The sequence below is a fragment of the Salinicoccus jeotgali genome, assembly GCF_039538805.1.
Lineage (GTDB): Bacteria > Bacillota > Bacilli > Staphylococcales > Salinicoccaceae > Salinicoccus > Salinicoccus jeotgali.
In genome coordinates, this window is sequence record NZ_BAABCK010000067.1 from 1 (window position 1) to 57,671 (window position 57,671).

At 44.5% G+C, this 57,671-nt stretch carries 57 protein-coding genes (1 of these 57 running past the window's edge); 24 read left to right on the forward strand and 33 right to left on the reverse strand.

The genetic code is table 11. The features are described 5' to 3' along the window. Positions 1-153: 153 nt before the first annotated feature. A complete protein-coding gene (locus ABD734_RS10210) occupies positions 154-309 on the reverse strand; it encodes a hypothetical protein (RefSeq protein WP_344703968.1) in 156 nt (51 codons plus the stop codon). Positions 310-627: 318 nt separating this feature from the next. Between ABD734_RS10210 and ABD734_RS10215 the strand changes: the two genes are divergently transcribed. Further along, positions 628-771, forward strand: coding sequence for a hypothetical protein (locus tag ABD734_RS10215; RefSeq protein ID WP_344703970.1), 144 nt, complete (start codon positions 628-630; stop codon positions 769-771). A gap of 56 nt (positions 772-827) precedes the next feature. Here the strand turns inward: ABD734_RS10215 and ABD734_RS10220 are convergent, their stop codons facing one another. Both ABD734_RS10220 and ABD734_RS10225 read right to left on the reverse strand, forming a co-directional pair. Next, entirely contained in the window at positions 828-1,259 is a 432-nt protein-coding gene (locus ABD734_RS10220) for a GNAT family N-acetyltransferase (RefSeq protein ID WP_344703972.1), read from the reverse strand. A gap of 44 nt (positions 1,260-1,303) precedes the next feature. Beyond that, positions 1,304-2,107, reverse strand: a complete 804-nt coding sequence (locus ABD734_RS10225; RefSeq protein ID WP_344703974.1) for a class I SAM-dependent methyltransferase — start codon at positions 2,105-2,107, stop codon at positions 1,304-1,306. A gap of 119 nt (positions 2,108-2,226) precedes the next feature. On the opposite strand from ABD734_RS10225, the gene ABD734_RS10230 reads away from it, so the two are divergent. Further along, a complete protein-coding gene (locus tag ABD734_RS10230) occupies positions 2,227-2,895 on the forward strand; it encodes a type 1 glutamine amidotransferase domain-containing protein (protein ID WP_344703976.1) in 669 nt (222 codons plus the stop codon). A 118-nt stretch (positions 2,896-3,013) separates the two neighbouring features. Here the strand turns inward: ABD734_RS10230 and ABD734_RS10235 are convergent, their stop codons facing one another. Then, positions 3,014-3,484, reverse strand: coding sequence for a DinB family protein (locus ABD734_RS10235; protein ID WP_344703979.1), 471 nt, complete (start codon positions 3,482-3,484; stop codon positions 3,014-3,016). Between the two features lie 221 nt (positions 3,485-3,705). Between ABD734_RS10235 and ABD734_RS10240 the strand changes: the two genes are divergently transcribed. After that, positions 3,706-4,890, forward strand: coding sequence for an NAD(P)/FAD-dependent oxidoreductase (locus tag ABD734_RS10240; protein WP_344703981.1), 1,185 nt, complete (start codon positions 3,706-3,708; stop codon positions 4,888-4,890). Positions 4,891-4,954: 64 nt separating this feature from the next. Beyond that, a complete protein-coding gene (locus tag ABD734_RS10245) occupies positions 4,955-5,440 on the forward strand; it encodes a GNAT family N-acetyltransferase (protein ID WP_344703983.1) in 486 nt (161 codons plus the stop codon). A gap of 93 nt (positions 5,441-5,533) precedes the next feature. On the opposite strand, the gene ABD734_RS10250 is transcribed toward ABD734_RS10245, so the two are convergent. After that, a complete protein-coding gene (locus ABD734_RS10250) occupies positions 5,534-5,758 on the reverse strand; it encodes an SHOCT domain-containing protein (protein WP_344703985.1) in 225 nt (74 codons plus the stop codon). 170 nt (positions 5,759-5,928) lie between these two features. Between ABD734_RS10250 and ABD734_RS10255 the strand changes: the two genes are divergently transcribed. Next, positions 5,929-7,449 carry a multicopper oxidase family protein gene (locus ABD734_RS10255; RefSeq protein ID WP_425568412.1) on the forward strand — a complete coding sequence of 507 codons (1,521 nt, stop codon included), beginning with the start codon at positions 5,929-5,931 and terminating at the stop codon, positions 7,447-7,449. A 199-nt stretch (positions 7,450-7,648) separates the two neighbouring features. Here ABD734_RS10255 and ABD734_RS10260 read toward each other — a convergent pair whose 3' ends face one another. Further along, on the reverse strand, positions 7,649-8,320 hold the full coding sequence (locus ABD734_RS10260) for a response regulator transcription factor (RefSeq protein ID WP_344703988.1): 672 nt from the start codon (positions 8,318-8,320) through the stop codon (positions 7,649-7,651). Further along, entirely contained in the window at positions 8,298-9,701 is a 1,404-nt protein-coding gene (locus tag ABD734_RS10265) for a sensor histidine kinase (RefSeq protein WP_344703990.1), read from the reverse strand. The genes ABD734_RS10260 and ABD734_RS10265 overlap by 23 nt, the downstream gene beginning before the upstream one ends. Before the next feature lie 184 nt (positions 9,702-9,885). On the opposite strand from ABD734_RS10265, the gene ABD734_RS10270 reads away from it, so the two are divergent. Beyond that, positions 9,886-10,482, forward strand: a complete 597-nt coding sequence (locus tag ABD734_RS10270; RefSeq protein ID WP_344703992.1) for a YdhK family protein — start codon at positions 9,886-9,888, stop codon at positions 10,480-10,482. Between the two features lie 68 nt (positions 10,483-10,550). Here ABD734_RS10270 and ABD734_RS10275 read toward each other — a convergent pair whose 3' ends face one another. Then, positions 10,551-12,608, reverse strand: coding sequence for a copper-translocating P-type ATPase (locus ABD734_RS10275; protein ID WP_344703994.1), 2,058 nt, complete (start codon positions 12,606-12,608; stop codon positions 10,551-10,553). A 268-nt stretch (positions 12,609-12,876) separates the two neighbouring features. Between ABD734_RS10275 and ABD734_RS10280 the strand changes: the two genes are divergently transcribed. Further along, a complete protein-coding gene (locus ABD734_RS10280) occupies positions 12,877-13,047 on the forward strand; it encodes a hypothetical protein (RefSeq protein ID WP_344703996.1) in 171 nt (56 codons plus the stop codon). Positions 13,048-13,123: 76 nt separating this feature from the next. Further along, positions 13,124-14,584, forward strand: coding sequence for a DHA2 family efflux MFS transporter permease subunit (locus ABD734_RS10285; protein WP_344703998.1), 1,461 nt, complete (start codon positions 13,124-13,126; stop codon positions 14,582-14,584). A gap of 36 nt (positions 14,585-14,620) precedes the next feature. On the opposite strand, the gene ABD734_RS10290 is transcribed toward ABD734_RS10285, so the two are convergent. From ABD734_RS10290 to ABD734_RS10300, 3 genes are all read right to left on the reverse strand, one after another. Continuing rightward, the gene (locus ABD734_RS10290) at positions 14,621-16,009 is read right to left on the reverse strand and encodes an MDR family MFS transporter (protein ID WP_344703999.1); all 1,389 of its coding nucleotides are present in this window, start codon (positions 16,007-16,009) and stop codon (positions 14,621-14,623) included. A gap of 93 nt (positions 16,010-16,102) precedes the next feature. Then, complete coding sequence (gene pepT / locus ABD734_RS10295) at positions 16,103-17,329, reverse strand: peptidase T (protein WP_344704001.1); 1,227 nt, start codon at positions 17,327-17,329, stop codon at positions 16,103-16,105. A gap of 59 nt (positions 17,330-17,388) precedes the next feature. After that, positions 17,389-18,450 carry a D-alanine--D-alanine ligase family protein gene (locus ABD734_RS10300; protein ID WP_344704003.1) on the reverse strand — a complete coding sequence of 354 codons (1,062 nt, stop codon included), beginning with the start codon at positions 18,448-18,450 and terminating at the stop codon, positions 17,389-17,391. Positions 18,451-18,879: 429 nt separating this feature from the next. Here ABD734_RS10300 and ABD734_RS10305 point away from each other — a divergent pair, with 429 nt between their 5' ends. Together ABD734_RS10305 and ABD734_RS10310 are read left to right on the forward strand one after the other, a co-directional pair. Continuing rightward, entirely contained in the window at positions 18,880-19,722 is an 843-nt protein-coding gene (locus ABD734_RS10305) for a prephenate dehydratase (RefSeq protein WP_344704005.1), read from the forward strand. A gap of 53 nt (positions 19,723-19,775) precedes the next feature. Next, entirely contained in the window at positions 19,776-20,669 is an 894-nt protein-coding gene (locus ABD734_RS10310) for a cation diffusion facilitator family transporter (RefSeq protein WP_344704007.1), read from the forward strand. A gap of 42 nt (positions 20,670-20,711) precedes the next feature. Here the strand turns inward: ABD734_RS10310 and ABD734_RS10315 are convergent, their stop codons facing one another. Then, complete coding sequence (locus ABD734_RS10315) at positions 20,712-23,723, reverse strand: efflux RND transporter permease subunit (RefSeq protein WP_344704009.1); 3,012 nt, start codon at positions 23,721-23,723, stop codon at positions 20,712-20,714. A gap of 61 nt (positions 23,724-23,784) precedes the next feature. Continuing rightward, the gene (locus ABD734_RS10320) at positions 23,785-24,363 is read right to left on the reverse strand and encodes a nitroreductase family protein (protein WP_344704011.1); all 579 of its coding nucleotides are present in this window, start codon (positions 24,361-24,363) and stop codon (positions 23,785-23,787) included. 130 nt (positions 24,364-24,493) lie between these two features. Here ABD734_RS10320 and ABD734_RS10325 point away from each other — a divergent pair, with 130 nt between their 5' ends. Next, complete coding sequence (locus tag ABD734_RS10325; RefSeq protein ID WP_344704013.1) at positions 24,494-25,414, forward strand: DMT family transporter; 921 nt, start codon at positions 24,494-24,496, stop codon at positions 25,412-25,414. A gap of 406 nt (positions 25,415-25,820) precedes the next feature. Beyond that, positions 25,821-26,171: a DoxX family protein gene (locus tag ABD734_RS10330; protein ID WP_344704016.1), complete on the forward strand. Its 351-nt coding sequence runs from the start codon at positions 25,821-25,823 to the stop codon at positions 26,169-26,171. Positions 26,172-26,180: 9 nt separating this feature from the next. Here the strand turns inward: ABD734_RS10330 and ABD734_RS10335 are convergent, their stop codons facing one another. Then, positions 26,181-26,933, reverse strand: a complete 753-nt coding sequence (locus tag ABD734_RS10335) for a glycerophosphodiester phosphodiesterase (protein WP_344704019.1) — start codon at positions 26,931-26,933, stop codon at positions 26,181-26,183. Between the two features lie 231 nt (positions 26,934-27,164). Here ABD734_RS10335 and ABD734_RS10340 point away from each other — a divergent pair, with 231 nt between their 5' ends. Both ABD734_RS10340 and ABD734_RS10345 read left to right on the forward strand, forming a co-directional pair. After that, positions 27,165-28,055: a fructose bisphosphate aldolase gene (locus ABD734_RS10340; protein ID WP_344704021.1), complete on the forward strand. Its 891-nt coding sequence runs from the start codon at positions 27,165-27,167 to the stop codon at positions 28,053-28,055. A gap of 242 nt (positions 28,056-28,297) precedes the next feature. After that, positions 28,298-28,498: a cold-shock protein gene (locus ABD734_RS10345; RefSeq protein ID WP_031546097.1), complete on the forward strand. Its 201-nt coding sequence runs from the start codon at positions 28,298-28,300 to the stop codon at positions 28,496-28,498. 143 nt (positions 28,499-28,641) lie between these two features. Here ABD734_RS10345 and ABD734_RS10350 read toward each other — a convergent pair whose 3' ends face one another. After that, a complete protein-coding gene (locus ABD734_RS10350) occupies positions 28,642-30,639 on the reverse strand; it encodes a penicillin-binding transpeptidase domain-containing protein (RefSeq protein WP_344704024.1) in 1,998 nt (665 codons plus the stop codon). A 103-nt stretch (positions 30,640-30,742) separates the two neighbouring features. Between ABD734_RS10350 and ABD734_RS10355 the strand changes: the two genes are divergently transcribed. Together ABD734_RS10355 and ABD734_RS10360 are read left to right on the forward strand one after the other, a co-directional pair. After that, positions 30,743-31,504 (forward strand): NRDE family protein, encoded by a 762-nt coding sequence (locus tag ABD734_RS10355; RefSeq protein WP_344704026.1) that lies wholly within the window; start codon positions 30,743-30,745, stop codon positions 31,502-31,504. 173 nt (positions 31,505-31,677) lie between these two features. Next, on the forward strand, positions 31,678-31,917 hold the full coding sequence (locus ABD734_RS10360; protein ID WP_344704028.1) for a ferredoxin family protein: 240 nt from the start codon (positions 31,678-31,680) through the stop codon (positions 31,915-31,917). 200 nt (positions 31,918-32,117) lie between these two features. Here ABD734_RS10360 and ABD734_RS10365 read toward each other — a convergent pair whose 3' ends face one another. The 14 genes from ABD734_RS10365 to ABD734_RS10430 form a co-directional block, all read right to left on the reverse strand. Continuing rightward, entirely contained in the window at positions 32,118-32,960 is an 843-nt protein-coding gene (locus ABD734_RS10365) for a MurR/RpiR family transcriptional regulator (RefSeq protein ID WP_344704030.1), read from the reverse strand. A gap of 6 nt (positions 32,961-32,966) precedes the next feature. Further along, entirely contained in the window at positions 32,967-33,875 is a 909-nt protein-coding gene (locus ABD734_RS10370) for an ROK family protein (RefSeq protein ID WP_344704032.1), read from the reverse strand. 58 nt (positions 33,876-33,933) lie between these two features. Further along, entirely contained in the window at positions 33,934-35,214 is a 1,281-nt protein-coding gene (locus ABD734_RS10375; RefSeq protein ID WP_344704034.1) for a TRAP transporter large permease, read from the reverse strand. Further along, positions 35,215-35,682 carry a TRAP transporter small permease gene (locus ABD734_RS10380; RefSeq protein WP_344704036.1) on the reverse strand — a complete coding sequence of 156 codons (468 nt, stop codon included), beginning with the start codon at positions 35,680-35,682 and terminating at the stop codon, positions 35,215-35,217. A gap of 27 nt (positions 35,683-35,709) precedes the next feature. Further along, positions 35,710-36,741 carry a sialic acid TRAP transporter substrate-binding protein SiaP gene (locus tag ABD734_RS10385; RefSeq protein WP_344704038.1) on the reverse strand — a complete coding sequence of 344 codons (1,032 nt, stop codon included), beginning with the start codon at positions 36,739-36,741 and terminating at the stop codon, positions 35,710-35,712. Positions 36,742-36,765: 24 nt separating this feature from the next. Beyond that, positions 36,766-37,641, reverse strand: a complete 876-nt coding sequence (locus tag ABD734_RS10390) for an N-acetylneuraminate lyase (protein WP_344704040.1) — start codon at positions 37,639-37,641, stop codon at positions 36,766-36,768. 33 nt (positions 37,642-37,674) lie between these two features. After that, positions 37,675-38,352, reverse strand: coding sequence for an N-acetylmannosamine-6-phosphate 2-epimerase (locus ABD734_RS10395; RefSeq protein ID WP_344704042.1), 678 nt, complete (start codon positions 38,350-38,352; stop codon positions 37,675-37,677). A gap of 373 nt (positions 38,353-38,725) precedes the next feature. Beyond that, positions 38,726-40,087, reverse strand: a complete 1,362-nt coding sequence (gene glpT / locus ABD734_RS10400) for a glycerol-3-phosphate transporter (RefSeq protein WP_344704043.1) — start codon at positions 40,085-40,087, stop codon at positions 38,726-38,728. A 250-nt stretch (positions 40,088-40,337) separates the two neighbouring features. Next, on the reverse strand, positions 40,338-40,625 hold the full coding sequence (locus ABD734_RS10405; protein WP_344704045.1) for a hypothetical protein: 288 nt from the start codon (positions 40,623-40,625) through the stop codon (positions 40,338-40,340). Between the two features lie 141 nt (positions 40,626-40,766). Further along, positions 40,767-41,423 (reverse strand): DUF4396 domain-containing protein, encoded by a 657-nt coding sequence (locus ABD734_RS10410; RefSeq protein WP_344704047.1) that lies wholly within the window; start codon positions 41,421-41,423, stop codon positions 40,767-40,769. A 60-nt stretch (positions 41,424-41,483) separates the two neighbouring features. Beyond that, positions 41,484-42,065 carry a cytochrome c oxidase subunit 3 gene (locus ABD734_RS10415; protein ID WP_344704049.1) on the reverse strand — a complete coding sequence of 194 codons (582 nt, stop codon included), beginning with the start codon at positions 42,063-42,065 and terminating at the stop codon, positions 41,484-41,486. Beyond that, a complete protein-coding gene (locus tag ABD734_RS10420) occupies positions 42,065-43,981 on the reverse strand; it encodes a cytochrome c oxidase subunit I (RefSeq protein ID WP_344704051.1) in 1,917 nt (638 codons plus the stop codon). The genes ABD734_RS10415 and ABD734_RS10420 overlap by 1 nt, the downstream gene beginning before the upstream one ends. Before the next feature lie 16 nt (positions 43,982-43,997). Beyond that, on the reverse strand, positions 43,998-44,705 hold the full coding sequence (gene coxB, locus ABD734_RS10425) for a cytochrome c oxidase subunit II (protein WP_344704053.1): 708 nt from the start codon (positions 44,703-44,705) through the stop codon (positions 43,998-44,000). 261 nt (positions 44,706-44,966) lie between these two features. After that, positions 44,967-45,527: a TetR/AcrR family transcriptional regulator gene (locus tag ABD734_RS10430; RefSeq protein ID WP_344704055.1), complete on the reverse strand. Its 561-nt coding sequence runs from the start codon at positions 45,525-45,527 to the stop codon at positions 44,967-44,969. 197 nt (positions 45,528-45,724) lie between these two features. Here ABD734_RS10430 and ABD734_RS10435 point away from each other — a divergent pair, with 197 nt between their 5' ends. Together ABD734_RS10435 and ABD734_RS10440 are read left to right on the forward strand one after the other, a co-directional pair. Then, positions 45,725-46,654 (forward strand): DsbA family protein, encoded by a 930-nt coding sequence (locus tag ABD734_RS10435; RefSeq protein ID WP_344704057.1) that lies wholly within the window; start codon positions 45,725-45,727, stop codon positions 46,652-46,654. A gap of 357 nt (positions 46,655-47,011) precedes the next feature. After that, the gene (locus ABD734_RS10440) at positions 47,012-48,091 is read left to right on the forward strand and encodes an acyltransferase (protein ID WP_344704059.1); all 1,080 of its coding nucleotides are present in this window, start codon (positions 47,012-47,014) and stop codon (positions 48,089-48,091) included. A gap of 148 nt (positions 48,092-48,239) precedes the next feature. On the opposite strand, the gene ABD734_RS10445 is transcribed toward ABD734_RS10440, so the two are convergent. After that, on the reverse strand, positions 48,240-49,418 hold the full coding sequence (locus ABD734_RS10445; protein WP_344704090.1) for an NADH-dependent flavin oxidoreductase: 1,179 nt from the start codon (positions 49,416-49,418) through the stop codon (positions 48,240-48,242). Positions 49,419-49,600: 182 nt separating this feature from the next. Between ABD734_RS10445 and ABD734_RS10450 the strand changes: the two genes are divergently transcribed. From ABD734_RS10450 to ABD734_RS10475, 6 genes are all read left to right on the forward strand, one after another. Continuing rightward, the gene (locus ABD734_RS10450; protein WP_344704061.1) at positions 49,601-49,933 is read left to right on the forward strand and encodes a glycine cleavage system H family protein; all 333 of its coding nucleotides are present in this window, start codon (positions 49,601-49,603) and stop codon (positions 49,931-49,933) included. 83 nt (positions 49,934-50,016) lie between these two features. Further along, positions 50,017-50,811, forward strand: coding sequence for a protein-ADP-ribose hydrolase (locus tag ABD734_RS10455; RefSeq protein ID WP_344704063.1), 795 nt, complete (start codon positions 50,017-50,019; stop codon positions 50,809-50,811). 9 nt (positions 50,812-50,820) lie between these two features. Then, complete coding sequence (locus ABD734_RS10460; RefSeq protein ID WP_344704092.1) at positions 50,821-51,723, forward strand: SIR2 family NAD-dependent protein deacylase; 903 nt, start codon at positions 50,821-50,823, stop codon at positions 51,721-51,723. Then, positions 51,723-52,757, forward strand: a complete 1,035-nt coding sequence (gene lplA / locus ABD734_RS10465; protein WP_344704065.1) for a lipoate--protein ligase — start codon at positions 51,723-51,725, stop codon at positions 52,755-52,757. The genes ABD734_RS10460 and lplA overlap by 1 nt, the downstream gene beginning before the upstream one ends. A 31-nt stretch (positions 52,758-52,788) precedes the next feature. Then, positions 52,789-53,802: an LLM class flavin-dependent oxidoreductase gene (locus ABD734_RS10470; protein WP_344704067.1), complete on the forward strand. Its 1,014-nt coding sequence runs from the start codon at positions 52,789-52,791 to the stop codon at positions 53,800-53,802. Between the two features lie 118 nt (positions 53,803-53,920). Then, on the forward strand, positions 53,921-55,357 hold the full coding sequence (locus tag ABD734_RS10475; protein WP_344704069.1) for a sodium:solute symporter family protein: 1,437 nt from the start codon (positions 53,921-53,923) through the stop codon (positions 55,355-55,357). Positions 55,358-55,600: 243 nt separating this feature from the next. Here the strand turns inward: ABD734_RS10475 and ABD734_RS10480 are convergent, their stop codons facing one another. From ABD734_RS10480 to ABD734_RS10490, 3 genes are all read right to left on the reverse strand, one after another. Next, entirely contained in the window at positions 55,601-56,182 is a 582-nt protein-coding gene (locus tag ABD734_RS10480) for a DUF4256 domain-containing protein (protein ID WP_344704071.1), read from the reverse strand. Positions 56,183-56,254: 72 nt separating this feature from the next. Next, on the reverse strand, positions 56,255-56,605 hold the full coding sequence (locus tag ABD734_RS10485; RefSeq protein ID WP_344704073.1) for a DUF2200 domain-containing protein: 351 nt from the start codon (positions 56,603-56,605) through the stop codon (positions 56,255-56,257). Position 56,606: 1 nt separating this feature from the next. Then, positions 56,607-57,671, reverse strand: partial view of an ABC transporter permease gene (locus tag ABD734_RS10490; protein ID WP_344704075.1) — the 3' portion only. The gene runs 552 nt beyond the window's last position; 1,065 of the gene's 1,617 nt are visible here — the last part of the coding sequence; the start codon falls outside the window, past its right edge; its stop codon occupies positions 56,607-56,609.

The window sequence follows — 57,671 nt, forward strand, 5'->3', positions numbered from 1 at the left end:
AATTCAAGGGATTGAGTCCGCTGGAATTCAGGGCATTGGCGGCATAGAAAAACGCCTGAGAATCTCCATTCTCAGGCGGGAAACATTTATATTATTTCATCTGTCAACTTGGTAGGGTTCAGATCACTTATCAGGGACGGCCTTCTTGTATTATTATGCAGTTCTTCTAGTTAGAAATCTTGTGAAGATTGATCTCTTAGTGCGTGGTTCCTTCTCTTCTTCCTTTTCGGCAAGGTGAGAATAACTTTCAGCTATTTTCTTGTACTCTTCAAGGCGAAGTTCGGCAGTAATACGGTCAGTTGAAAACATTAATAATTCCTCCTGTAAATTTGTAATATAATTTATATATAAATATTTAATTATCTTTTGTTATGTATATAATATACCATTATACCAGTACTTTATCAAGTATATTGTGATGTTTTTACCAAAGTAAATATATTGATAATTTTTAAACAATTCTAATAACGTAAAAATATAATGTAATATAATTTCATACTGAAAAAGACTATCAATAATTTATGCTTTTATTTGAATTGTTATACATATGCAACCGGTTTCCTGTTTCTCTAATGCATTAAAGGGGTATTTTCTGAATATACATTATCTTAGGGAGGAGAAATCAATATGAAAAAATGGATGCTTCTTCTTGCCATGTCGTTCCTTCTTGCACTCGGTGCATGTGGCGGGGATTCACAAGATGACAGTATGGATGACCCAGAAGAAAGTCAGGAGGAAGCTGATGACTTGGATGATGGTGCGGATGACTGACGCCCTATTCCCAGACAGTTGGCTCAATACAAAATAAGACGGACCAGGCTTCATGCCTAGTCCGTCTCGTATGTCATATCGATATGGGGGATACCGTCTTCCAAGTGCACTTCTGAAGTCTTCCGGAAACCGAACTGCTGATAGAACCTCTCCAAGTGAGCCTGGCCATGTAGATAGACCTTCTCACCTGGATGGACTTTTCCTACATACTGCATCGCCTGCTCCATCAGTGCCTTGCCAAGGCCTTTTTTCCTGTGGTCCTTCCTGACGATGACCCGACCGATCGCAATCGGCTTTCCCGGCACAATCCTCAAATAGGCTGCGATGACTGAGTCATCTTTCTTATAGATATGGGTGCATTCCGGATCTCTGCCGTCCACTTCCTGATAAGGGCATTCCTGTTCGACTACGAACACTGAAGTCCTCAACCGGTATATCTCCTCCAGTGTAGCAACATCCAGTTCCTCAAACGATCTAACGTGCCACATGCCATTTCCTCCCTACTATCATCCATGATGCAAAATCAAAATGCTCATGTGTCATTTTTTATATTTTTATTCTTCAGTATAGCGACACTGAGTATATGGGGGATCGTGTGTACCGTATCGGGGAAGTGTTCTTCCAGATATGAGGCTACACGCGCCAATGTGTTCTTCCGCTGCTTCTCCTTCATTCCTGCCACCCAAGACACAGAGGACAGTCTGCCGATCCACTCTTCATTGGTGAACTTTACATCATAATCGATCTTGAACAGTTCCATTAGATCAAAACGTGCAGATTTCCATTCCTCAAACCACTCAACCGGAAAACTGTTGATCATCTGAGTCGCATTATCTTTTGTGCCTGCTGGCCGGATCTGTCTGTCTGGTGAATAGTTCTGTATCGTCTTCATCGATTCTTTGACGATTTTGGATGCGGAGGTAAACCCTGAATCCATGATGATCAGATGCCCACCAGGCTTTAGGATCCGCTGAACTTCTTTAATAGTCGCTTCCCGATCGAACCAATGCCAGGCGCGCATGACCGTGACGATATCATAATTTTTATCGATCAATCCCGTGTCTTCAGCATATCCTTCTCTGAAGACGACTTCCAGCTCATCTCCAATATGTCTTCGTCCAGCTTCAATCAATTCAGTAGAGGGCTCCACAGCATCTATGACAGCACCTCGTGCGCTGAGCATTTTACTGAGCAGGCCAGGTCCTGCGCCAAGTTCTGCTACTTTACTGCCTGAAATGACGACTTCACGCATCTCCAATTCCGTAACCAGACGTTTTGGAATATCATTTCTATACTTAAGGTAATTGTCCGCCACATTGCCAAAATCCACTTGCATTTTCCTACCCCCATATGAAGATATGATTGATAAATGGATCCATTTAAAACTCTAGTTTCCATTTAAGATTAAGTATAACATGATAAGGGTAAATCAAATAGAAAGGAGAGGATATCACTATGAGTAAATCAGTATTGATCATCGTAACCAACCATGGAACGATAAACAATGATGACAGTAGGCCAACAGGATTATGGCTGAGTGAAGCGGCGGAGCCGTATCATGTTTTCCAGGGAGCGGGTTATAGAGTGGACTTCGCATCACCGAAAGGCGGGTCAGTACCGCTCGATCCAAATTCCCTAGAAGGTGAACAGAACGAGAATGAGAAAGATATCATCAAGCTGCTTCAAGACACTAAACGTGTCAAAGACATGGTCTATGAAGGCTACGATGCAATCTTCTTCGCCGGAGGGCATGGCACAATGTATGACTTCCCTGGCCAGGCAGATATTCAAAATATCCTTGCGTTCTTCAAAGATGACGGCCGCACGATCGCAGCAGTCTGCCACGGCCCGGCAGCATTTGCAGATGCCAAGACGAAAGACGGCAAATATGTGGTCGATGGCGTCAAGCTGACAGGGTTTACAAATGAAGAAGAGAAAGCCATGAAACTCTACGACGATATGCCCTTTGCACTCCAATCCAAGCTGGAAGAAAACGGTGCAGGATTCGTAGTTGGAGAAGCGATGGAGGAACATGTCGTAAAAGACGGCAACTTCATCACGGGACAAAACCCTGCTTCAGCTGAAGCCGCTGCCCAAGCAGTCATAGATAAACTTGGAAAATAACATTTATACGCCGGCCTTTCGGGCCGGCTATTTTTATCCTCTGGAATCCTGATGGCATCAGAAAAAAAGGATCGGCATCCAAATGGATGCCGGTCCTTCAACATTTTATCGGTCTATCTTAGGAGACTCCCCTATTATCCAATACACGCTTCATTTCCTGCATTTTGCCTACATGCATCGCTTCATGGAGTGCAATGAATCCAACCTGTTCAAAGCGTTTGGTCATGCCCATGAATTCACGTGGGAGATCTTCCTGAAGTACTTCTTCTTCCATATCCTCAAGGCGAGCCATGTGACCGCGCAGTAATGCTTCGATTTCTTTAGTGTCTGGTGTGTCATCATCGAAGTCATCTGGGCTTGTGCCTGTACCGAAATACTTCGCATACCTTTTATAGGCGTCTGTATTTTTGTCCGTCACAGCGGCCGTCACCATTTCCATCATTGCAGCGACATGCCCGAATTGCCAATGCAGGCTGTTGTTGAAACCTTCAGGTATGTGATGCATATCTTCTTCATTTACTTCATCAAAGAGTCCGGTCGTCCAATTGCGTACAGTGTTCAATTCAAAAAGCAATAATTCTTTAGCCATTGATGTTGTACCTCCAATTTCTTTTCTTTCCGTCTATACTTTACATACCCGTTCACTGCGATTTTATTCATATGAATTCTTCCAACCCGCGCATCTTCCATTTTCACTTGCACAGATTTCCGGCCGATTGCATTTTCACCTTGGTAAAGAGATAATGATTTTAAGTAAACGTTTTCAAACATCGTCTCTGAGCATCGTATTACATTTTGGAGGTGCCTTTTATGGAACATCATCAAATTCTGATCATCGGCGGGGGTACAGCCGGCATTACTGTGGCTGCCCGCTTAAAACGGTTGTCACATACCCTGGATATCGCAATCATGGATCCTGCAGAGGATCATTATTACCAGCCTCTATGGACCTTGGTCGGTGCGGGCGAGGTGACGAAGCAGGAAACCGGACGCAAGGAAGCCGACCTGATTCCTAAAGGAGTTAAATGGTACAAAGACGCCGCCTTGGAAATCGATCCTTATGGACAGCGTGTTAAAACGCAATCAGGCGCTGAACTGCACTATCACTATCTTATAGTCTGCCCGGGACTTCAGCTTGACTGGGATAAAATTGAAGGTTTGGTGGATGGGCTTGGAAAATATGGCATATGCAGCAACTATTCCTATGAACATGTCCAATACACATGGGAAATGATCAGCAGCTTCACAGGAGGACGCGCCATCTTTACCCACCCTGCCTCCCCCATCAAATGCGGGGGCGCGCCCCAGAAGATCATGTATCTTGCAGAAGATGCCTTCCGAAGGCAAGGCGTGCGCGATGACTCTGAAGTGATGTTCATGTCAGCCAGCCCTTCCATCTTCCCCGTCGAAAGATACAGCAGGACTTTGGACGCTGTAATAGAACGGCGCGACATTAAGACCGGCTTTAAAAAAGATCTGGTTAAAATAGACGGACCCAATAAAAAAGCAACTTTCAAACATGTGGAGACCGGCGAGACCGAGACACTGGACTATGATATGATCCACGCTGTCCCCTACATGAGTGCGCCTGACTTCATCAAAGGCAGCGCCATTGCAGATGCGGAAGGCTGGGTCGATGTGGATGCATCTACACTCCAACATAAGAAGTTCAAAAATATATTCAGCTTGGGTGATGCCTCCAACCTACCGACCTCAAAAACGGGAGCGGCAATCAGAAAGCAGGCTCCTGTAGTCGTCTCCAACCTACACGCCCTGATCAAGAATAACGCGCCATGGAGAAGATACGATGGTTATACTTCCTGCCCTCTAGTCACAGGTTATGGCTCACTTGTCATGGCGGAATTCAAATATGATAATGTACCTTCTGAAACTTTCCCCTTCAACCAGGCTAAAGAGAGAAGGAGCATGTATCTCATGAAGAAATACGGCCTGCCGGTCATGTACTGGCACGGTATGATGAAAGGGCGCATGTAGCAGCGGCATCAGCTGCACTGGTTTACTGGAACAGAATAAAATATTAGATATGGGAGTGGACACCATGAGCCCGAAGATCCGTGAAATGACGAATTCAGATATTAAAGTTGTACAGGAGACTGCCACCGCCAGCTGGCATGCGGCATATGAGGGGATCATCCCCTCTGGTGTCCAGGAGCGTTTTTTAGACATGGCCTACAGCAATGACATGATGCACCGTAAACTTGCCCAATCGCATATGTTCGTAGCAGTAGAAGGCGGAAAAGTAATTGGCTTTGCCGAATTCACCCAGCCTGACACAGAAGGAAAGATCGTACTCAACGCCATCTACCTGCACCCGGACTCGCAGAATAAGGGTGTGGGTACTCTATTGCTGGAATACGGATTGGAACAGATTGAAGGTATAACCAACATCTATGTTGAAGTAGAAAAGGAAAATATGGTTGGCAGACGATTTTATGATGCCAGAGGGTTCAAGACGGTCAAGGAATATGACGATGATTTCGATGGCCACATCCTGAAGACCGTACTGATGACCCTCCATGTTTAATGGAATTAGAATATGCAACGTGCCTTGCATCGCAGGCGCGTACAAAAAAACATTCGGGTGCCTCTATGTGAGGTTCCCGAATGTTTTTTGTCGTTAATTTTTTATTTTCTCTCTTAAGCGCTCATATTCCTCTTCTGAAATTTCACCTTTGGCGAGGCGTTCGTTCAGTATATCGAGCGCACGATTCTCTGTCGGCTGACTATTATTTCTGTTATTCCCCCTCAGTGCCCAGATGAGTATAAGGAACATCGCAATGACGATGATCAGTCCGAAAAAGCCAAATCCAAAAAACCCGTCCATACCATAACCGTGCATCATTCTATGTCCTCCTCCATTCAATTTATCCTACTGTCCATGATACACCAAAAATGTGCATGAATTGTGCACAGTTTCTCGAAACTATTGGGTTATCCTGATAGCTGAGCGCAACAAAAAATTTCATGGAACAGAAAGAAGGTTTATGATAAATGGATAGAAAGTCTTCAGCAATGGGCGCATTCGCCCTAGCACTTGTAATCATCTTATCAGCCTGCGGAATCAGTGAGGCAGGCGAAGCTCCAGGGCAGAATTCGGATGGAAAGATGGGGATGCATGACGACTCCATGAATGGAAATAGCGAATCTCCACAAGGAGGCGAAATGGGAATGGGGGGAATGGGCAATCAGCATATGGATCATGATGATGTAGCCGCCCTGGACAGTTCCAGCGGAGACAACGAGCTGAACATCCCCCCTGTCCTAAAAAGTGACAGCACTGAAGAAACCAAATATACGGTGCGTGCCAAAATGGGAGAAACCGAAATATTCGACGGTACAAAGACGCAGACCTACGGTTATAATGGAGACTTCCTAGGACCGGTGCTGCAATTTGAAAAGGGAGAGACCGTGACCATAAACCTGATTAATGAGTTGGATGTGGGCACCACTTTCCATTGGCATGGCCTGAAGATTCCCGGAGAGGCCGATGGTGGCCCCCATAATGTAATCGAGCCGGGTGAAGAAGATACAATCAAGTTTGAAGTGACCCAGGAAGCCGCGACACTATGGTTCCACCCCCACCCGGATGGTGATACTTCAGAACAGGTATATAAAGGTTTGGCTGGACTGATCTATATAGAAGATGAAAATATAAAAGAACTTGATCTTCCTGATGACTACGGGAAAAATGACTTCCCACTGATTTTCCAGGACAGGACATTTGATGAGGATAAGCAGCTTAACTATGACGCAGTGATGAATGAAGACGGGACGGTTGGAGATGTCTCATTGATCAACGGTACTGTCAATCCAAAATTGACCGTCGGCCAAGAAAAGGTCAGACTGCGGCTATTGAACGGTTCCAATGCACGCAATTATACTTTTAAGATGAACACAGGAGATACTTTTGCGCAGATCGCCACCGATGGAGGGCTACTGAACGAACCAGTGGAAATGGAAGAGTTGACACTCACTCCTTCCGAGCGGGCGGAAATCGTCATCGACTTCTCCAAAATCGATGATGAGCGAGATGTCGCGCTGGTCAATGATTCGGATGATATTCTGCTGCCCTTTGAAGTGACGGATGAAGCAGCAGCCGAGATTGATATACCGGATAAAATGAACCAGTTTTCAGTTACAGAGGCAGAAAAAGACTTGCCGGTGACAAAGGAAGTCGAACTATTCGGCATGATGGATATGGTGACGATAAACGGCAAGAAATTCGACCCTGAGAGGATTGATTTCACACAGGAAAGAGGCGTCACTGAAGTCTGGGAGATATATAATAAACCCGATATGATGGGCGGGATGATCCATCCTTTCCATATTCATGGCGCACAGTTTAAAACCCTTTCCCGAGATGGAGAAGCACCTCCTAGAAATGAGCGCGGATGGAAAGATACCATTTCTGTTTCACCAGATGAAACCGTCAGACTGGCAGTCCAGTTTAATGATAAGGGCGTCTATATGTTCCACTGCCACATCCTTGAGCATGAAGATAACGGGATGATGGGTCAGATAAAGGTTGAATGATATCGAGCTTGACTACTGATCCACACGAATTGTCCGATATTGTCAAAATCTGCAGCATCCATCGTCAGATTATCAGAAGCACTATCAAAAAAGCAGCAATCCGACCAGAAAAACATCTGGCCGACTGCTGCTTTTTCAATTCCCTCTTCAACACGCTACACCTATGCTCCCCTATGAGTTTTGGGGGTGATTACTTTATTCATTTCTTAAGCCACTTGTAGCCGACACCCCATACTGTCTGAAGGTATTCATCCAATGGAAATCCGGCCCTTCTTATCTTATCGCGTATGTTCCGGACATGCGAATCCACTGTACGCCCTTCCGTTTCAGACTCCATCCCCCATATCAGTTCAATCAATTGCTCACGTGGAAACACCCTTCCCGGGTTTTTCATCAACATCCCGATCAATGAGAATTCCTTTGGCGTCAATCTGATCTCCTCGTCATTGTATGACAACTCAAATTGTTCCTCATCCCATACCAACCCACTCACCCTGATTTGGGTCGTTGGTTTCGTCCGCCTTAACAACGCATTGATGCGCGCAATCAACTCCCCTTCATCGAATGGTTTTGTAATGTAGTCATCCGCGCCCAGGCTGAGGCCTTTGACGATATCCCTCTGCTGTTCCCTGGCCGTCACCATGATGATCGGCACTTCAGAGAATCGGCGGATTTCTCCACAAAGGGCGAACCCGTCCATCCCTGGCATCATGATATCGAGCAGCACCACATCAAAAACTTCTTTTTCCAAGGCCCTCAACCCCGCTTCAGCGCCCAATGCCTTAGTGCATTTGAAGCGGTGCGGCTGCAGGTATAAGCTTAAAAGCTCCAGCATCCTTTCTTCATCATCAATCAGCAATACATTCTTCATATAGATCTCCTCTCTCTAAAGATACGGTGAATACGGTGCCTTCCCCTGGGGTGCTCTGTACACTGATCTGTCCACCATGCAGTTCGACGATTTCTTTGGCTATGGTCAGGCCAAGACCTGCGCCCCCCTGCAGCCTGCTCCTCGATTTTTCTGCACGATACAACCGTTCGAAGACATACGGTTCATCTGCCTGGTCAATCCCTATACCAGAATCCGAAATGGCTGTTATGATCTCATTCCGGCTTCCGGTGACTGATACTCCAATCCTGCCCGCCGGCGGGGTATATTTTATGGCGTTATCCAATATATTCAAAAACACCTGCTGCATCCTTTTTGGATCGACGACGGCCTCCAGCTCCCCTGAAGAAGAGAAAGTGAGTTCTATATTCTTTTTATCGACTGCAGGTTCGATACGTGCTATGACTGTTGAAATCAGGTCATCGAATGCAACTGCCTCTTTCTTGATGGCGAACTCATTCTGGTCTATTTTGGCCAGTTCAAATAAATTTTTGATAAGCCCGTTCAAATGAATGGTTTCTTCCTGGATTATGGTAAGATATTTCCTTCTGTCCTCCTTGGACAGATCCTCCCGCCTGAGAATGTCTGTATAACCCTTCAAATAAGTCAAAGGTGTACGCAATTCGTGGGAGACGCTGGCGAGAAACTCATTCCTCTCGTTCTTCAGCCGCTCCAAATCTCCAGACAACCGGGTGATGGCAGCAGCCAATTCTCCGAACTCATCCTTACGGTGAGGATAAAGTACCACTTCATGGTCTCCCCGGCTCAATTGTTCCGTTGCTTTTTTCATCGTCAGGACAGGCTGGGTGATGATCCGTGACAGGACGAGCACGGTCAAGATGGTCAAGACGATGGTCAACAGTCCGACAAAAAGAAATTGACGGCTCAAATGATCAATGATCCTTTTTATATCGGCACTATCAGCAAACATGAATACATGTCCGTTGTGTGAACCATCTTCAATGAGCGGACTCGCTGTTGACACATATTTTTCTTCCGACCAATCCGATACCAGAATAGATTCCTCCCCGGATATGCGCTCGTCATCCACATGGTCGATCACTTCAGCCATTTCCGCCTCAACTGGGTTGGAATGGATGACTATGTCCCCTTCCTGGTCTGTGATCACCACATTGAAATCCGATTCTGATTCCATAATCGCCACATGTTCAAGTGTGGTGGCATTATAGTGCTCTTCAAGTACGTCCCTGTGGGTGTTGCCCCTTGAGAGCAGGTCATCCATCACTTCCTCCACCCGGTCATCCACCAGATTCACATATAAAATATAAAACAGGATGACTTCAACAATGAATACCACAAGGAAAAATAACATCCCGATTTTAAGCGATAATTTATTCAGCATGGTGGCTCCTTCTTTCAGTTGGTTATTTTACTTCCGTACAGATTATAGCTGCCACATGTTGATTTTTTGTGCAGGTTCTTTATCACCCATCACATTATCCACCACTTAATTTTTAAAAATCTGCACATAAACTGCAAAATACGCAGGTAAGGTATATTAGAATAATATATACGGGAGGAATTGCATGTTGAAACATAGGATTTCATTAGGTTTTCTATCCATATTTGCTGTTCTTACATTGACGGCCTGTGGTGAAGGAGACACAAGCGGTGACAGCGGCGAATCGCAGACTACTGAACCACAGTCTGAAGAAAGTAGCGGCATGGAGCACTCTGCAGACGAGATGTCCAGCTCGGGGGAAGTGCCTGATGGTTTGGAGGAAGCAGATGAGCCAAAATTTGAAGTAGGCAGCACTGCCATCATCCAGGCTGATCATATGTCAGGCATGGATGGTGCTGAGGCAACCATCTCCGGCGCTTTTGATACGACTGTCTATACGGTCTCCTATATCCCTACAAATGGCGGAGATAAGGTTGAAGACCATAAATGGGTGATCCATGAAGAATTGGAGGACCCGGGTGATGCGCCACTTGAACAAGGTGATGAGGTCGTCATGAATGCACGGCATATGGTCGGTATGAACGGTGCTGAAGCCACGATCGATTCAGCTAAACAGACGACTGTCTATATGGTCGACTTTACAACCACCGATACCGATGAGGAAGTCGAGAACCATAAATGGGTTGTCGAAAGTGAACTCGCTTCACCTGAGGAAAAATAAAGTGCCGATGATTGGAAAAGCGCCCATCCTTTTAGGATGGGCGCTTTCTTTGTATCCAACATGGTTCATCATTCCATTTCGAAGCGGTGCAGGAGTTGGGCGTTGATTGCGACGATGATCGTACTCAAACTCATCAGTATCGCACCGACAGCTGGGCTCAGTACAATGCCCCATGGTGCGAGCACTCCTGCTGCCAATGGAATCGCAAATACGTTGTAACCCGTTGCCCATATCAGGTTCTGGACCATTTTATTGAAAGTTTTCTTAGACAGGCTGAATATACCGAGAATATCTTTTGGATTACTCTCAACCAGTATGATGTCTGCACTGTCCATTGCAATATCGGTGCCTGCGCCTACCGCAATGCCGACATCCGCCTCGGTCAACGCAGGTGCGTCATTGATGCCGTCCCCCGTCATTGCGACGACCAACCCGCGCTCTTTGATTTCCGTTATTTTCTTGGCTTTTTCATCCGGCAGCACTTCTGCATAGACTTCATCGATGCCAATCTGCTGTGCTACGTAATCCGCCACTTTTTGGTTATCTCCGGTGAGCATCATGGCTTTTATATTACGTTTGTGCAATTGATCGATCGTTTCTTTTGCACTTTCCTTTATCTTGTCCGCTAAAGCGATTGCGCCTGCCAACGACTCATCGATGACTAGAAATACAACCGTTTTACCTTGGCTCGACCAAGTATTGAAATTGTCATCATCAAATTCCATTTTCTGTTCCTTAATATATCCGGGGCTCACGACCTTCACATTTTTGCCGTCGATTGTCCCTTCAATTCCTACACCCGTTATGGAATTGAAATCCTTCATTTCGTACAGATCGAGTTCCCTCTTTGATGCTTCGTCGATTATGCCTCTAGCAATCGGGTGCTCCGAATCATTTTCTGCAGTTGCTGCGAAACTCAGCATCGTATCTTCATCCATGTCGCCGAATGTTTGCATATCCGTGACTCCGAATTCACCTTCGGTCAATGTACCCGTCTTATCGAATATTACAGCATCGATGTTCCGTGCCTGTTCAAATTGTGGTCTGTTGCGTATAAGCAATCCGTGCTTAGCGGACAGGGCGGTGGACACTGAAATGACCAACGGCGCCGCGAGTCCTAAGGCGTGCGGACATGTGATGACCATCACGGTAACCATCCTTTGGATTGAAGTATCAATGCTTGCTCCGATACCGATCCATACGAAGAATGTAATGATGCCAGCTGCCAAAGCGATATAGAATAGCCATTTGGCGGCCCGGTTCGTAATATCCTGCGTCCTCGACTTCGTAGCCTGGGACGCCTTCACCATTTCAATCACTTGATTCAAGTAGGAGTCATCCATCAGCTTTTCCACTTTGAGCGTGAGGGAACCTTCTTTATTGATGGATCCGCCGATCACTTCGTCATCAGTTGTCTTTTCAGTCGGTACAGATTCCCCTGTAAGCATTGACTCGTCCACTTGGGAAGATCCTTTAACGATTTTACCGTCCAGGGGTATCTTTTCTCCGGGTCTGACAAGCAGCAGATCGCCAGTCTGCAGATCATCCACCGCGACTTCTTCTACCTCATCGTCAGCAGAAATGCGGTTTGCGGTGTTCGGCATCAGTGAGGCCAGCGATTCCAACGCCTGTGATGCGTTGCTGATGGAGCGCATTTCTATCCAATGGCCAAGCAGCATGATCAACACCAGAGTCGCCAGTTCCCAGAATATCTGTTCCCCGTTAAACCCGAAGACGACTGCCATACTATAGAAGAATGCGATGGAGATCGCCATTCCGATTAATGTCATCATACCCGGTTCTTTTTCTTTAAGTTCGTCTATGCCGCCTTTAATGAAAGGCCAACCTCCATAGAAATAGACGAATGTCGAAAGCGCAGCTAAGATATACATGTCTCCTGGAAAGCGCCAGTCGACTCCCATGAACCCCTGTATCATCGGTGACAACAACATTATGGGAATCGTCACGACAAGTATTATGAAAAACTTCCTGCGGAATTCGGCCACCATATCTCCATGATCGTGATCGCCATGATTATGGCCACCACCGTGGTCGTGTCCGCCCTCGTGATCATGCGCATGCTTAGTGTCGTGATGATCATGGGATTCGTTATTTTGATCCGCCATTCCAATCACTCCTTCTATTCATTTCACTTTTATTATACCCTATATAGGTATTTATTCCAAGTGTTTTCTTAAAATATGAAGATCTAACTTGAGCCACTCAATCGATGCTCTTTAAACCATCTAGCCATCACCTACTATTTCTGGACGATTGAATTCGACCTTTTTTTCTATATAATCAATATTATGCATTGATATCTTTTTACTGCACCTATTTTCGGATAGCTTCGATGCTGACCTAATCCAAATAAACTTGAAGGAGACTCGTATAGTGACACGTTTTCTACTCAGCCTCATTCTGATGGGCATCGTTACATTGGCAATCTACTGGTTGCTCACCTCACTTGCGCCATCGTTCGGCAGTTTCGCCATACCGGTTTCACTGTTGCTCGGTATTACAATCGGATTCTATATCTACATCACCATCGATAATCGATTATAGCCGAGTGGAATCCCTTGCTTATTTCGTAAATCGGAATATAATAGGACTATTGATTTTAGAGAAATAGAGGGATTCAATGGAACAAAATATACAGCAGAAACCGGATTATCGTCTTATTTTTATATTACTTTCCGGTGCCTTCGTCGCACTGCTTTCCAACACTTTTTTGAATGTCGCCTTGCCATCCATTAAAAATGACTTTGACATCACGACATCCACTGTACAATGGGTATCCACTGCCTACATGCTTGTTAGTGGTATAGTCATCCCAACTACTGCTTTTCTGATGCAGCGCTTCAGTTCCAAAACACTATTCCTGGCTGCCATGCTGCTTTTTTTGACAGGTACACTTGTGGCCGGGCTATCGCCCGAATTCTACATTCTGCTGATTGGCCGGATGATCCAGGCGTCAGGCTCAGCAATATTGATGCCGCTCTTGATGACTGTCATGATTACGAGCTTTCCGCCTGCCCGCCGCGGAACGGCCATGGGCCTATTCAGCCTGGTCATGTTTTTTGCACCGGCCATCGGCCCGACCCTATCGGGATTCATCGTCCAAAGCTTTTCCTGGCATATGTTGTTTTTCATGATGGTTCCAGTGTTGCTTGTTGTTCTTACAATCGGATGGTTCAAACTCCCTAAAACAGAAACTAAAGATGCTATAAAGATCAATATTCCTTCAGTCATCCTATCAACGCTTGGTTTTGGCGGGATACTGTATGGCTTCAGTTCAGCGGGAAATGGTGGATGGACGCGTCCTGACGTCATCATCACGCTTGTTGTCGGGTTCATCAGTGTCTTCCTTTATGTACGTAAACAGACCCATATGGCACGACCGATGCTCGATTTTTCAGTCTACAAGTTTCCGATGTTCACCTTGTCCTCCATCCTCATCGGCACAATGAATATGGCGCTGTTTTCAGGCATGATCCTCATGCCGATCTATCTTCAGGATATCCAGGGGATATCGCCAATTGATACTGGGCTCCTGTTATTACCAGGCGCCCTGATCATGGGATTTATGAGCCCAGTCTCTGGTAAGCTCTTCGACATGTTCGGGCCGAAGCGGCTCGCAATCACCGGTCTCTTCTTGACTATCATAACCACCTACTTCTTCAGCCGGCTGACCTTCGACACCAGCTATGGTTTCCTGATCATGCTCTACTCGATCCGGGCATTCGGCATGACGCTTGTCATGACACCGGTGATGACCAACGGTATGAACCAGCTGACGCCAAAATTGACACCGCATGGCTCTTCCATCAACAGCATGTTGAATCAGGTATCTGGCGCCATCGGTACAGCACTTTTGATCACCATCATGCAGAACAGGATGAATGCAAAACTGCAGGGTGTTTCCTCAACTGACGAAGCTGTCATCAACCAGGCCATGCTCGACGGCATAAATTTCGCCTTCCTGATCGCCACATTGATGCTTCTGGTGGCACTAGGCCTGTCCTTTATGCTTAAGCGGGTCACCACGGATGAAATACTGGAAGACGGCATAACAAAAGCACGTCCAATAGAAGAGGATTAAAAAAAGCCTAGCCCGATGGGCTAGCTTTTTTCATCATCATGCTTTTGGACTCTTCAACCTGAATGATAGAAACAGTCCGACTATTGAGAGAAACGTCGCGAACATGAACGCGTAGTTTACCCCTTGGATCATGCCCTGCATACCTTCAGATGGCACTTGGGTATTTGTCATGATGGAGACAAGCAAGGCAGTCCCCACCGCACCCGCAATCTGGCGCATCGTGTTGTTCATGGCGGTACCATGTGGAATCAGCGTCGAAGAGAGCTGATTCAAGCCTGCCGTGGTGGAAGGCATCATCACCATCGAAACACCAAACATCCTGAATGCGTTGACCGTCGTCAAGTAGAGGAATGATGTCTCCGGCCGGATGAAGGTGAAGAAAAGTGACCCCAGGGTCACAAGCGATAGACCGATGATTGCCAGCCAACGGGCGCCGAATTTATCGAACAGCCTACCAGTGACAGGACTCATCCCTCCCATAATCAAGGCACCCGGCAAGAGCATCAATCCGGATTCTAATGCTGTAAAGCCCATCATGTCCTGCATGAGTATGGGCAGGAGCACAGCCCCACCAATCATGGACATGAAGACGATCATGCCAAGTGCTGTGGTCAGGGCAAAAATCTTGTTCTTGAAGACCCTGAATTCAAGGATTGGCTGTTCCAGCTTCTGCTGGCGTTTGATGAACAGATATAGGATTATAGCGCCAAAGCCGATTGACAGGAGTACAGGCGCACTCGTCCAGCCCGCACCTCCAGCGATGCTGAAACCGTAGAGCAAGCCACCGAATCCGAATGTCGACAGGATGATGGACAGCACGTCCAGTTTCGGATTCGTCCTTTCCGTAACGTTTTTAAGTATGAAGTATGCCACAATCAAGTCGATTATGACGATCGGCAGGATGATGAAGAATAATCCGCGCCAAGGGTACTGTTCTACAAACCAGCCCGAAAGCGTCGGACCGATAGCCGGCGCAAAGCCGATGACAAGTCCGAATATGCCCATGGCCTGCCCTCTTTTTTCCAGTGGATATATCAGGAAGATGATGGTCTGCATCAATGGCATGATGATCCCGGCACCGGATGCCTGCAGCACTCTGCCCATCAGCAGCACTCCGAAGTTTGGGGACAGCCCAGCAACCAGTGTACCGATACCGAACAGTCCCATTGCTGTGAAGAAAAGTGCTCGTGTCGTAAATTTATTGATCAAAAATGCTGTGACTGGAATCATGATACCGTTGACCAGCATGAATATGGACTGCAGCCACTGGGCCAGATCGGCCTCTATGTTAAGGTCCTCCATAATCGGTGGGATAGCAGTGGCTAAAAGCGTTTGGTTCAATATCGCAGCAAAAGCACCAGAGACAAGGACAGCCATCAATGGCAGCCGCTTGACTGTTGCACTGGGATGCTGTTCATTAGCCATTATTTATCCCTCTTTCATTGCTAAAACATAAAATAGTACTTCTGCCTGACGGCAAAAGCACTTATCGTCATCATGACATTCTACAGCGCAACGTCATTTTTGTAAAGCTGCGTTCCTGCTGATTTCGACGATTACAGACGCAGCTTTTACCATATTGTCAGTAGAGATGTATTCGAATTTCCCATGGAAGTTCTCACCACCGGTGAATATATTCGGTGTCGGGAGACCTTTATAGGATAGTTGTGAACCATCCGTCCCACCCCTTACCGGCTGGATAACCGGTTCGATATCCAACGACTCCATAGCTTCTCTCGCATACTCTACGATTTCCATACGCGGCTCGATCTTATCCCGCATATTATAGTACTGGTCGGCCATGTCCAAATGCACACGGCCCTCTCCGTACTGGGCCTGGAGTGCTTCTACATGGGATTCCATTTCCTTTTTCCGTTCCTCAAAGCGCGCTGCATCGAAATCCCGGATGATGTAGGTGGCTGTTGTTTCTTCAACGTCACCGGCGACATTGGTGAGATGGAAAAAACCTTCATAGCCTTCTGTATGTTCAGGCGTATCTTCCCGATCGAAACGGGTGATGAATTCAGCCGCCATACGCCCTGCATTGACCATCTTGTTCTTCGCTGTACCAGGGTGCACACTGTTGCCGATGAATGTAACGACGGCAGATGCTGCATTGAAACTCTCATACTGCAGCTCACCCAACGGGCCGCCGTCCACTGTATAGGCGAAGTCGGCACCGAACCGCTCGACATCAAAATCGCGGGGGCCCCGTCCGATTTCCTCATCCGGTGTAAATGCGACCCTTATGGTGCCATGTTCGATTTCAGGATGTTTGATGAGATGCTCCATGGCAGTCATGATTTCTGCAATTCCCGCCTTGTTGTCGGCACCAAGCAGCGTTGTGCCGTCAGTGGTCATCAGTTGATGTCCTATGTAACCCTCGAGTTCCGGAAACTCGGACACGGATAATACGACATCCTTCGCTTCACTCAGGACGATGTCCCCACCTTGATAATCGACAAGTTGCGGATTGACATTTTGGCCGGTGAAATCTGTCGCTGTATCCACATGAGCCAAAAAGCCGATTACAGGTGCATCTTCTACATTAGCCGGCAAAGTCGCCATCAGGTAGCCTTTGTCATCCACCTCGACATCGTGCATCCCTATTTCCTGCAATTCTGCTTCCAGTAGCCTGATCAGTTCCCACTGTTTATCCGTAGAGGGCACACTTTTACTTGAAGCGTCCGACTGCGTATCGATTTTCGCATACCGCATCAATCTCTCTGCCAATTGTTTCTTCACTTTTCCCATCCCCAATCCTGTTTTAATGTTGTGATTGATATTTATATACCATTCCGGGATTACATCAAATCCGTCTTCAATGCCTTTTCCCTTGAAGATCGTTCACGGGCCAGGCTGATCAGCTGATCCAACAATTCCGGATAGGCAATGCCTGAAGCTTCAAGCAGCTTCGGATACATGCTGATGCTCGTGAAACCGGGCAGCGTGTTCACTTCGTTGACGATGACGGCATCCTGGTCGGTCAGGAAGACATCGACACGCGCCATTCCTTCACAATCCAACGCCCGATACACATCAAGTGCTGTCCGCCTTATCGCATCAGATGTCTGGAGTGGCAATTTCGCCGGTATTTCAAGAGCTGCCCCATCTTCATCCTCATACTTCGATTCGTATGAATAGAAGTCGGTATTGGCAACAATTTCACCAGGCACTGACGCTGTCAGTTCCGCATTACCTAAAACGGATACCTCGATTTCCCGGCCGTTGACCGCGCTTTCAGCCATCACTTTCGTATCAAATTGGAAAGCCAGAGCCACTGCTTTGTCGAATGATGCCTTATCGGTGACTTTCGATACTCCGACTGAAGATCCCTGGTTTACAGGTTTGACGAACATCGGCAGACCAAGCTGTTCTTTTGCGATGTCGAAATCGACATCTTCTTTTTCATCATATCGATACACCACCCAGTCTGCAACTTGGATGCCTTCCAATTTCAACAGGCGTTTCGTCATATCTTTATCCATGCATACCGCGGAACTCCTCACGTTGCACCCTGCATACGGTATCCCCATCATTTCAAGCACACCCTGCACAACCCCATCTTCCCCTGCAGTACCATGCAGTATCGGAAGCATGACATCAAAACGGCAGGCGCCTTTTTGTGAGTTGAACTGCTGTGACGGCAGGATGGATAACTGTACAGCATTCTCACCGTCCACCAATGCTTCAATTTCTTCATTGTGGTCAGCAAGCAGCCACTCGCCTTCTTTCGTGATGTGGATCAGGCTGACATCGTACTTTGTTTTATCCAAAGCTTCCAGCACGCTCGCAGCAGAACGCATGGAGACCTCGTGCTCCGTCGACTGTCCGCCATATAATATACCTATACTCATTTTTTCCATATGAACACTCCTCGTTACATTGCACTACATCATATTCTAGAATGACAATTTAATATTATCACAGAGTGCGTTCGACTTCTTCAATTTATATTCGATTTTAAAGCTGATGATACCATAAATTTACCGAATATATTGACAATTTATAAACTGGCTGGTAACATGGATGCATTATTGATGAAACGAGTGTGTTCTATGAAGATGTACACATCAAATCAATTGAATATTTTCTTTTTCAGCCATTTTAGATAGCGTCCATATGCCATTACGGATGTGGACGCCCTCAATCCAAGATGGCTATTTGAAGTGGATATTTCCACATTCGGCCATCGGGCAATCCGTATGGCTGGGCTACTCATACCAAAACCATCCGGATTTCCTGGAACAGGAGATAGGATGGTTTTTTTATTATCATATTAGGAGTGGATTATTATGTTGATTGGATATCAAGGTACAGAAGGGGCTTACAGTGCTCTTGCATGCAAAGCGTTCATGGGCGAAGCGGCCTACACGACTAAAGGATATGCAACGTTTAAATCTCTGGTCGACGACATGATGCGGGACGTGGTCGATTACATTGCCCTGCCTGTTGAGAATTCCACCAGCGGCCCCATTACGCGGACGATCGACCTTATGAAATATCTGGAGGTTAGTGCTGTGGATGAAATATACATCAAAATCGATCATGCCCTCATCTCCAGAATGCCGATGGACATAGAGCAAGTCCAGCATGTCTACTCGCACCCCGAGGCGCTGGAGCAGTGCCATGGCTACTTAAATGACCATCCGACAATCAAACCCCACCAATATTCTGATACGGCAGAAGCGGTACAGATGGTTAAGCATGACGGGGACGACACTATGGCCGCCATAGCTGGAGCCCATGCGGCTGCACTCTATAATATGCACATCATCAGCGAAAACATCAGCGATAATCCCCTGAACACAACCCGCTTCCTAATTTTCAGGAAAGGGCGGATTCAGGACGCTGGTGGAGACAAGACTTCCCTCTATATCGAAACGAATCATAGTGCCGGCTCTCTAAACGAGATTCTGAACATATTCAGCACGCACGGCATCAACCTATTGAACCTCACTTCCAGGCCCATCCAACATAAACCGTTCTCCTATGGCTTCTTCATCGATGTCGAGACCGGTACGGGTGATGTACTAAATCGTGCACTGCATGATGTAGGGAAAGCGGGCAGATACATCAACATGCTTGGAGCCTACAGTAAAGGCGCGGTCCCCTGTTATGGGGACATTCAGTTCTGATCGAGTCATTTTTATAGTATAATCGGAGGGAATACAAGAAAGAAGGACTACATATGAAACAAAATAATGCAGAACGTCTCATCATCATATCGATTGTTGGCGCCATCGCCTTTGCTGTACTCGGTATCGTGTGGGGTATCATCGCAAAAAGCCAGATGATACAGTTCGACGGGTACTACTCGTTCATCAGTGTCATCTTGTCATTCATCTCCATGATTGCACTGCGGTTCATCAAAAAAGAAGATCCAGAGCGGTTTCCCTTCGGCAAGGAAAGCTTCATCCCATTGACGATCGTCATCAAATACTTCGGCATCCTTGTGCTGATCGTCATTTCGCTTGTACAGGCACTGGCCACTTTAGTTACGGGTGGAAATGAAGTCGCCATGTCGTCAGGTGTCATCTACGCATTCATTTCTACGGTCGGATGTTTCATCGCCTATTTCTATTTCAGGAAGTATGGCAAGGATAGTGAATTGATTGCGGCGGAAATGAACCAATGGCATATGGATGCATTGCTCAGCCTTGGTGTCTTCGTCGGTTTCATCATAGGTTGGGGCCTTGCATTTACACCACTTGATTTCATTGTGCCGTTTGTAGATCCACTGATGGTGCTGTTGGTAGCCGGCTATTTCATAAAGGTACCGCTGTCGGAAATGTATGGTGCATTGAGGGAGTTGCTTGAGATGGCGCCTGAACATGTCATTTCACAAGAAGTGGCTGGTCATGTGGCTGAACTCGGCAACACCTATTCTTTTGATTCCTATGATATGCGCCTCCAGAAAATGGGAAGTAAGCTATACATAGAAATCGATTATGTCGTTCCCCAGGGCAACCCAATCGACATCAGAACTATGGATCATATACGTTATCAGCTCAAAGAACGACTTCAAGAACTGCCTTTGAACCTTTGGACTACAATCGTCTTCACGCACGAGAAGCGTGGATGAAAAGCTAAAACGCCGGATGACTCTCAGTCATCCGGCGTTTTTTCAACCTTTCCTGTAACGCACCTTGTAGTACAGGTAATATAGGCTTGGTGTGGCGATCAGCGATAGGACAGTCGAGAATGCGATGCCTGCAATAACGGTTACAGCCAACGGCACGAACAGTACATCGCCTGAGAGTGCGACCGGTGTCAGGGCGATGATGCTCGTAAGCGTCGTCAGCGCAATCGGTTTGAACCGTGCCCGCCCGCTGTCATAGATTGCCTCTTCTATAGCGAAGGTTCCACTCTTACGCCTTGCTTCTATGAAATCAAGCAATACGACGGAGTTCCTGACGACGATACCGGATAGTGATACCATCCCCATTACACCGAGGAAACTGATTGGTGTCTGTGTTACGAATAGACCGATGATGCCCCCACTGATGGCCAGGAATATACTGAATACTATAATCAGCGGCATGACGATCGAATTGAATTCAATTGCGATAACCAGATACACCAGTACCAGTATGACCGCAAATAATATTCCGATTTCCACGAAGAAGTCGGTCTGGTCAGATGTTTCACCGCCGACGATAAGTTCACTTGAGTCGGGTAGATTTTCACTGAAAGAGGCTATTTCTTCCTTTACAGCCGCTTCATCATCGACATAGACTTTCAATTCTGCTGCCCGGTCCCCGTCCTGATGATGGATGTACTTATAGTCTTCCGTTTCCTCGACTTCAACAAAATCGGTCAGCGGAAATGTTTCCGGCTGCTCCCCTGTCATCTTGATGATGTCGACATCTTCTAGTTCAGAGGCATTCGAATATTTCAATGTTGTTCTCCGCTTTTCACCTTCTACGATGATGTCTTGAATCGGAATGCCTTGGGACAGCATATTCAGTTCGTTCTTGACTTGCGATACGGATATCCCGTCTTCTTCAAGCGCTTTGTAGTCGATACTGTAGTTGAGTGTCGGTACAGATTCACCGAGATTCGTCGTGACAAGCGCACCTTGTTCTTCAAGCGTTGTCTTCAGCTTGGTGGACTGATCCGACAGAAGCGACAAATCCTCTTCGTAGATTTCAACTGTAACCGGTGCACCGGCTGGTGGCCCCTGGACGGTGGTCTCCATGAATATCGTCGCTTCCGGGAAGGCCTCCCGCAGCTGATCTTCGTACTGATTGATCGTTTCCGAGGCACTGATCTGTTCTTTATCTATTTCCAGCGCCACCTGTGCTGTATTCGCACCGGACTGGTCAAGGGAAGCACCGAAAAGGTTCGGCAGACCTGTCCCTGTAAACAGCGATACCGCTTCTATGTGCGCCATTTCTGAAGTCATATAGTCCACGACTTCATTTGCATCATCATGCGTTTGATCAATCGTCTGTTCCTCATCGAATATCAAATCGACCGTCACTTCAGAGCGGTCTGCCTCAGGAAAGAATTCGAACGGTGTGAAACGCACAAGGCCAATTGATAGTATGCCGATGACAAGCACCGCCAGAAATGTGATCAATGGGCGTTTGATGATTGCGGGAAGAAACTTGTCGGCGTACAGGTCTCCGCCCTTTGCAAACAACCGGCCCAAAAGCCCCGGGTGAGTAGGTACTTTTTTACGGTTAAGAAGATAGCGTACAGCCGGCACGAAAGTCAGTGCCAAAACTGTGGACACGATCATTGTGGTGATCAATATGCTGGGGAGCGCTTTGATGAAATCGCCATTTGCCCCAGACAACAGCAGCAGCGGCATAAATGTGAAGACGATCGCGAGTGTGGATGAGATAACGGATGGTGCCACTTCCTTGATGCCGTTATAGACACCATTCAACCGATCATCCCCCAAAGTGAATCGGCGCTCGATATTATCGTTCACTACAATCGAATCGTCGACCAGTATACCAAGCGCGATGATTAGCCCGATGATGGATATCTGGTTCAGATCGACGCCGAACCATGGCACTGGAATGATGCCGATGATCACAGACAGTAGTACGGTAGCCATTACAGTTATTGAGCCAATCAGCGACAGTCCTAAAGATGTGCTCAAGATGACTGCGACCAGGGCGATGCCAAGGGACAAATAGAGGCCGACGAATATATCTTCTACGTTTTCGCGTTCTGAAGACAGTGTCGTCACATCAACCGTATCCGGTAATTCAGATATCCGCTCATCAACAACCGCCTCTACATCCTTTGATACAGAAGGCACATCCTGCCCCTTCGACAAGAAGACAGTAAAGGAGACGGCCCTATCCCCTTCATATTCCACTATATCTTCCGGATTGCCCATAGTTTCTTCTATGTTGGCGATTTCGGTCAGCGGCGTGCTTTCTGTGCCGATTCTGACTTGTCCAAGCACTTCAAGCGGTGTGCCATCTTCGAAGGATAGACGGATGATGTTTCCATCACTTTCCTCCTGACCAAGCGCGACAGGGTTCAGTGAAGCATTGATTTCGCTCAATATCTGATTTGGATTCACTTTGGCTGCCGTCATCGCTTCCCGATCCAATTCGATTTCAAATTCCTTGTCCGTGTATCCTTTGACGGTCACACCATCGATGCCATCAATCTGGGCGACTTCTCGCTTCAACTTCTCTATATCGCTTCTTATATCGTAGAGGTTTGCCATATCCCCACTATGGAATTGGTAGCTGAGTAAGGGAAAGGCATTGCTGATGGATTCAACTTCAGGTTCGGCTGCATTCTCCGGAAAACTGCCAGCCAGGCTTCCCATAAGATTGTTCACTTCATTCAATGCGGATTCGGCATCTGCCGAGTTGGACAGCTGCAAGTTGAGGACTGATATGTCATCCTGCGAAACGGAAGAGACATCCTCCACACCCGCCACACTGAATATCCGTGATTCGATGACCTCGGTAATACTGCTCTCGACATCCTGCTTGTCGGCTCCGGGCCATGCAGTAGTGATATTGATGATATTGACCTCAGTCTCCGGTATTTCCCGCTGTTCAACAGTCAGAAAAGTGTAGATGCCAAAGAGTGAAATGGTGATTATCAAAATGATGAATAGAAGGCTTCGTTCTAGGACCATTTCATAAATACGTTTCATTTTTCTGCCTCGTCTCTTTTTATGGTGGTATGATCATCATTCAACAGATGGACGTCAAGCATCAACTGTCGGCGTCAATCCATGTCGTCTTTTCTTCGTACGGTGTACGGGTTGCCTTTTTCTTCTCCACTTCAGGCTCCCCTAAAAAGATGACCCCAAGTATTTCCTCATCTTCCCTCAAGTTGAAGTATTCTTTGACGCCAGGGGTGTTATAGATTGGACCGCTACGCCATATTGCACCGAGCTCCAGGCTATGGGTTGCAAGCAGCATATTTTGTGAAGCAGCGGCAACAGCACAGACGTCTTCTATATATATCGCTTTTTCCTTGCCGCTTGGAGACAGGGCGACCACGATGACTGTTGGCGCGGCAAATGGTTTTCTGCTGATTTTTTCGATACGCTTTTGACCATTTTCGGATTCAGGATCGTCGACACGTCCCTTCGCCACTTCTCTCAGGACACGGGAGAATGGTCTTCTGCCTTCCCCACTGAGCACAAAAAATTTCCAAGGCTCCGTCATATGATGGTTCGGCGCCCAGACCGCAGCCTCCAATATCTTTTCGATTTTTTTCGGATCCACAGGCGCCTCTTTCAATTTCGGTGTACTACGCCTGTTTTTGATTGCACTCAACACATCCATTTTTTTAGCTCCTTTAATATGTATTCACTATAAAATTACAACTTGTTGGCTCAAGACTACCAGATTTCCCCGAATCTTTACATATTTATGATATCATTTGGCAATGACTTTATGAAAAGGGGGACTTCCTTTGATTCTGTTGCTCATCCTGGGCATATTTGCAGGTATGCTTGTGCCTGTGCAGACTTCTGTAAACAATCGCCTGTCGCACTTTACACATTCGCTCATAATGGCTTCGTTCTATTCATTTTTGACAGGTACATTGCTGCTGATTGGCCTCAATGTCGTCATGAATCCGGGGAAACTCTCGTTCGCTTTCTTATCGTCACATGACTTCTCATACATATGGTTCCTCGGTGGCCTGATGGGCGTCGTCTATCTGACCGGCAACATGATTCTATTGCCGAGGATTGGAGCAGCACTGACGGTGATTATGACGGTTGCAGGCCAAATGATCATCAGCCTCTTCATCGATACATTCGGCTGGTTCGATGCACCGCTCCAACCACTAGACATCAGGCGCATTACCGGTATCGCCATCATGATTATAGGCATCATATTCATGAACTATAAAAGAAAGTCAGCAAGACATGACGACAACCCTTCAAACATATGGCTCTTCTTTGGATTGATGACGGGCTCGATCCCTCCGGTGCAGACGGCAGTCAACAGTCTGCTGAGATATGAAGTCGGTTCCTTCTATATGGCGTCGTTGATTTCATTCGCCATAGGCACGCTGGCTCTTCTCCTGCTATCCCTCCTAAGCGCCGGACATCTTAAAGTGGCCCTTACAAACCAGGAAGGCGGACGGTTGCAGGCTTGGCATTTCATCGGAGGGGCACTCGGTGCCGTGTACATTACGACCAATATCATCCTTATGCCCCATCTTGGTACAACTTTGACCTTGATGAGCGTCATTTTTGGTCAGATGCTGACCGGTCTATTGATCGATCATTTCGGACTATTCGGCATACCACCCCAAGCCCTAGATAAGAGGCGGATTGCAGGTGCCATCATGATCCTCACCGGCATCATTCTTCTACAGATATAAAATTCCCCTTCAAAGCTTCTGCTATGAAGGGGAATGATGCTATTCGGTGCCTTTTCCTGACCCGTCATTATTCAATTTGTATACGAAATAACCGAATCCCCCTGCTGTAACCAATGCCATCATCTGTATCATGAAATCTGCCAAATTTGCTTCCATCTGCGTAACCCCTCGTTCTTTATTTTAGGAAATTATACCACATGGTTGGCCTGTGTAAATAGATTATTTGATTTATTTATAAATTCTTTATCAACCGCTTCCAAAGGTAAGATTTTTCAATATCATAAAACCGTGAAAATTTAGTTTGTGCCTTCTATACTCCCCTCTAATCAAATTACAGTTTTCGAATTTACAAGGCCGGCGTAACAGGCGTATAATGGTGGGAATAATACAGTAAAGGAGCAACACCATGAAGAGAATCATAATGGGCGGCGTCTTTTTTGCAGCAGGCGTCATCCACTTCCTGAAACCCGGAAAATTTGCCGGAATCGTCCCTGCCATAATACCGTTCAAAACCTTCATCGCTTATTTTACAGGTCTTCTCGAAATCATCTTTGGAATACTGTTGCTAGGCGGCAAAGTCCGCAATAGTCAACTGACCGCCATGCAAGCATTTTTATGGGCGGTTTTCCCGGCGAATATCTATATGTATACGCATCAAAGGCAACTTGGGTTGTCCCATCTCCCGAAATGGGCGTTGCTCGGCAGACTGCCGTTACAGAAACTGATGGTGGATATGCTTGGTGACATAAAAAAGTAGGACTTGGTCCTACTTTTCTACATTTCGAAGTATTTCCTTCATTTCTTTTGGATAGTCCGTCACCAGCGTACCCACGCCATGCCCAATAAGGTCTGCCGCCGTTTCCCAATCATTGACCGTCCACGCCCTTATCCTCTCCCCGATGCCACTGATCCGTTCTGGTTGTTCCAGTATCGCCTTCCAACTGATATGCAGGGCTTCGAGTGAATGCTTGCCCATATAATGCTCTGCCCGTTCCGGCACCTCTTTCGTCAACCACGCGAGACGCGCCTCTGGATGAGCCATTTTCATGCGTGCAAGACTCGACAAATTAAATGATGAATAGATCACCTTCTCATGACATCCATATGCTCCGACGATATCAAACACCCTTCTTTCAATCCCTTCATATTGTATGACATCCGTCTTCAATTCGATATTCAGTTCGACATTGTACCCCTCAGCCAACGCGAGCACTTCATTTAATGTAGGAATCTTTTCCTTTTTCCATACCTCCGGGTCGTAGTACTTGTAGTCGGAGAACGTGACGCCGGCGCTCACCTCCCTGAGTGTTTCCAATGTCATATCCCGGACTGCCCCATGGCCATCGGTTGTGCGCTTTATATCTTCGTCATGTATGACGACAACTTCCCCATCCCTACTCAAATGAACATCGATTTCCAGACCATCAATACTTGCGTCCAGTGCCTTTTTAAAAGCAAGTAATGTATTTTCCGGATAGTCGCCCATCGCACCTCTGTGCGCAAAAACTTTCGTCCACATCAAATCTCTCCTTTCCGCATGCTTCCATAAATTCGTTTTTCATATACAGTGAATACCTTACTCCATCGTCTGCACTTTTGCATGTCCAAAAATCCACCGGCCAAAGGGAGCGATAATGTTTGACTAGATACCATTTATGATACAGAATTATGATGTATAGTGAAATACGTTATACACTTCCCGTTTTCGGGAATAGTATAAAGAACACGAAAAATAAAAGGAGTGGAATTCATGAATCAACAACAGCTCGAAAAAGTAAGAAATGGAAAAGGCTTCATCGCAGCACTCGACCAGAGTGGCGGTAGTACACCAAAAGCACTGCTCGCATATGGCGTACAAGAGGATGCTTATTCCAATGAAGCTGAAATGTTCGACCTTGTACATGAAATGCGTACGCGCATCATCACTTCCCCTTCCTTCAATTCTGATCAGATTCTAGGGGCCATCCTGTTCGAGCAGACTATGGACCGGGAAATTGAAGGCAAGTATACAGCTGATTACCTTGCAGATAAAGGTATCGCCCCATTCCTCAAAGTCGACAAAGGCTTGGCTGACGAGAAAGATGGTGTCCAGCTCATGAAGCCGATGCCGGAATTGGATGACTTGTTGAAGCGTGCCAACGAACGCAATATCTTCGGCACAAAGATGCGCTCAAATATTCTTGAGCCGAATGCACAAGGCATCAAAGAAGTCGTTGAGCAGCAGTTTGAAGTCGCACATAAGATTCTCAATGCCGGCCTGATGCCAATCATCGAACCAGAAGTGAACGTCTACAGCGACAACAAGGAACAGTCCGAAGAAATATTGAGGAAAGAGATTGAAAAGCACCTTGATCAGCTCTCAGATGATCAGGAAGTGATGCTCAAACTTTCCATTCCTACAAAAGCAAATGCATATAAACCACTCATCGATCACGATAAGGTAGTACGTGTCGTTGCATTGTCAGGTGGCTATTCAAGGGATGAAGCCAATGAAAAGCTCCGTGAAAACGATGGCTTGATCGCAAGTTTCTCCCGCGCATTAGCAGCAGACCTCAACGTCAACCAATCCGACGAGGAGTTCGATAAAAACCTGAAGGATGCTGTAGATACAATCTATGATGCTTCAGTGAACAAGAAGTAAGATTCCAGACCCTCCTAATTAGGAGGGTCAAATCTTTTTCAAAATAAATAGCCCTTTCCTATAGACAAGATCCCTTTAATGATGTATAGTTACTTTAATAAGTCTTATAAGTACAACTCAGTATCTAATTCACATATTACAAATAGTAATCGTGATCTTAGCCGGTACTCTTTGTAATGTGTGAATTTTTTTATGTTTTCGCACTTAAGATATTATTAAATTTTTATTTGGAGGTCATTTATATGACACAAGGTACAGTTAAATGGTTCAATGCAGACAAAGGTTTCGGTTTCATCGAAGTTGAAGGCGGAGACGACGTATTCGCTCACTTCTCCAACATCGAAGGCGAAGGCTACAAAACACTTGACGAAGGTCAAGCAGTAGAATTCAGCGTTGAAGAAGGTCAGCGTGGACCACAAGCTGTTAACATCGTTAAACTTTAATAATATTTTAAGTAATATTTTAGTAGTTTATGTTAGTTAATGGAAACCCCATCTCATATGAGATGGGGTTTTTTTGTCTCTGATAAAATCAAGCCTCCTTGATCCCGATTCCAGATTCAAGGAGGCTCTGCACTACAAGTTGTCTACTGTTCTCTCAATTCATCATGTATTTCCGCAAATTTCTTCGCTGTATATTCACTCATGCCCCTATCTTCCACTTCTTCTACATATAAGCTGAGCATCATGTCTTTCTCATTCTGATCGTAGCCGATGAACCAGCCAGTCTCCTCCCCTCTTGCATCCTGCGAACTTTTATTTTCACTCGTGCCAGTCTTACCGGCAAATTGGGCATAATCACGTTCTGCATCATCAGGGTGGTTCAGCTTGACCACATCACGCATCGCCGATTCCAGATAGTCGAGGTCCTCCTCGGGCGCAATATCTTCAGCAAGTGTCTCCATCTCAGAGTCTGCCAAGACATGCGGCACGTGGATATCTCCTCCGTTGACTACTCCTGCATAGATTGTTGCAATTTGGATTGGGGAAATCAACAGTTCCCCTTGCCCATAGCTCGTATCGGCAAGCAGTATATCACTGTCGATTGTACCTTCATTGGAAACCTGACTTGTATAGATTGGATAATCCGTATCATATTCGTGGCCGATACCAAGATCTTTCATACCTTCAATAAAGCGATCAGAACCGATTTCAAGTGCAGTACGTGCCATATAGATGTTGTCGGAGTACGTCAGAGCCTTCTTCAAATCGAAGGATTCGTTCATCACATGATAACGGTTCACTTCATAACCACCCCACGAAGCATCCTTCTGCCAACCTTTCCCATTTATTTCCATATTGGCGTCGGGATCAAATCCGTCGGTGTTCATGGCAATCAGTGCAGTGAGCAGCTTCTGGGTCGAACCAGGGGACGCTGCCCGGTTAAATTTGTTGAGCAGTGGCTGATCTTTATCCGTTTCCAACTCTTCATAATCTGAGGTGGATATTCCGAACATGAAATCATATGGGCTCGGCGCGGGATAGCTAACCGCAGATAAAATATCACCATTATCAGGATCCACTGCAACACTCGCTCCAGAATCTGAAGATAGTTTACTATATACTGTCGACTGCAGGGTTTCATCTATGGTGAGTGTAATGTCCTCCCCATCTTCTGCCTTTTCATCGAATAACGTTTCAATTACATTACCTGCGTCATCGACTATTGAAATGGTGTAGCCCCTTTTTGGCTTGAGTCGTTCTTCATAAAGCTGCTCGAGTCCCCTCTTGCCTATCATGTCGCCCGTGCTATAACCTTCATTCTCTTCGATATCTTCTGCTGTTACAGGACCCACATAACCGATGAGATGGAATGCCGCTTCATCCAACGTATATTCCCTGGAAGGATACTCCCGGATGGATAAGCCGTAGGAAGCGAATTCTTCTCTCTTCTCTTCATTGAAGCGGTGTGCATCTTTAAGCGGAACAAATTGGCCTTCTTCTATCCATCCCTGCTCCGTGACATCCGTCAATGCTGACTCCTTCATGTCGAGGACATCCGAAGCTTCCATCACCTCCTCTTTTTCCGTCTGACCGGCAATATAACCGACCGTCTCCTTTATGCCATTTGACGCAAGGGGTGTGCCGGAACTGGCCAATATTTCACCGCGTTCTCCAGCTGTGAACTCCATCGCCACTTCACCATCATCAAGGTCCGGAATGATCATGTTTGGAGACCAGTCTATAAACCAATCATTTTCATCCTGATTGTAGACCAAGGGAATATCAAACTCGCGTTCTAAGTTTCCATATGTACTTTCCAGCACGAGCGTCCCCACATGTGACTTGACACCCTTCTTTTCAGTGTCCTTGGCTTCAAGCCCCTTCAATTTCACATTTTCGACTTTCAGAGATCCATATATATCGGCTGTTCTGCCGCTCACTTCCTTTTTCTCATAATTGTCTTTGGCTTCTTTTGTCAGAAGCGGATAAATGGCCTCATAGTCGCCGTTCTCAAACGCTTCCGTGAAACGCTCCACAGTCTCCTCTTCAGACTTTTGAAAAAAACCGGAAGCAACGAGCAGATAGGCCCCCACTCCTAGGGCGAGCAAAACCGCTAGCACCAGCCACACTGATTTCTTCATGCAAACTCTCCTTATTCCCATTTCCCCCATTATATCAATCGTCATATGCACCGCAACAGCATGTTACTATAAATGTATAGCGTAAAACTAAAGGAGTGATTACATGTGTCTGATACTATTCCAAAAGAATCAACATCCCGAATATAAACTTGTAATTGGTGCAAACCGCGACGAAGCATATGACCGTCCGACTGCTCCCGCTCACTTTTGGGAAGAACACCCCGATATTCTGGCCGGACGTGATCTTTCAAAATGCGGAACGTGGCTCGGCATTACAAAATCCGGCCGAATAGCTGCAGTCACCAACATCAGATCTAACGAAGAACAAGGAGAGAAAAAGTCGAGGGGAGACCTCATCCGTAACTTCCTCGTCCAGGATACTTCTCCAAAATCCTACTTAAAAGCACTGGAACGTGATAAGCATGCCTATGCTGGATTCAATCTTCTGGTGGGAAACCCAGATGAATTGTTCTACCTTAATAATGACGAGAGTCCAATTGTACAGGTGACAGATGGAGTACATGGGCTTAGCAACCATCATCTTGATACGCCCTGGCCGAAAGTCGTAAATGGCACTAAAGGCTTGAACTCCCATCTGGACGCGACACATCAAGCTGATCCGGAGGTCATTTTCGAGCTATTGGCAAATGAGGACAAAGCAGTTGAGAATCTGCCTGCTACGGGACTTCCCGAAGAGTTGGAACGCAGCCTATCCCCTGCCTTCATAGATATAGGGAATTACGGGACACGCTCTTCCACCGTGCTCCTTGTCGATCACGACGATAAGGTGACCTTCATTGAGCGTACTTTTAAAAACAGAAGACAGATTGATGAATCCCGCTTCCAATTTGATATCAGACGATAGTCGGATAATTGGACTCTTAATTGACCTCCCCTATTTTTTGCCGTATTATTGAAATATAGATTGGGCAGCCAACATGATCACAGTTAGACATTGATTTTTATATTTTGAATCTTGATTCATATTTTTTACGCTATGCAGCGAACGAATCTTATATAGAGTAAGGAGGGATACCAATGGCTTATGTAATCCTTCAACCATGTATGGAAGAGAAGTCCGGAGAGTGTGTAGATGTCTGTCCAGTCGATTGCATCGAGGAAGGTGAGGATCAGTTCTATATTGATCCAGATATCTGCATCGACTGCGGAGCATGTGTAGCAGTCTGCCCCGTCGACGCGATAGTAGAGGAGTATGAAATGACTCCTGAAGAGGAACCATTCCTTGAAAAAGCAGAGAAATTCTTTGCAAGCAAATAATTACACAATGTTTTGGAATGCTCCAAAACCAAAAAGATTCCTTTGAAAAACTTCAAAGGAATCTTTTTTATATAAATATTTTAACCTTTCACTACTTCCTGACCCCGAACATTAAAGGTGACTGCAAACAGGATGATTGCGAGTATACATGAATCTATCGGTAGAAAAATAATTCTCGATTCATTTAGGGAATCCGTGTCTCAATATAGTTTTCTTGCAGTGTTTTTGGTGGTCTTCATCTTAACTTTTTCAGCCGTCTCATAATTTTTGATGGCCAATCCTGTACATATGAGGTCAATCAGAAATAACTGAGTGATCTTTGAGGTCAATGAACCGCTTTCCAATGGGCTTTCCTTAGATGAAGAGAGCAGGACGATATCTGCGTGTCGCGTTAAAGGTGATTTTACATAATTCGTAAGCGCTATAACTTTAGCTCCATTTTCTTTTGCTATAGCCGAGCTATCAACTATATCTTTTGTACTCCCCGTTAAACTGATTGCAATTACTACAGTCTCATCATTCATGGAAGATGCACGCATAAATTGGAAATGCGGATCTGTAACACAATCCACATGCTTTCCTATCCGCATCAACCGCGTCTGCATATCTTGGGCGGCTATCCCTGAAGAGCCTACACCGAATATCACCACATCGGAATTCTGATGAATTATCTCTATACAATCCTCCAACAATTCATGATCGATTATGTCATAGGAGTCTTCAATTGCCTGGATTGTATTATGCTTTATTTTCTCGACGTAAGTCTCACACTCTTCATAATCGGATTTAGTTGATACTTCCTGGGCAAATAAAAACTTGAAGTCCTGAAACCCCTTAAAGCCTAATTTACGGAAGAACCTTAGCACCGTCGCTTCAGCTACTCCACTTGCCTCTGACAATTCAGTCAGCGAATGATAAAGTACTTCTTCACTGTTATTCATGATATAGTGATGAATTTTGCATTCAGATTTTGTAAAGCTTTGTTTGTTCTGCTCCATGACAATCGATGGTTTGCCAATAATCTTATGTCGTTTCTCCAACATGTTTCACTACTTTCTAATATGTTTGGAATCGAAGAAATGTTTCGCGGCACCTATTAGATTTGCATCATTGCCATGCTCTGCTGCAACTATTTCCAGTCGCCTTCTATGATTAGGCATGATTTTAGGCTCCACTGACTTGATGATCTGTTGTATCAGCAAGTCTCCTTGTTCTGAAATTCCTCCTCCAACCACGATAAGTGAAGGATTCAATACATGTACTGTTGACTGCAGACCTGTGGCCAAATCCTCTACCCATTTATGGAATACTTCAAGGGACCCAATATCACTCTCTCTCACTTTTTCAAAAAAGTGTCTTAGATCAGTTTCTTCTTTAAACAATTCATCCACCGATCTTTGAAGAGCTGAGGTTGATGCATATTGTTCATAACATCCTGAGTTACCACAAGTGCATGGCCGCCCCCCCGGATACAGAGACATATGCCCTATTTCCCCTGCTCCAAACGTGTCACCTGTATATAAAGAGCCATTCAAGAAGAGGGCACCACCTATGCCTGTACCCAACGTCAGGCATAGGAAATCATTTGAATCACGTGCCGCGCCCTTCCAGTATTCACCGAGAGCCGTGCAGTTCACATCATTCTCCACTTCAGCCGGAAGTCCCGTCTCTCTTTCAATCATACTTTTGATTTCCAGTCCGGTGTAATTGGGGATGTTGTCTGTGGCATGAACTACCATTCCCTCATGAGAATCAATCTGTCCTGCTGTACTGACAGCTACCCCTTCTATTTGCCAATCTTTTTCAAGTAATCCAATCTGTTGGATTATCTTACGGATGATCCGTTCGCCACCTATATGAATATCTGAAGGGAAAGAACTTTTGAATAAGATTTTACCCTCTTGGTCGACAATGCCAAATTTTATGGAGGTGCCTCCTATATCAAATGCAGTAATCATAAAATATACTCCTTTCAATAAAATATAAAGGGAAATCTTTTCAGATTTCCCTCTCCATCTATGGACTCAATAAATTTGGCAAAAATAGAACTATTTCTGGGAATATTGTAATAATCAGCAATGTTATAAATAGAGGTATCCAGAATGGTATTACACCTTTAGTAATGGTATGAATAGGAATATCTCCTACTTTTGAAACAACGAACAACGCCATTCCCATAGGTGGTGTCAATATACCAATCATCAGGTTAAGGATTACAATGATTCCAAAGTGTACTGGATCCACACCCGCTGCCATAACTACCGGCACCAAGATCGGAATCAGTAGGATAAGTAAAGCTAATGATTCGATGAATGTGCCCAAAAGTATCAGCAAGAGGTTGATCAGCAGCAATAATATTATTGGATTGTCCGTAACGTTGATGAAGAAATCAGCTATTTTCATAGCCACACGTTCGTGTGCAATCATCTGTCCAAAAAACTCTACTGCTATAATCATAAGAATTGCGACACCTGTTAACTTTAGCGAATCCACAACATTATTGAAGAACTTTTTAATTGTAAGCTCTTTGTATAGGAAAAAGCCAAGTATCATGGCGTAGACTGTCGCAATCACCGCTGCTTCTGTAGCCGTAAACATCCCGGAAAATATGCCACCAATAATGATGACTGGTGTCAATAATGCCCAGAAAGCTTCCTTGAAACTGACAGCCCGCTGTTTAATAGTTGCTTTTTCTTCTTTCGGGAAGCCGCGCTTCTTTGCGAATACATACGCAACTACCATCAATGAAACTGCCATCAAAACGCCTGGGACTACGCCTGCTAAAAAGAGTTTTGCAATGGATTGGTCCGAGACTACACCATAAATAATCAATGGAATACTCGGTGGAATGATTGGACCGATGATTGCAGATGCTGCGGTCAATCCACCCGCGTAATCATCATCATACTTCCCATCACGCATTGATTTTATCTCCAGTTGACCAAGGCCGCCTGCATCAGCCAATGCTGAACCTGACATCCCTGAAAACATTAGACTTGCCATTATGTTCACATGACCGAGCCCTCCAGTGAAATGACCGACCAGTGACTTGGCGAAGCTGAATATGCGCTCAGTAATGCCTGATGAGTTCATCAGTGTGCCTGTCAAGATGAAAAACGGAACTGCAAGAAGTGAAAATACATCGAGGCTCTCCACTAACTTTGCACCGGTAAAGAATACGAGGCTCCAATCGTTTGTTATGAAGTAGGCAAAAGCGGCAAGTAGTAATGTAAAACCTACCGGCATACCGAGGAGCAGAAACACTACCCAGAGGAGCAAAACAAATAATACATCCACTTATTTTGCCCCCTTTCTTTTTCTGATATTCTTCACATTAACTTCAATCAATCTGTAGAGCATGAGAAGTGACAGCAATGGTAGAGCCATATACATATAAACGTATGAAATATTGAGTGAAACGATTTCGACTGGCACTTTACGCATACTCAATTCATAACCCACGTAAGCCATCAGTATCAAAATGATACCCATCAGGACTTGAAATGTATAATGTATTACAATCTGCACTTTTTCAGGCATCTTGTCGAAAAAGTATTCAATTCTTACATGCCCTTCATTCTTAATTTCAGAGGAGATGGCAAGGTATCCCACATATACAAATAGAAATCTTGCGAGTTGCTCAGACCAGGTATTTGGATCATCCAATATTTGTCTCGAAAATATTTGGAGCCCCAACACTATGAGGATCACAATGAATAGTGATCCTCCGATAATTTCTTCTAGATTATTAAAGAACTTTTTCATATACATTCCCCTAGAGTAGCTTCAAAATTAACGTACTTCGTCAATCTGTTCTAAAATAGCATCTCCATCTTCAACATCTTCCAAGTACTTAGGATATGCTTCCTCAACCGCTTCTTTGAATGGTCCAAGGTCTGGTTCTGTTACTGTAACGCCCTCGTCTTCGAATTTAGAGATCAAATCCGCTTCTTCCTGCTCGAAAAGTGAAGTATGCTCTTCTACAGCCATATCAATACCTTCTTGTAGAATATTCTGCAGATCTTTAGGCAGCTTTTCCCAAGTGTCATTGCTTACTACATAGTTCGCATCGTTCACTACGTGGTTCGTCATAGCGAGATAGTCTTGTACTTCATAAAATTTTTGTGCATCGATTGTAGACAATGGATTCTCCTGGCCATCAACTGAATTAGTCTGAAGTGCCATATAAACTTCTGTGAATGCCATAGGGGTAGGCGCAGCACCTGTGTATTTAGCATAGTCCAATAGATTGTCTGCTTCAGGAACCCTCAACTTCAAATTTTCCATATCTGCCAATTCATTGATTTCCTTATTAGCAGTAGTTTGTCTTGTTCCGTTATACGCTGTTCCTGCAATCTTCCAATTATGTTCTTCAACCAATTCTTTACGCAGATCTTCACCATATTCCGTTTCAGTTACTACTTTCTTGAGATGATCAAAATCATCCACGATGTAAGGCAAGCCCATCAGTTCTGCACGTGGTACCCAGATGCCAAAGCGTCCTGTTTCGGCAAAAGTAATATCCAGGCTATTTTCCCTCACTTGTTCGAGCATTGCACGGTCATCTCCGAGCTGAGAATCTGGATAGAGATTTATCGTCAATTGTCCATCACTTTCTTTTTCGACATAATCTGCCAGTTTTTCAGCAGCTTTGTATTCATTCTGGACTGTGCCTGCTACCATACCGAACTTCAATTCATAGCTTTCTGTTGCTTCACTACCGGATTCTGATTCTGAAGAATCGGCTTCCCCTTCGTTGGAACATGCTCCTAACACTAGTATCAACATGAACAATGAAACCATACTAAGTAATTTTTTTGACATTCTAAAGTCCCCCATATCCTTTTATTATTTGTTTTCAAAATACTTTTTTTGGATTTCTGCAGCAAACTTAATCTGTGATTCAGTAGCTGATTTCATAGGTTTTCTGCATACCCCTGCATCGACACCTCTGACTTTCAGAACTTCTTTTATCGTCTGATACAAACCATTTGATAAAACATCGGAAATCATATCATTCGTTTCTTTCTGAAGCTTCCTCGCCTTCTCCAAATCACCCTTTTGAGCGGATTCGAATATCTCCCTTGCTTTCACTCCGTTGAGATTGAATGTACTTCCTATTGCGCCATCTATCCCCAATACGCTTGCTGGAAGAAGCATTTCATCAAAGCCTGAATAAATCAGCTTTTCAGGGAAGGCATGCCTCAACCTTTCCAATAGGAAGAAATCTGGGGCTGTGAATTTTACGCCTGTAATTTTTTCATTCTCAAAAAGTTCTCTGAACTGCTCTAGATTCATATTCACGCCCGTCAAGGCTGGTATAGAATAAACAATCATCTGATTATCGACTTCTTCCAGGATGGCATTGTAATAATCCTTTATTTCTTCGAAATCAAACTTATAGTAGAACGGTGTCACAGCTGATAATGCATCATATCCCAATTCTGTAGTGAATTTTGCAAGTTCGATGGATTCTTCTAAATTCAAGGAACCAACTTGTGCGATCAGCTTCACTTCCTGACCTGCTTCATCCTTCACTATTTCAAAAACTTTCTTTTTTTGCGGCGTAGATAATAGGAAGTTCTCACCTGTACTCCCATTCACATATAATCCATCAACTTTTGAGTGATCGATGTTATACCGTACTATTTCTCTCAGACCTTTTTCATTGATCTGGCCCTGCTCATCAAAAGCGCCTATAAGCGCTGTAAAAATGCCCTTCATAAATAAGTCCTCCATCATAATTCATATACTCGTTCATTTATTTTTAATTCCTGCTACAAACTTTTGGGTTATTATCTGAGGTCTTGTGATTGCACTTCCCACTACGACTGAATGTGCGCCTAGATCAAGTGCCTTCTGAACTTTTTCTACAGAATCGTAATTTCCTTCGGCAATGACAGGTTTTTTGGTCCTTTTCAATATTTCATCTAACACTTCAAGCGGCTTATCCTCTTTTGTATAAGATGTATATCCAACAAGTGTGGTGGCGATGATGTCCACACCTTCCCTTTCAGCCATCAATGCTTCTTCTACAGTAGAAACGTCAGCCATGAATAGCTGATCAGGGAATTTATGTTTTACTTCCCTGAAAAATTCCGGGAAGGATTTTCCATCCGGACGCTCCCTCTCTGTTGCATCAAAAGCAATAATCTCACACCCTGCTTCTTGGAGTGCTGAGACTTCCTTGATTGTAGGTGTAATGAAGACATCGTTCCCCGGGTGTTCATTCTTTATGATACCGATGATGGGGAGTGATACATTATTTTTGATTTCTTTAATGTCTTCAACTGTATTGGCGCGGATGCCCGATGCTCCACCCTCCAAGGCCGCCAAAGCCATTCTTCCCATGATGAATGAACTGTGCAAAGGTTCCTCTTCTAAAGCTTGGCAGGACACTATCAGATTCGCTCTGATTTTGTCCATTACTTCCATAAGATTTCCTCCTTTCGTAAAATGTCACTTGCTTGATAACCATAAAGCGCTTTCATTAGTTTCAATATACTGTAATTATACTTAGTTGTCAATTTAAATTTATTTTTGATTGCCAATGATCATTTAATGTTTTACGCCTTCTCCATCTAAAATCAATTTCATACTCTCTCTAGTAGATACAGTATTGCCTTCATTGTGAATTATCATACAGTCGTATTCTTTACTAAATTTTATCCTTCGTAGGCTACTCTCTAATTCATGTGAGTCAACATATTGATCTAATCAAAACAATCTGCCCAACAAAAAAGTAGTGCCACAGGAACTGTAGCACTACTTTTAATATATCTAATAACAAAGATTCAATTTCAAATACTTAGCCTTTTACTACTTCCTGGCCACGGACATTCCAGGTAACCGCAAATAGGATGATTGCAAGTATACATGAGCCTGTCAGTAGAAGGAAGCCTGCATCCCAGCCGAAACCTTGCACGACATATCCCATAATTGCGTTAGCTGATACTGCGCCACCTATATAACCAAAGAATCCGGTAAGACCTGCTGCTGTTCCAGCAGCTTTCTTAGGTACAAAATCCAAGGCTTGCAAGCCAATCAGCATAACCGGTCCATATATCAGGAAACCTATTGCTATAAGTGCAAAGTTATCAATCAACGGATTTCCTGCTGGATTGAACCAATACACCAGTACGGCGACAAGCACCCCGACCATGAAAACCACACCTGCTGGCCCACGTCGTCCCTTAAAGACTTTATCTGAGATGTACCCACACAACAATGTGCCTGGGATACCAGCCCATTCATAAAGGAAATATGCAATACCTGATTCGTTCATGCTAAAGCCTTTCTCTTCACTCAAATAAGTCGGTGCCCAATCAAGGACCCCGTAGCGGACAAAGTAGACAAATATATTGGCAATCGCAATTGCCCATACCCACTTATTGTTCAAAACGTATTTAAATAGAATTTCTTTTGTTGTCAGTTCTGTCTCAAATGTCTTCTTTGATTTGTTCGGATAGTCATCCCGATGTTCTTCAATCGGTGGCAATCCCATGGATTGTGGGGTATCTCGGATTAACGCAAATGCCGCAACCGCTATGACAATTGCAACAAGGGCAGGCAAAATGAAAACACCTTCGTATCCTGCATACGAGGCACCAAAATAAGTGGAGACGATTGCTACCCCGCCAATTGCAAGGGGGGCCATCAATCCGCCTCCGACATTGTGTGCAACGTTCCAGATAGCCGTCTTACCGCCCCTCTCACTTACGCTGAACCAATGGACGAGCACCCGACCCGATGGTGGCCACCCCATCCCCTGTACCCATCCGTTCAGGAAAAGGAGGATGAACATGATGGTAACTGTTGAAGTGAAAAAGGGTACGAAGCCCATCAATAAGTTTATGATCGCAGATAATATCAACCCTGTAGCCAGGAAGACTCTGGCATTACTTCGGTCTGATATGGTGGCCATCACAAACTTACTTATTCCATAAGCGATGGAAATCGCGGAGAGTGCCAATCCAAGTTCTCCTTTTGTAAACCCTTCTTCAGTCAAATAAGGGATAGCGAGCGAAAAGTTTTTTCTTATTAAATAATAAGCTGCATATCCTATGAATATCCCCATAAAAACTTGAAATCTCAGCTTTTTGTAATCTGAATTCACCTGATCTTCGGGAAGCCTTTCCTTAGCTTTAGGTGGTTTGAAGAAATTCCTCATATTCTCTCCTCTTTTCTAATATGGTTTTAAACAAACTACAATTAAAGCATAAAAAAAGCACACTAAAATCCATATTCGTCTTCTAAAAGACGAATGATGGCAGCGTGGTCTCTAAATCCGCTTTTTTTAACTTGTGAGACAATAATAATCCAACTTTCCAATTATGTCAACGCTTTCATAAACATTTACATGATTTTCACATGTTACTGTAATAACGACAGATCATGGTAAAATTGCTTCACATCTACTATTACTTCTCAGGCTGCAGAATGGTCCTCTGCAATATACCAGGTCCCATGGAAACATTGCGCTCCACTAAAGTATAACGCTTGCCATCCACTATAAATGTGGTACCCCCTTGGTAACTGGCTTCTCGTCCCTCTTTCTTGAGTTCTGAAAGTACGGCTTTTACATACGCATCATGATCGGTGTAGCGCTCTTCAAAATCGAATACTATATTTTCCTTTTTGTATCCCATCAGTTTATTGAAACCAAAAAGCCCCAGGGCAAAAACTGCCACAACCATTATCACTTGCATAAAATCCCATCCTTTGTCGTCTTCTAAAACCAATTATATCAAAACGTAGCTCTGATTGAATGTCTATAATCTAAATATTCGCTAATTAACTAGATTTGAAATGATGAACATAAAAAAACCTGCGATCAGCAGGCTTTAACTTTACATAGCTTCCTTGATGCCTCTTTTAACCAGCCACCAGTTGACCGGATAACTTGTCAGGAACCCTAGGATCATGGCAATCTGCATCATGAACCAATATGCTCCTTCATTAGGTTCCGGAGGTGTTGAGAAGATGACTAGGTTGACAAGTGCCATCCAACCAAACATACCGACTTCAAAGGCGATCAGTGACAATGTGTCTGCTTTGATGGCAGATTTGAAGGCCCTCTTCACCCCGGCCTTCTTGTTCATTGGATAGATTGCATAAAACTGGAAAAGTATACCAAAGATATAGGCTAGGATGAACTGCGCTGTAAAATGGGCATATAAAGTCGATCCAGCTATCGTCAATGCCCCCAACGTAACGATGGGCACCCCGAGTGCATCCCCGAGCGTACATCCTGCGGAACAATGGCTTGTAGATACGAAGACTTTTGCGCCATTGCCCCTGCTGTCCTCGAGGTCCAGGTTTTTGGCATTTATGCGTCCCCATTTAAAATATGTCCATAAGGCTATAGGACCGAAGAACCACCCGTTGATCGGCCAAACGATATTCATGATCGTCATATGCTGAGGATGCCTGAATACATCCACTATAATGATTATTGAAGAGATTGCTCCGATTCCGAGGGCAATCCATGAAATGATGCTGAGCATTTAAACCACCTCATACATTAAAAAGTAATTTATACCGGCATAACTCCATCTTTCAGGCAGTCATACAAGATACCTTAAGTAAACGATCAGGATGATGAAAATCCATACCAGATCGACGAAGTGCCAGTAATAGGAAAAAATCTTGAATTTTTCGTAGTAGAGTGTTTTCGGGAACTGAGGGAGAAATCTTTGTATAAACAAGATACCCATCCAGAAACAACCGAACAGCACATGTGCGGCATGCAGCCCGACCAGTACATAATACGAGCTCAAGAAGGAACTCGTTGATGTCGTGTACCCTTCTGAAACGAAATGGCTGAACTCTGATATTTCAAATACCATAAAGATGACCGCGAATAGGAACGTGACACCCAACCAGACCAGCATACTCTTCTTTTTATCTGAAGATAACGCCTTCTCGGAAAAAAAGAGCGTACCACTGCTTGAGAGTAGGAAGATGGATGACAATGTCACTGTCATTGCATCGAATACCTCGGATGGATGGGGCCCTTCGGAAGAAGGCGTGAAAATGAAGTACGTCACAAAAAGTGTCAGGAACATCAATGCTTCAACACCTAAGTATATGAAGAAGCCAATCTGCTTATCGCGGAATAGTTCCGCTTCATTAACATTCATCTCCATCAGGAAGCCTCCCCCTTTCCATAGTGATCCTTTTTTTCATCCGTAAATGAACGGACGATGAAGAGCGCGAATAACCCTGCTGCAAAAATCGCTGAGGCGATGAACCATTGGTAGATCATACAGAAAGTGAGTCCGGCTAATGAAAGAGCCATCAGCACAGGTAGGATGGAATCCTTGGCGATGGGTGCACTTCTGTGGTCCGTAGTGGTCTTCATTGGCCGCTCCTCTTTTTTTGCTATCCAAAGCGGATCCAGCCCTTCGACCACAGGCATCGGATCGAATGTCTCTTCCGGCGAAGGGGATGGGACGGTCCATTCCAATGTCCTGCCGTTCCAAGGATCGTCTGACACTGGTTCATTTTCACGATGTGTCTTGAAAATATTCCACAAGAAGAATAATATGCCGGCTCCCATCAAGAAGGCGCCTATTGTGCTCATGAAGTTCGTTACAGCCAGTCCATCTCCAGGATCATAAGTGAACACTCGCCTTGGCATGCCGTTTAGACCGGTAATATGCATCGGGAAAAATGTGAGATGATACCCGATCAAAAAGAGCCAGAAATGCCACTTACCTAAAGTTTCATCCAGTCTTAGACCCATTATCTTTGGATAGTAGTAATAGATTCCGGCAAATATCCCAAGTATCGTCGATGCGAGAATAACGTAGTGGAAATGCGCCACGACGAACTGCGAATCGTGGAACTGGAAATCTGCAGCGGATACCGATAGCATGACACCTGTAACGCCGCCCATCACAAATGATGGGATGAATCCCAAGGAGAAAAGCATCGGCACAGTGAATCTGATAAGACCCCCCTGTAATGTGAACAGCCAGTTGAATATCTTGATGCCGGTCGGTACGGCAATCGTCATCGTCGTAATCGCAAAGAAAGTATTAAGTAACGGCCCGAGCCCCACCGTCAGCATATGGTGGGCCCAGACGGTAAAGGACAGGAAGCCGATCAGGACGATCGAGAATACCATGGATGAATAGCCGAATATCCTTTTTCCTGCGAATGTAGGGATGATATCTGAAAATATTCCGAAGGCCGGCAAAGCGAGGATATATACTTCAGGGTGACCGAAAATCCAGAATAGATGCTGCCAATAGACCGGGTCGCCATCTGGACCAGAGAAAAATTTCGTACCGAACATACGATCGAACATCAGCAGGTAAAGGGCGATTGCCAACACTGTAAACGCCAGCAGAATCATTATTGCGGTCACAAATGTCGCCCAGGTAAAGAGCGGCATCCTGAACCACTTCATGCCCGGTGCCCGGTGTCTGATGATTGTCACTATCAGGTTCAGTGCCGTAAATATTGTGCCGAGACCTGACACTTGGACCCCAAAGACGTAGTAGTCACTATTGACGTCAGGAGTGAATATGGAGGTGGAGAGTGGCGCATAACCAGTCCAACCGATCCCTGGTGCACTGTTTAGGAAGAAAGAGAAATTGAATATCATTGCACCTGCAAAAAACAGCCAGAAGCCTACAGCATTAAGAAAGGGAAATGCGAGATCCCTTGCACCGATCTGAAGTGGCACGACGACGTTCATCAGCCCAAGCAGCATCGGCATAGCCGCAAAGAATATCATTATCGTACCGTGGGTCGTGAACAACTGGTCATACTTTTCAAACTGGAACAACCAGAACTCGTTGTTTGGCACAGCGAGCTGCAGCCTTATCAAGAGAGCGTCCAGTCCAGCACGTATAAAGAATAGAAATCCAAATAATATGTAGAGTGTACCGATTTTACGGTGGTTGGTCGTCCTGAGATAATCCCACATAAGGGGGAATTTGTTAGTCTTGACTACATAGAATGTTATAACACCGCCCAATATCACAGCGGATATCCAGGCTGCAATGACATCGGATGGTGCAGATACAGAAAATCCGGATATAGATATCTTCATAATCCAAACTCCCCCTCTACTTAAGATTGTTTATATAAGTGCTATAGTCTTCTTTACTTATCACTTTGACGGAAAAAGTCATATTCGTATGTTGGACACCGCAAAACTCGGCACATTTCCCCTCATATTCTCCGCGCTCGACGTCCCGTATGATGTAAGTCAGTTCTTTATTTGGGAAAACATCTACCTTCCCCGCCAATTCCGGTATCCAGAATGAATGGATGAGATCCTCGGAATGGAGATTGAACTCGATATCCTCATCCTCAGGCAGGACGAGCTCATCTTTCACTTCAGCGCCATTTCCATGCTTGAATTCCCACTCGAATTGTCTTCCCGTCACTTCAATTTTAGTGGTCCCATCTTCCGGGGTCTGGGAGGCTGTAGTATCTGGCGATTGCTCCATCGTAATCCTTACAGTCGGTACCGCAAGAATGATCAGCAGGATGACGGGGATGATCGTATAGGTCAATTCAAGCTTGCGGTTACCGTCCACATCCACTGGCTTATAGTCCTTCCGCGCTTTGGAATAACGATATTTATAGACAAAATATGTAAAAAGAATGAAGACCACAACCAGTACTAGGGTCATGATGGCCAAACTGAGCCAAATCAGATACGCCTGGTCCTTCCCCGTGGAACTCTTCGGGTCTAAAACATTTATCCCGCTGCAGCCGCTCAACATCAGAGTAAAGCCCGATAAAATAAGTGAACCAAGCTTCTTCATAGTCGGACTCCTTTCTAACATGGTTTTATACTTACTATCCCACTCGGACTTGTCCTTCAAACATAATTCATGCTTTTTTCATGTTTTAATAATTTTGATGTCGTCTGCGGCTCAATGTTATCTGTTTTTCGAAAATAATTGGTGTTATAAATATAAAAATCCGGATGATGAATGCCTTGTCCAAGCACTCCGTCATCCGGATGGAAATCAAATTGTAGTACGTTCCGCATCGAAATTTTTATGATGGTGCAGAACCGGAAGTCAATTAAAATCCAATCCATGCATTAAATACGCGAGAGATGATTGAATGTATGTCTCTGGCGACACATCTCGACCACTCCTCCTCCATTCGGCAGAAGCACCATACATGCTCCAGCTCAGCATGACTGCAGTCAATTTCACCCCTTCCTCATCCGACGCGCCACTCCGCTTAGCCAGCATTTTGAAGAAGATTACTTCAAGCTGCTCACGTATGATGCGTGCTATGGTCTCTTCGTAACCCCTATGGCACCGGTTGGCTAAAGATTGCTGAAAGTTTGTGATTGCTGTAAATATACGGATGAATGTATCTTCATCAAGTGCTTCTTCTTCATAGTTTGCATAGTCCAGATTCACAAGCAGCACTTCCGACAGCACCTTCTCCAGCAGATCATATATATCCTCAAAGTGATAGTAGAATGTCGCTCGGTTGATCATTGCTTCCGTGGCAATATCTTTCACGGTAATATCCTTAAAATCTTTCTGCTCTGAAAGCGTCATGAAAGAATCCATGATAAATTTGCGTGTGCGTTGAATACGAAGATCCACTTTTGGTTGAGTCAAATCGATATCCTCCCTATCGTCCAACATTATCGTCATTGTGTTGGATAACCGACATAATCGCTCATGTACTGGTTCCAAGTAACCTAATTATCTTATACAATTGATACATAAGCAAAATATACAGTCGTGACACTCACGCTCCGTTTGGAGACGTGAGCTTGATAACGATAATCTAGTTTGAAAGAGGAGAATGTCAAATGGATGACAATAAAAATATGATATGTGACCTGGAGACTGGCATATGTAAAGAAACAGAAGCTGAAGATACTGGGCTCATCGATTTCAGCCAGACTAAAAAGACGCTCGATGTCTACTATATAACAGACCCGATATGTTCCCATTGCTGGGCCCAGGAACCTGTCTTCCGCCGCTTCACCGAACAGTACGGCCACCATTTTAATTTTCATACTGTCATGGGTGGATTGCTTGAAAAGTGGCATGATGGCCCGATCGACCCTGCTAACGGCATATATAAACCAGCCGATGTTGCCGGACACTGGAGAGAAGTCGGCGTCCAGACACGCATGCCGATTGATGGCAATGTCATGATCCAAGACCCCGTCCAATCATCCTTCCCGGCTTCCCGCGTATTTAAAGTCATACAGCGTGATCATTCCGACAAAATGGCGACTGTCTATCTGCGCCGCGTCCGGGAGGCAGTTTTCGTCAATAACCGTAATATTTCCGATGCAGCTGTATTAGCTGATGTCATAGATGATATGGGACTTGATGGCAGCTCGATTGTATCGGAATCAGAAAAAACCGAGGCACATAATCTGCTGCAGGAAGACTTTGCACTCACCGCACAGTTGGGTGCCCGAGGATTCCCTACCATAATCATGATTAATGCGGATAATCAGGGCGTGAAGATTGTCGGTGGCCGTTCATTCGAATCCTATGTCGATGGCCTGGAACAGGTGATGGCCCCTGCAAGCCCTGAACCAAAGCAACAGCCAAACTTGTTGACTCTGCTCGAGAAGGAAACATTCCTATTCTCAAGGGAGATTGAAGAGATGTATGGACTTGCGAAAGAAGAAGTCCCCTCTTTCGTAGAATCATCCCTTAAAACCACACAGTATGAATCCCGTGAATTTTTGGGCGAGAACTATTTTACTCTGTCGAAGTAAGTGCATCTTGATGCAAGTTCTGATTATTTCATTGAAACTTAAAAAGGACACTCGTTTATAGCCACCTTGAATAATGCAACCCCGTCCCCATCCATCATCTGGACACCGTTATATAGTCTTAATGTCCTTGTAACAGTAAATCCTACGCTTTCGTGATAGAATACCGCCCAACAGATATTAAAGGAAATGAAGCACCCGCCTCAAACCAATTATTGCTGTATTTTCATGACTGTCGCCAATAATTTAAGGCAGATGGACAGTATGTTAAAAAGCATAGGGTGGGAAGGAAAATAAAGGGGAATCATTCCTGAGCGATATTAGACAAAGCGAGGTAGAGAACCAGTGGGGCGTAATTATATGATTGATTATGTGAAGGGGTTTGCAATATTTTTCGTTGTGGCCATCCACTCGAAAACAGTTCAAGGTACCCATATTGGAATGTTCAACGGTGATGACGCAAACTTCGTCATCAATATGTTTGCACGGTTTGCAGTGCCTTTCTTCTTTGTGGCGTCAGGATATTTATTTGTACAGAAATTAAATAGGATCACCCAAGAAAATGAAAATGGAAACCGACAAGCCCAATTTCATTATTTCAAGAAATATCTTGGTAAACTGATCAAACTATATGTGGCGTGGCTTGCTTTCTATTTCGTTTTTGAGCTTGGTGTAAAGTTTATTGAGAGAGGAAATAGTAGTGAGACACTCCTCGAGATGTTCATAAGCTCTATAAGCCATTTCAACCTGTGGAGTCTTATATACTTTGGGGAGGGCTCGCCTGGTTATCACTTATGGTTCCTGCCGGCCCTCATATATGCGGTGCTCCTGTTATTCTTATTTGCTCAAATGCGATTGATTATGGTCTTATTCGTAATCAGTATAGGATTGCATCTTTTCGGTCTGTTTGGTCAAGCTTACTCTTTCCTTTATGATGTCCCTTTTAATACGAGGGAAGGTATCTTTTTCGCCCTATTTTATGTAACATTCGGTGGAGTTGTTGCCAAGTACAGTTCATTCTTCAACTCATTCCTTTCAAAAATACCGACATGGTCTGTCGTTATTTCACTTATCATCCTTTCACTTATGCAAATACTGGAAGGTTTCATTACGTTACAGCTATACGAGGGAAAAGAAGAGAATTATTTTTTCTTCACTATTCCATTGGTCATGACACTATTCATGCTGGCCCTCAAACATCAGCAGATGGGGAAAAATTCTATTTTCACTAAAATTGGTGCCAATGCGGTGGGGATTTATGTATCCCATGTATTTATCATGGAGCTTATGCAGGTTCTCATACGCCGAATGGAGTTGACCATTGTGGAAGATTCACTTCTTTGGAAAGTGATGTTGACGCCCCTCGTACTTGTTATCGCCCTTGCCTTCTATAACCAATTACAGAATGGGAAGAAAGCTGTAAAGTCCATCTATCAGTAAGGGATCGGCATGATATATAAAACATGAAGACTATAAGCCTCTAAGATATTATATTTCCTGACCTCAATTCAATATACGTTTTTTCATATAGAAACACCTTCAAAATGATGCTCATCGCAACGTTTCGAAGGTGTTTTTTTATTGAAGATCATTTGCGTAATTTATTTAATTCACTACGGGTTTTTTCCGATAAAGAAGCTCCAATATCCATCAATTCAATCATATCCTTAAATGCCTGCTCGGGAATTGCGAGATCTTTTATTTTATCCTCAGTGAATTCTAGATCAATATCATCTTCACGCCCATTTGCTATTTTAGTGACAAATTCAGGTTCTGTGACAAATGGTGTGGAAGCACCTACCATATCGGCACACTCTATTGCTTCAAGTGCTTTATCAGGAGTGTTAATGCCGCCAGTTGCCATTACAGCTGTCCGTCCAGCAATATGGTCATAGACCACTTTATTCATCAATTCTCCTTCATATTCCCCTTGTCGGATGGTTTGCCTATAAATATTTTTACCCCAACTTGCTGTAGCCAGATAATGAATGTCGGCCGTCTCCATCGCACGGTCTATGAAATACAAAAACTCTTCGGCACTATAACCCACCTCGCTTCCACGCGTTTCTTCAGGAGTACCGCGGTAACCGAGGATAAATCCATCAGGTGCTTCTGCGTCAATCACTTGCTGTACAGCCTCGAGCACTTCAATCCCAAAGCGTATCCGGTTATCAAGAGTGTCAGCACCATATTCATCTTCACGCTTATTGGAGAACGTGGAGAGGAATGTCTGGATCAGCAACCGTTGTGCGCCTGAAATTTCAACCCCGTCAAAACCAGCTTTGATCGCCCGTCTCGTGGCATCAGCGTATTGTGTAATCACATGACTGATCTTTCGTCTGCTCATGGCTATCACGGTGTGTTCCACTGGACTATTCAATTTCATCTCACTCGGACCATAGACGACCCCGAAGTCTTTTAGTGATATCTTCGAGAAACGACCTGCATGTGTCAGTTGAATGACTGCTTTTGCCCCTTCTTTTTTCATAGCTTCTGCGACTTGCTTCAACCCTTCTATGCTGCGATCATCGTCAATGCTGAAGCCATATTCGAACAGTTGGGCGTATTCCTCTATGTAGGCTGCGCCAGTGATTGCTATCGGGGCAGAAGCGGCGCGTCTTTTCGCATAGGCGATGTCTTCTTCTGTCACATGCCCTTCTTTAGTTGATGAATTTGTGATCATTGGAGATAATGCAAAACGGTTGTCCAATACTACTCCGTTAGACAATCTGATCGGTTCAAACAGTGGTCTATACTTTCTGGTCATATTCATGGAATTATTCCTCGATTTCATAAAATTAAATTAATGGAGTTCCTGTTAAATTATCACTTGATACAAATATTGTCAATTTGATAAAAACTTAAAAATTGATATAATGAAGTCGGCATTAGAATCGCTCTCAAAAAGCTTTATATCTTTGTACATCAATACAGAAAGAGGGAAAAGTAATGAAGAAACGCAGCGACTTTTTATTTATCGAGAAAGAGGATCAGACGTATACATTAAGTATGACGCCTGAGTTGCAGGATGACATTGGTACGGTCGGTTTCGTGGAATTTACAATGGGGGACGAAATCAAAAAAGATGACACTATATTGAGTCTAGAAGCGTCCAAAACAGTACTCGAATTGGAATCGCCGATTGCTGGTAAGGTCGTTGAACACAACGATTCGTTAATAAGTGAACCTGCCCTCCTGAATTCCTCCAAACCTGAAGAAAATTGGATTGTTAAATTAAAAGATATAGACGAAGATGTGTTCAATCAGTTAGAAAACGCTTAGTGAAATCCATCTGCAGTAGGCAGACGGTGGATATCCATTAACGCCGTCTCCTATTGTAACGCATTCACGATAAGGAGAAGTATATGGAGCAGGAAGTGCGACTTGACTATTTGATCGATCATTTGATGCGTGAAAATGGCAGTACAAGTACTGATATTGAAGCATTTAAAACAGATACGTTCGAAGAGAAGCTTGAACTCTTTCAAGGTTTGTGTAATGTCAGAGATCCGAAACAGGTGAATAGTGAGTTCATTGAAATTCAAGACGCTTTTTTGACACAGTGGAATCGCGACCGGACTTTGACTACAATACACGACTTGACAGCTGTAGAGCCACAACTCTACATTTGGCAAGGTGATATCACCAGTTTAAAGGTAGATGCCATCGTCAATGCGGCCAACAGCAGATTTATCGGTTGCACCCAAGCGAATCATACATGTATTGACAACATCATCCACACACGGGCCGGGGTACAACTGCGCCTTGCTTGTGCCGATATAATCAAGTCTCAAGGTCGAAAAGAAGCGTCAGGCAAAGCAAAAATAACTGACGCATACAATCTGCCGGCGGATTTTGTCATCCACACGGTCGGACCTTTCATTGATGAACGTGGGGTTTCTCCGCTAAAAGAACGGTTGTTGGCTTCGTCTTACCGGTCATCACTTATCCTCGCAGATGAACATCACCTGTCTACTATTGCATTTTGCTGCATTTCGACAGGCGAATTTAATTTCCCAAATCAACGTGCTGCTGAAATTGCTGTGAAAACTGTCGAGAACTATCTAGAAGAAACGGAAAGTAAACTTAACGTCATCTTTAATGTTTTTAAAGATGAAGATTTTCGTATATATCAATCGCTCTTTGAGCAGTCAGAATAGGTGATCATGATGCAACAAGTAGAAAATTACTGGAATACATTATCAAATGAATCAGACATGTCCCAAGCAGACATGTTACATAACTTAATTGAAGAGTCTGAAGCAGTCGTGATCGGTATTGGTGCAGGAATGTCTGCAGCAACTGGATTTACTTATGTCGGAGAACGCTTTACGAATGCTTTTCCGGACTTCATAAAGAAGTACCGTCTCCTTGATATGCTGCAGGCAAGCCTATTTGAATTTGAAGATGTGCAGGAATATTGGGCCTTTCAAAGCCGCTTCTCACTGCTGAACTTCTTTGATCAACCGACGGGACAGGCTTATGTCGACTTAAAAGAGATTGTTGCCGGGAAGGACTACCATATCATTACAACGAATGCGGATAATGCTTTTTATGCAGCCGAATACGACATGGACAAGGTCTTTAGAATCCAAGGCGAGTACGGCTTATGGCAGTGCACCAGACATTGTCATCAACAAACATATCAAAATGAAGCCCTCATTCGTCAGATGGTCAAAGAGCAGAGTGATATGAAGGTGCCAGAAACTCTGGTCCCCTATTGCCCAGAGTGCGGTGCGCCTCTTGAAGTGAATAAACGTACCGAAGAAAAGGGCATGGTGGAAGATGCACACTTCCACGAACAAAGGCAGCGCTATGAACAATTCCTGGAACAAACAGAAGGCAAACGTACTTTATTTTTGGAAATTGGCGTCGGAAATACGACACCGCAATTCATCAAGCATCCTTTTCAGCGAATGACGGAAGATAATCCAAAAGCACTATTCGTCACGATGAACCAAAAAGATTATTTCATCCCCCATGCAATTCGCCCAAGGACAGTACGAATTGATGAGGACATTGAGGACGTGTTTCACACTATAGCTGAAAATGATGAATCGAGGGACCGCTGATGTATTTAGTCATGCCCGAACGCAATGGTGAGTGGGTCTATGATCCGAGTGTCTCCATGGCTCTACAAGTATATGTGAAAGACCATTTGTTCCTGGACGATGACGTGCTGTTTCCTTATATGATGGACCCTGTCGTCCAAATAGGAAAATTCCAGAATGCCTATGAAGAAGTGAATCAGCCCTATATGGACGAACATAATATCCAAATGCTCCGCCGCGATACGGGGGGCGGAGCCGTTTATCTGGACGATCGGAATATGAGCTTTTGTTTCCTCTTCAATGGCGACAACAATATCTATAATAATTACGGTAAGTTATATGAACCAGCCATCAAGGCTTTGGAAAAATTGGGCGTTGAAAATTTAGCGCAGCGAGGCCGAAATGATTTGACGATAGATGGGAAGAAAATATCCGGTGCCGCCATGACGCTCGAAAACGGTCGCATCTACGCAGGCTATTCCTTATTGCTCGACCCGAATTATGAAGCAATGGTCGCTGCACTAAATCCCAATCAGAAAAAAATTCAGTCACATGGCATCAAGTCCGTCAGAAGCCGCGTCGATGCCATCCGCCCTCACCTTTCATCGGAATATCAATCCATGACGGTTTGGGAATTTACCGATCATATGATATGTGAACTGTTGGACATTGATCACATCGATCAGGCAAAGCGTTATGTATTAACAGAAGACGACTGGGATCATATTGATCGTCTGGCTGCCGAAAAGTACAGCAATTGGGATTGGACTTACGGGAGATTCCAGCATTTTGAGTACGAGGTGTCAGAGCGTTTTCCAATTGGTACGATCAGTTTTGGCTTAAGCGTCGACCATGCCCGGATAACTGATATACAGATTACAGGGGATTTCTTCGGCAAAAAGGATGTTGGAGAAATCGAGGAAGCACTTGTTGGTGTCCGCTTAAGAAAAGACGATCTGTTGCAGGCTCTCGAGGGATTCCATATCACAGATTATTTTGGTGACATAACACCTGAGGCTCTAGTAAATGTCATCTTAAGCATCCCTGTGAAGTAAACAATATTAATAACTGGAAAGAAGGATGCAAGTGGTTAAGATAGGCGTGCTCGATTACGCACAAATTGATGAAGGTAAAAATGCCGCTCAAGCTCTACAGGAGACTGTCATCCTAGCGCGTCTGGCTGAATCACTCGGATATGAACGATTTTGGGTGGCGGAACACCATAATGTCCCCGCTTTCGCCAACAGTTCACCAGAAGTGCTCATGATGCGGTTGGCGGATGCCACAAGTACCATCCGCATTGGTTCCGGAGGCGTCATGCTGCCACATTACAGTCCTTATAAAATCGCTGAAAACTTTCGCCTGCTGGAGGCTTTCCATCCCAACCGAATCGATTTAGGTTTTGGCAATACGATCGGTACCCCGCTCGTCAATCGTACGTTGAATGAGAACAAAGAGCGTAAACTCCCGTATGAACAAAGCGTTGCCGATCTGGTTCATTACTTAGGCGGGACAATGGACGAATCACACCGCTTCCATGGCATCACCGCCAATCCAGCCATTGAGACTGTGCCACAGATGTGGGTGTTATCGGCAAGCATCAAAAGTGCTGAAGTCGCCGCGGCATACGGAATTGGATATACGTTCGGGTTATTCCCCTTCATTGGTCCTGAAAAATTAAAGGCCGGGATGGAAGCTGTAGAAATTTACCGGGAGACATTCAAACCTTCTCGGTTCATGCCGAAATCAAAGGTCTCCATTGCACCGTTTGTCGCCATCGCTGAAACAGAAGAAGAAGCAGAGGCTTACGGTAAAGCACTCGATCTCTGGCTGCTTGGTAAGGATAACTTTGGTGAATTAAAGGCGTTCCCTTCTGTAGATACAGCCTTGAACTATCCCTATTCAGAAAGGGATAAAGCAGTAATTAAAGCAAACCGAGAGCGTATCATCGTCGGAAGTAAGGAAAGTGTGCAGGAAGCGCTCAGTGAATTGGTCGCTCAATTTGGGGCTGATGAAGTATTGGTGATTCCTTTAATACCTAACCTCGAAGCACGCAAAAATGCCTATCGACTGCTTGCAGATGTAGGCAAGCATATATAGGAAGAATACTTTTATCTTCAATTTAAATGGCGCATCACGCAACGTAATATGTATTTTTATATCAAACTGAAAATGGATGATTGATTTATATTAAAAATAGCTTTAGATGGAGTCTTGTATGTTCAACACAAATGAAAAAATAGTTTTAGGCCTTGTCATTCTAATTTATTTTATCGCTTTATTTGCATTATCTTTATATATGAAACGCAAAACCAAAACATACGAAGATTATAATGTGGCTGGACGATCCGTTTCCATCTTTCCACTGATACTGACATTTGTAGGGACCGGAGTTGGCGGCGCAACGCTGTTAGGGTATATGGAAAATGGTTACAGTCTAGGGATGGGAGAACAATGGATACATATCACGATGTTCTTCGCCGTTATAATACTATCGTTATTCCTTCTTAAGCCAATTAGAGAGTTGGGCGAGAAGCATAACATGATCACAGTCGGAGACTATACTGCCTTGCGTTATGGAGAAAAAGCGCGTATTCCTACTGTCATCAGTTTTCTGTTCTCCTACTGTGCCATGACGGGGATGCAGTTTGCCGCCATTGCCTCCATATTGAATCTGACCATCGGTTTGAACATGACTTTAGGCATCCTGATTGGTTGGGCTTTACTGACCGTAAAGACATATGTGGGGGGACTGAAAGCCGTCATTTGGCAGGACGTCATCCAAGGAACCATTTTGACATTAGGTATCATCCTGCTATTTATCATGGTCCTTAGATATTCCGGCGGATGGCAAAATATTTCTGATAGTGCCAGTACGGCAAACCAAAGTGACATGTTGAATCTCCTTAACATTACCCCTAGTGAGATCATGATCTACCTTTTGACCTTGGCATTCTACCAATTCATCAGGCAGGATGTATGGCAGCGCATTTGGGCCGCGAAGAGCATTAAAACAGCAAGAAGCGGCTATTGGATTTCGATGATCATTGCGGTAGCACTCGGTTCCATTGTAATGACAATCGGGGTATTCAGTCGTTTTGGTTTAAACCTCGGTAATATCGACCCCACACTCGTCTACTATAATGTCATTGAAAATGTATTTCCTTTTTCCATCGTAGTCATTATGATCATTGCACTGCTTGCAGCTGTTATATCAAGTGCGGACTCTTTCTTTATTGCAGGTTCATCATCCATTGTAAATGACCTTATCCGCCCGAATGTGAAACATCCGACTGATAAGAAGATGTTAGCTTACAGCAGAGTTTCTGTACTCCTAGTGTCTGCCATTGCGCTTGTATTGACCTTAACCATTCCAGGATTGGTCAATTTGATGGTGACAGGTACTGCGATGTCGGTTTCAGGTTTATTGGCACCAGTCATATTTGGCTTGTTCTGGAAAAAACCGACAGGAATTGCCGGCCTATCCGCCATGTGGACAGGGCTTGGCTCAGCAGTCATTTGGCAAGTCCTAGGTCATCCTTTTGGTATCCATCCCATCATGGTCGGTTTACCACTATCAACTGCAGTTCTATTGATTATGACAGTGTTAACGAAAGATACGGAAAATGAAAGCTTATTGATGAAAGCCAAATAACCTGAGTAAACGTTTAAAGCGGCGTTTACAATAAATGTAGCACCCCTGAAAAATCTGGTTTATAGAGTAGAGAAATCTGCTCTATTTTTTATGCGCTTTTCTACAATGTTTTTGTAGTAAAAAAAGCCCATACGAACGGGCTCTTTACATTGTTCTTATATCAAACTCTTTTAAGGTTTCACTTCATATGTTTGTCTTTGCGCGAAAAATACACCTAATGGTTTAATATTGCAAAAGTAAGATTCAGATCTTTAGCGAGCCACGAAAACCCCTTGCAGCATAATAGGAGTCCGCCCCATTATGGTATACAAATACAGTGTCGTAGCGGTAGTCACAAAAAATGGCCCCGCCAAGCTTCCTAATATTATCAGGTGTTTTCACCCAACTCGATGTTTTCGCATCGAAGTTTCCAAGTCCTTGCAACTGCCGATATTCTTTTTCAGTTAGAAGCTCAATTCCCATGGCATCAGCCATATCAACAGCATTATTTTCCGGTTTATGTTTCTTCCTTGACTCCAATGCCTCGCGGTCGTAACAAACACTTCTACGACCTTTAGGACTTTCCGCTGAACAGTCGTTAAATATAAATTCACCGGTCCCATTGTCCATCCCGACAACATCCGGTTCACCACCCGTTCTTTCCATCTCATTGAGAGACCACAGTTTATTGGTACTGGCTAGCAACCTTTCTTGCACGTTGGCCCACTCTAACCCTTTATGGCGATCCATGTTCTTCTCAAAACGGACTTGGAGCACTCTTAATAACTCTTCCCGCTGCTCCATTGACAACTCTTTTCCATTATTTATTTTATTATTCTTTGGCATTATTAGCCCCCTATCGTTTTCCCTTGAAATGGCTGAACTGCAGCATTACCTGTCGCCGTATTTTAAAAGATATTATTTCCGCAAGATTTTTGTCATCGCTTTTCCCTTTGCCAACTCATCGATTAACTTATCCAAATAGCGAATTTCCTGCATTGTTGTTTCCTCAATATCTTCAACTCGGACGCCACAAATCATACCTTTGATCAAAGCCCGCGAAGGATTCATTTTGGGGGCTTCTTCAAAGAAAGCCTCAAAGTCTACCTGCTCTTCCAGTTGCACTTCCAACTCTTCTTGGCTATATCCTGTCAACCAACGGATGATTTCATCAACTTCAGCTTTCGTACGCCCTTTTTTCTCTGCCTTCATCACATACAGGGGATAGACTTTTGCGACACTCATTGTATAAATCTTATGTTTGGTCATATTACACCCCTTCTTTTATGTCACGTCTATTATATCCTAGATACCCTATTATCATTAAAAGGATGCTAACCACAGTTATTGTAATGGAAACTGTTGCATCAAAATCCTCCATTGGCATTCTTGGAAGCCAACTTTGGATGGCTGTTTTTGATAAGCCTTCTGGTAAATCCAGGATACCGCCAAAATAATTCAGCATAAAGGAATAGATGAGATAAATATACACGGCTTTACCAAATTTCGGCACCCATCCAAGGGCTAAAGCGGCTAGACCAATAAAGAATAGTACGGCCGGCAGCAAATTGTAGCCCGCAACGAGGAAATCAATTAAATCCATCGTCCCACCGTCCCCCATGGCATTAATTGCTGTGCCACCAAGACCACCTGCAGCTAGTAGAATACCTATTATACCTGAAGAAACAGCTAAACCAATGCTGGTCCAATATAATTGGCTGCGGGTCATTTTTGTTGCATAAAGCTGACTTAAGCGTAATCGACTCTCTTCAGAAAAAAGTTTATTGACTACAGCAATTGGTAGGATGGAAACCAAACTAATCAGAACCATCATAATCGTACCGGTGAATGATTCTTCAATAGAAATGCCTGAATGTGTAAACATTTGTTTTACCACTTCGCTACTTTCCAGGAAAGTCTGCATATCTCCATAGATCGAGCCATAAGCCGCCCCCATAATAACAAAAGTGATGAACCAACTAATGATAGTGCCTTTGTTGAGCTTGATGAACAAACCACGAACAGACAACAACGACTTTTTCGCATTTGCTCGTCCTTCTCTTTCAGGTAAATAACCAGAGCCCATATCACGAGCTCCTTCAAGTGCAAAAGCAATGATTGCAATGATTACGCTAAATATCAAAGCAAAAACTAGCGGTGTCCAATTATTTTCTGTAAAGGGATAAGTTAAATAGGTCCATCCAAGCGGATTAATCATGGATAAATCCATATTCGATATATCTGTGGCAGCACGCACGATATAGAGTAGACCGATAAGCCCTAAGGACGAACCTGTCGCTGCTGATGAAGTTGGCGTAATCTGTGCCATCAAAAG

Coding starts and splice junctions, on each gene's coding strand:
- ABD734_RS10220 (WP_344703972.1), bottom strand. CDS start 1,259: ATGTGGCACGTTAGATCGTTTGAGGAACTGGATGTTGCTACACTGGAG.
- ABD734_RS10445 (WP_344704090.1), bottom strand. CDS start 49,418: ATGACCAGAAAGTATAGACCACTGTTTGAACCGATCAGATTGTCTAAC.
- ABD734_RS10370 (WP_344704032.1), bottom strand. CDS start 33,875: ATGATTACTGCATTTGATATAGGAGGCACCTCCATAAAATTTGGCATT.
- ABD734_RS10250 (WP_344703985.1), bottom strand. CDS start 5,758: ATGATGCACGGTTATGGTATGGACGGGTTTTTTGGATTTGGCTTTTTC.
- ABD734_RS10300 (WP_344704003.1), bottom strand. CDS start 18,450: ATGGAAAAAATGAGTATAGGTATATTATATGGCGGACAGTCGACGGAG.
- ABD734_RS10285 (WP_344703998.1), top strand. CDS start 13,124: ATGGAACAAAATATACAGCAGAAACCGGATTATCGTCTTATTTTTATA.
- ABD734_RS10330 (WP_344704016.1), top strand. CDS start 25,821: ATGAAGAGAATCATAATGGGCGGCGTCTTTTTTGCAGCAGGCGTCATC.
- ABD734_RS10305 (WP_344704005.1), top strand. CDS start 18,880: ATGTTGATTGGATATCAAGGTACAGAAGGGGCTTACAGTGCTCTTGCA.
- ABD734_RS10245 (WP_344703983.1), top strand. CDS start 4,955: ATGAGCCCGAAGATCCGTGAAATGACGAATTCAGATATTAAAGTTGTA.
- ABD734_RS10210 (WP_344703968.1), bottom strand. CDS start 309: ATGTTTTCAACTGACCGTATTACTGCCGAACTTCGCCTTGAAGAGTAC.
- ABD734_RS10415 (WP_344704049.1), bottom strand. CDS start 42,065: ATGGAGATGAATGTTAATGAAGCGGAACTATTCCGCGATAAGCAGATT.
- ABD734_RS10385 (WP_344704038.1), bottom strand. CDS start 36,741: ATGTCAAAAAAATTACTTAGTATGGTTTCATTGTTCATGTTGATACTA.
- ABD734_RS10460 (WP_344704092.1), top strand. CDS start 50,821: ATGCAACAAGTAGAAAATTACTGGAATACATTATCAAATGAATCAGAC.
- ABD734_RS10260 (WP_344703988.1), bottom strand. CDS start 8,320: ATGAAGAATGTATTGCTGATTGATGATGAAGAAAGGATGCTGGAGCTT.
- coxB (WP_344704053.1), bottom strand. CDS start 44,705: ATGAAGAAGCTTGGTTCACTTATTTTATCGGGCTTTACTCTGATGTTG.
- ABD734_RS10230 (WP_344703976.1), top strand. CDS start 2,227: ATGAGTAAATCAGTATTGATCATCGTAACCAACCATGGAACGATAAAC.
- ABD734_RS10390 (WP_344704040.1), bottom strand. CDS start 37,641: ATGAAGGGCATTTTTACAGCGCTTATAGGCGCTTTTGATGAGCAGGGC.
- ABD734_RS10270 (WP_344703992.1), top strand. CDS start 9,886: ATGTTGAAACATAGGATTTCATTAGGTTTTCTATCCATATTTGCTGTT.
- ABD734_RS10275 (WP_344703994.1), bottom strand. CDS start 12,608: ATGGCGGATCAAAATAACGAATCCCATGATCATCACGACACTAAGCAT.
- ABD734_RS10350 (WP_344704024.1), bottom strand. CDS start 30,639: ATGAAGAAATCAGTGTGGCTGGTGCTAGCGGTTTTGCTCGCCCTAGGA.
- ABD734_RS10475 (WP_344704069.1), top strand. CDS start 53,921: ATGTTCAACACAAATGAAAAAATAGTTTTAGGCCTTGTCATTCTAATT.
- ABD734_RS10345 (WP_031546097.1), top strand. CDS start 28,298: ATGACACAAGGTACAGTTAAATGGTTCAATGCAGACAAAGGTTTCGGT.
- ABD734_RS10395 (WP_344704042.1), bottom strand. CDS start 38,352: ATGGAAGTAATGGACAAAATCAGAGCGAATCTGATAGTGTCCTGCCAA.
- ABD734_RS10410 (WP_344704047.1), bottom strand. CDS start 41,423: ATGCTCAGCATCATTTCATGGATTGCCCTCGGAATCGGAGCAATCTCT.
- ABD734_RS10420 (WP_344704051.1), bottom strand. CDS start 43,981: ATGAAGATATCTATATCCGGATTTTCTGTATCTGCACCATCCGATGTC.
- ABD734_RS10290 (WP_344703999.1), bottom strand. CDS start 16,009: ATGGCTAATGAACAGCATCCCAGTGCAACAGTCAAGCGGCTGCCATTG.
- ABD734_RS10265 (WP_344703990.1), bottom strand. CDS start 9,701: ATGCTGAATAAATTATCGCTTAAAATCGGGATGTTATTTTTCCTTGTG.
- ABD734_RS10440 (WP_344704059.1), top strand. CDS start 47,012: ATGATTGATTATGTGAAGGGGTTTGCAATATTTTTCGTTGTGGCCATC.
- ABD734_RS10225 (WP_344703974.1), bottom strand. CDS start 2,107: ATGCAAGTGGATTTTGGCAATGTGGCGGACAATTACCTTAAGTATAGA.
- glpT (WP_344704043.1), bottom strand. CDS start 40,087: ATGAGGAATTTCTTCAAACCACCTAAAGCTAAGGAAAGGCTTCCCGAA.
- ABD734_RS10320 (WP_344704011.1), bottom strand. CDS start 24,363: ATGGATGTGTTGAGTGCAATCAAAAACAGGCGTAGTACACCGAAATTG.
- ABD734_RS10360 (WP_344704028.1), top strand. CDS start 31,678: ATGGCTTATGTAATCCTTCAACCATGTATGGAAGAGAAGTCCGGAGAG.
- ABD734_RS10480 (WP_344704071.1), bottom strand. CDS start 56,182: ATGCCAAAGAATAATAAAATAAATAATGGAAAAGAGTTGTCAATGGAG.
- ABD734_RS10340 (WP_344704021.1), top strand. CDS start 27,165: ATGAATCAACAACAGCTCGAAAAAGTAAGAAATGGAAAAGGCTTCATC.
- ABD734_RS10450 (WP_344704061.1), top strand. CDS start 49,601: ATGAAGAAACGCAGCGACTTTTTATTTATCGAGAAAGAGGATCAGACG.
- lplA (WP_344704065.1), top strand. CDS start 51,723: ATGTATTTAGTCATGCCCGAACGCAATGGTGAGTGGGTCTATGATCCG.
- ABD734_RS10405 (WP_344704045.1), bottom strand. CDS start 40,625: ATGCAAGTGATAATGGTTGTGGCAGTTTTTGCCCTGGGGCTTTTTGGT.
- ABD734_RS10335 (WP_344704019.1), bottom strand. CDS start 26,933: ATGTGGACGAAAGTTTTTGCGCACAGAGGTGCGATGGGCGACTATCCG.
- ABD734_RS10485 (WP_344704073.1), bottom strand. CDS start 56,605: ATGACCAAACATAAGATTTATACAATGAGTGTCGCAAAAGTCTATCCC.
- ABD734_RS10380 (WP_344704036.1), bottom strand. CDS start 35,682: ATGAAAAAGTTCTTTAATAATCTAGAAGAAATTATCGGAGGATCACTA.
- ABD734_RS10310 (WP_344704007.1), top strand. CDS start 19,776: ATGAAACAAAATAATGCAGAACGTCTCATCATCATATCGATTGTTGGC.
- ABD734_RS10455 (WP_344704063.1), top strand. CDS start 50,017: ATGGAGCAGGAAGTGCGACTTGACTATTTGATCGATCATTTGATGCGT.
- ABD734_RS10240 (WP_344703981.1), top strand. CDS start 3,706: ATGGAACATCATCAAATTCTGATCATCGGCGGGGGTACAGCCGGCATT.
- ABD734_RS10215 (WP_344703970.1), top strand. CDS start 628: ATGAAAAAATGGATGCTTCTTCTTGCCATGTCGTTCCTTCTTGCACTC.
- ABD734_RS10315 (WP_344704009.1), bottom strand. CDS start 23,723: ATGAAACGTATTTATGAAATGGTCCTAGAACGAAGCCTTCTATTCATC.
- ABD734_RS10235 (WP_344703979.1), bottom strand. CDS start 3,484: ATGGCTAAAGAATTATTGCTTTTTGAATTGAACACTGTACGCAATTGG.
- ABD734_RS10355 (WP_344704026.1), top strand. CDS start 30,743: ATGTGTCTGATACTATTCCAAAAGAATCAACATCCCGAATATAAACTT.
- ABD734_RS10255 (WP_425568412.1), top strand. CDS start 5,929: ATGGGCGCATTCGCCCTAGCACTTGTAATCATCTTATCAGCCTGCGGA.
- ABD734_RS10435 (WP_344704057.1), top strand. CDS start 45,725: ATGGATGACAATAAAAATATGATATGTGACCTGGAGACTGGCATATGT.
- ABD734_RS10365 (WP_344704030.1), bottom strand. CDS start 32,960: ATGTTGGAGAAACGACATAAGATTATTGGCAAACCATCGATTGTCATG.